Genomic DNA, 55,914 nt, shown 5'->3' on the forward strand with positions numbered 1-55,914 from the left:
TCCGGCTGCTGGGCCGGCCGCTGGGGCGCACGGCCGGCCCGCACTCGGGCGTGCTGACGGTGCTGCCGGACTACGACGCGAACCAGCCCGTGTACACCGGCTGCACCGCCAAGGGCGAGCCGTGTCCGGCGCACGGCTCGGGCGAGGTGCGGCTGTACACGGACCACGACGAGAGCGCGCCGCTGGTCAGGGACATCGGGCTGAAGACGGGCCCGACCGACGGGGTGAACGATCTGTCCTCGCGGGTCTCCACCGGCCAGCAGTACGCGGTGGCCGGCCGCTGGGGCGACTGGACGGCCATCTGGTACCTCGGGCAGAAGGCCTGGTTCCGCAACCCGGCCGGACAGCGGACGGCGGTGCCCGCGAGGGGCCTGGTGGCGACCCCGCGCGCGGGCCTGGCGAGCGTCCCCGTGTACGGCCGTGCCTACCCGGAGAAGGCGGCCTATCCGGCGGGCGTCCCCGCCCAGTCGGTGGTGCCGCTGCCCTACACGATCCCGGCCGGGCAGCGTTATGTGGTCGGTGACGAGATGCCGGGCGAGTACTACTACGCGGTCACCTTCACCCCCGACGCGCACCGGGTGGTGGTGGGCGAGGACCGGTACTACGAGATCCAGTACGGCCACCGGGTCGCCTTCGTCCGGGCCGCGGACGTGACGGTCGAGGACGGTGCCGCGGCCGGCCGGTGAGGTCTCGGCCCTGCTGGAGGTGAGGTCTCAGCCCTGCTGGAACAGTTCCGCCGGGAGCGGCTTCAGCAGGGCGTACAGGTCGTCGGTGATGGGCCGGTCCCAGGCGGCGATGGTCACCAGCACGCCGTCGCTGCGGTCGAACTGGACGCAGGAGATCCGGCTCTCGGAGAGCTTCAGCCGCCGCACGATGAGGAGGTTGTCGCCCTGGAGCACCGGGGTGTCCTCGGTGCCGACGACGGTGACCTCCTCGTCGTTCTCCAGCGCCAGCAGCAGCTGTCCCACCTCGAAGGGGATCTCTCCCTCGGCGACGTCGCGGGCCGGGGAACCCTCCGGGAGGTTGCCGATGATCATGGCGGGGCCGCGTCCGCCGAACAGGTCGTAGCGCAGGAAGACACCCTGGCAGGTGCCGTCGGGGGCGGGCAGCAGGCCCGCGCCGAGATTGCCCGGCCAGTCGCCCGGGTCCATGGCCAGCACGTCGAAGTCGGGTCCGGCGGGGGTCGCGCTGCGGCGGCGGAGGAACGACATGCGGCCATGGTACGTGCCCGTGCCCCGCCGGGTGACCTGTGGGCGCCCGGTGGCGGGCTAGCCCAGCGGGCACCTGGTGAGCAGGGTGGCGGGGGTCGCGCCGGGCGGGCGGGCGACCGTGTGGTCCGCCGGGGGGCGGCCCGCTCCGGCGATCCAGCGTTCCAGGGCGGTGAACGCGGCACGGTGGCAGGGGACCATCGGGCGCAGCCGGTCAGGGAAGGTGTCGGCCAGGGCGTCGGTGTGGGTGCCGTCCTCGATGCGGTAGTAGCGCAGCAGGGAGCCGCGGCCGGCCGCGTGGACCATGCGGGCGTAGACGTCGGAGTCCTGGCTGATGGGGAGCAGCACGTCGAGGGTGCCCTGGAGGGTGATCAGGGGTTTGCCGATGCGGCCGGTCAGGGCGATGCGGGCGACCGCCCGGTGGACGGCGGCGGGGCGGGCCGGATAGGCGTAGTCGGCGTCGCAGCCGGGGGTGCCGGGGGCGCAGTACGGGGTGCCCGCCTCGGTGTCGCCGTCGTAGCCGGGGTCTAGTTCCTCGCGGTAGAGGCGCTGGGTGAGGTCCCAGTAGACCTGGTGGTGGTACGGCCACAGGAACTCGGAGCCGGCCGGGTAGCCGGCCCGGTGCATGGCCGCCGTGGCCTCGGCGGCCCGGGGGCCGCCGGTGGCGTGGTCGGGGTAGTGGCGCAGGGCGGCCGGCAGGAAGGTGAGCGGGTTGGGGCCGTCGGCGCGCCACAGGGTGCCCTCCCAGTCGACCCCGCCGTCGTACAGCTCGGGGTGGTGCTCCAGCTGCCAGCGCACCAGGTAGCCGCCGTTGGACAGGCCGGTGGCGAGGGTGCGGGCCGGGGGCCGGTGGTAGCGCAGGGTGACGACGGTGCGGGCGGCGCGGGTGAGCTGGGTGAGGCGGGTGTTCCATTCGGCGATGGCGTCGCCGGACCGGCGGCCGTCGCGGAAGAAGGCCGTGCCGGTGTTGCCCTTGTCGGTGGCGGCGTAGGCGTAGCCGCGGGCGAGGACCCAGTCGGCGATGGCCCGGTCGCCCGCGTACTGCTCACGGTTGCCGGGGGTGCCCGCGACGACCAGGCCGCCGTTCCAGTGGTCGGGCAGCCGGATCACGAACTGGGAGTCGTGGTGCCATCCGTGGTTGGTGTTGGTGGTGGAGGTGTCCGGGAAGTAGCCGTCGATCTGGATGCCGGGGACGCCCGTGGGGGTGGGCAGGTCCTTGGGGGTGAGGCCCGCGTAGTCGGCCGGGTCGGTGTGGCCGGATGCGACGGTTCCGGCGGTGGTCAGCTCGTCGAGGCAGTCGGCCCGCTGCCGGGCGGCGCCGGGTACGCGTGGCAGGGCGCGTCCGGCGCAGTGGGTGTCCGGGTTTCCGGGGCCGGCTGTCGTGGCGGCGGCCGGGGTGACCGGGAGGGCCAGGAGCGCGCAGACGGTGGCGAGCGACAGGGCGCCGAGCGGGGTGCGTCGGGTGCGGTGTTCTCTTCGGTGCGGAAACATACGCTCCTCCGGCGGGTCGGGGACGCGCTGGAGGCTAGAGGCGGTGTGGGGGTTCGGGACATGTGCGGGGCCGCCATGATGGCGGCCCGTTCGGCGGTGTCGGCCACCATGGCGGCGCTGTGTGGCCGTCGGCGTCAGGGGCATCCGCTGTCGGCGAGGGTGAAGTGGCCCGTAGGTGATTCCTTCAGGGTGTGGGTGACGAACGTGTTGTACAGGCCCATGTTCTGGCCGGAGCCGACGGCGTAGGTGTAGCCGCCGCTGGTGGTGGCCCGTCCCGCCTGGACGTGGGCGTAGTTGCTCGCCGTCCAGCAGGCGGCGGAGCCGGGGTCGCCCGGGTCCGGGTCACCGGGGCCGGGGTCACCGGGGCCGGTGGTGTCCAGGCCGAAGAACCGGGCGATCCAGCGGCTGGAGCAGATCGAGTCGAGGAAGTACGGGGCGCCGGTGCCGCCGCACTGCTCGGCGCCGGTACCGGGGTCGACCGGGGTGCCGTGGCCGATGCCGGGGACCCGGTCGACCTCGACGGCCACGGTGCCGTCGGCGGCCAGGTACTGGTCCTGCCGGGTGGCGTCCGGCCCGATGACCGTGGTCCGGGTGGGCGTCTGGGACAGGCCGTGCAGGGCGGTCCACTGGTCGCGCAGTTCGGTGGCGTTGCGCGGTACGACGGTGGTGTCCTGGTCGCCGTACCAAATGGCCGCGCGCGGCCAGGGCCCGGTGTACGACGGGTAGGCGTCCCGCACCCGCCGGGCCCACTCGGCGGGGCTCCGGTCGACGCCGGGGTTCATGCAGAGGTAGGGGCTGCTGTCCTTGGTGCAGTCGTAGGGCAGGCCGGCGACGACCGCGCCCGCGGAGAAGACGTCGGGGTAGGTGGCGAGCATGACGGCGGTCATGGCGCCGCCGGCGGACAGGCCGGTGACGTGGACGCGGCCCGGGTCGGCGCCGTAGGCGGTGACGGCGTGGCCGGCCATCTGCCGGACGGACAGGGCCTCGCCCTGGCCGCGCCGGTTGTCGCCGGACTGGAACCAGTTGAAGCACTTGCTCACGTTGTTGGCGGTGCCGGTCTCGGCGAACACCAGCAGGAAGCCGTTCTCGTCGGCGAGCCGGGGCAGCCCGGAGTTGTCGGCGTAGAGCTGGGCGTTCTGGGTGCAGCCGTGCAGGGCGACCACCACCGCGGGGTGGGCCGGCAGGGTGGCGGGCCGGTACACGTACATGGTGAGGGCGCCCGGGTTGGACCCGAAGTCGCTCACTCTGCTGAGAGTGACGGCGGCGTGGGCCTGGGGGGCGGGGGCGGCGAGTGCGGTGCCGAGGACGACGGCGAGGACGGCGAGCAGGCGGGGCAGGAAGCGGGGCAGCGACCGGACGCGGGGGCGCGCTGCGGGGGTTGCGCGCAACGGGAGCAGGGGCATGGCGGCTCCTTCGGCGGACACACGGACCCCGGCCGCTCCGGCACGGGTGGCGCCGAATGCGGCGGGGGTGGCGGAACCGTAGGCGCGGGTGTGCCCGGGCACCATGGCGTCGCACCCCACAACCGGCGGAGCACCGGTCGGCTCCGGGGGGATTGCGGAGCGCGGTACGGCCTGCTACGCCGCTTCCCCGGGCCTCATTCCTGGTGCGGGGCCGGAGGTACCACCGCGACGGGGCTTGCCGCGTGCAGCAGCACGGCCTGGGTGACCGAGCCCATCATGCGGGCCGGGGCGAGCAGTCGGCGCCGGTGCCGGCCGACGACCACGAGTTCGGCGTCCTTGGAGGCGGCGACGAGGTGGCCGGCCGCGTCGCCGGGCAGTGCCTCGGCGGTGGCGCGGACTTCGGGGTGGCGCTCGCGGTGCGGGGCGAGGAAGCCGTCGGCGAGGGTACGGGTCTCGGCCGCCACGGCGTCCTGGTCGGCCGGCGGCGGCACCGGCTGGCCGGGTGCGGACCAGGTCTGCGCCGGCCAGGGGTAGGCGGCGATCACCTGGAGCCGGGCACGGCGGTGGGCGGCCTCGGCGAAGGCGAAGGCGAGGACGTCCTCGCCGGGGCTGTCGGCGTGCAGTCCGACGACCACCCGGGGCCCGGGTTCGGCGGGGCCCTCCCCGTGCACCTCGCGGCCGGGCGGGGGCACGACGACCACGGGGCACCGGGCGTCCCGGGCGGCGGCGAGGCCGTTGGAGCCGAGCAGCAGGCTGGCGAAGCCGCCGCGGCCCCGGGAGCCGAGCACCAACAGCTGGGCTTCGTCCCCCAGTTGGGGCAGGACGGCGCCGGGTACGCCCTCCAGGGCGACGTACTCCACGGCCGGTTCCCCGGCGTGGTCCCCGAGCCGGGTGCGCACCTCGTCGAGCACCGGGTCGTCCTCGGTGTCGGGCGGCCCGGCGACCAGTACGCCCGCCTGACCCCAGGCCGCGTACTGCCGTACGTGCACCACACGCAGCGGTGCCGCGCGGCGGCGGGCGGCGTCCAGGGCCCAGTCCAGCGCGCGCAGGCTGTCGGCGGAACCGTCGACCGCGGCGATGACCGGCGTGGCGTTCATCCTTCTCACCTCCGGAACACGACCTTCCCCTTTGCTGGGGCCAGCCTGGCTCAGGTCCGGCCCCGGCGGGGGTGCTACCGGTCGCGTGTCCGGAAATCCGGGGGTGACACCCCCGGTTCAGGTGAGATCGAACTCGCCTTCGCGCGCGCCGGAGACGAAGGCGCCCCATTCCGCGGGGGTGAAGATCAGGGACGGGCTCTCCGGCCGGTCGCTGTTGCGCATCGCGATGAAGCCCTCGACGAAGGCGATCTGGACATCGCCCAGCCCTCGGCTGCTGGACTGCCACTCTGCCTTGCTGAGGTCCAGCTCCGGCTTGTCCCAGCCCGCGAGCGGCTTGTGCTGGGTGGTGCTCTCGGCCACGTCCGTGCTCCTCCCGGTTCGTCGTCCGCGGTCAGCCTAGCGACCGGTCGCTACGGCGCACAGGGCGCGCGAGGGCGATCTTCGCGGCGGTGCGGTCCCGGTCGTCCTGCGGCCCGTCCGCCGGGCGGTCGCCGGGAATGCCCGGCCGGGGCCGTCAGGAGTCGGGGGGGTCGGAGCCGACGAGCCACATGGCGAAGAACTGCGAGCCGCCGCCGTAGGCGTGTCCGAGCGCCCGGCGGGCCCCGTCCACCTGGTGGTCGCCGGCCCGGCCGCGCACCTGGAGGGCGGCCTCGGCGAAGCGGGTCATGCCGGAGGCGCCGATGGGGTTGGCGCTGAGCACGCCCCCGGACATGTTGACGGGCAGGTCGCCGTCGAGCGCCGTCACCCCGCCTCGGTGAGTTTCCAGCCCTCGCCCGCCGCGGCGAAGCCGAGGTTCTCCAGCCACATGGGCTCGTACCAGGAGAACGGCACGTACATCTCGACGGCGTCGATGTCCCGGCGCGGGTCGGTGATCCTGGCCTGCCGGTGGACGTCGGCGGCGCAGTCCCGGCCGGCCCGCGGGGGGACGAAGTCGTAGGCAACGAAAGCGCCGATGGTGTCGGGGGCGCCGCTGCGCCGCATGCAGGCGCGCACATGGGGGCGAAGAAGCCGCCGGCTCCGGCGAGCAGCGGCTGCTGGAAGGGAAGGTGCGGGGACAGGCCCCACATGGCGTTGGACTCGGACTGCTTTTCGAAGGCGAGGGTGAGGACCGTGCGGTGGACGCGGGCGGCGATCAGGTTCACGGCGACGAGTGCGGTGGACCCGCCGACGGAGCCTGCGGTGTGCACGCGCAGCATGGGTTTGCCGACGGCGCCGAGGTACAGCTCGGGCATCATCACGCCCTCGAAGAAGTCGGGTGCCTTGCCGATGACGACGGCGTCGATGTCGGCCCAGGTCAGCTCGGCGTCCTGGAGGGCGCGCGTGGCGGTCTCGCGGACGAGTCCGGCGATCGATACGTCCCGGCGGGCGGCGACGTGTCCGGTCTGGCCGACCCCGGTGACGACCACGGGCTCCTTGCTCATCGTGGATCCCCTTCGAGTACGGCGACCAGGTTCTGCTGGAGGCAGGGGCCGGAGGTGGCGTGGGCGAGGGCCCGGTCGGCGGGAAGGGACCGCCGGGGCCATCCGGTGTCCGTCCGCCACCGGGAAAATTCCGCAGACCCCTTGCCCGGAGGCCCGGTGGCCTGAATTACTTGCCACAGCGGCGGCGACCGAATGATCGGTCGTCCGGAATGTACGGCTGGGCAGGGAGAACGTTTCCGATGACGGATGCGGCGGATCCGCTCGACGCGGGCGAACGGCTCGGGACCGAGGAGCTGCGGGCACTCCAGCTGGAGCGGCTGCGTGCCTCGCTGCGGCACGCGTACGAGCACGTGCCGTTCTACCGGGAGTCCTTCGACAAGGCGGGCGTCCGCCCGGAGGACTGCCGTACGCTCGCCGACCTGGCCCGCTTCCCCTTCACGACGAAGGCCGACCTCCGGGCGAACTACCCGTACGGCATGTTCGCCGTCCCCCGGGAGCGGATCCGCCGGCTGCACGCCTCCAGCGGCACCACGGGACAGCCCACGGTGGTCGGCTACACCGATCGCGACCTCTCCGTGTGGGCCGACCTGGTGGCGCGGTCCCTCCGGGCGGCCGGCGGCCGGCCCGGCGATGTCGTCCATGTGGCCTACGGCTATGGGCTGTTCACCGGTGGTCTGGGCGCCCACTATGGTGCCGAGCGCCTGGGCTGTACGGTCGTCCCCGCGTCCGGCGGCATGACGGCCCGGCAGGTGCGGCTGATCCTGGACCTGGAACCGTCCGTCATCATGGTGACCCCCTCCTACATGCTCACGCTGCTGGACGAGTTCGAGCGGCAGGGCGTGGACCCGCGCGGCACCTCGCTGCGGGTGGGTGTCTTCGGGGCCGAGCCGTGGACCGAGCCGATGCGGCGGGAGATCGAGGAGCGGTTCGCGATCGACGCCGTCGACATCTACGGGCTGTCCGAGGTGATCGGTCCCGGCGTCGCCCAGGAGTGCGTGGAGACCAAGGACGGGCTCCATGTGTGGGAGGACCACTTCTACCCGGAGATCGTGGATCCGGTCACGGGCGAGGTGCTGCCGGAGGGCGAGCGGGGCGAGCTGGTGTTCACCTCGCTGACCAAGGAGGCCATGCCGGTCGTCCGGTACCGGACGCGGGACCTGACCCGGCTGCTGCCCGGCACGGCCCGGGTGTTCCGGCGGATGGAGAAGATCACCGGGCGCAGCGACGACATGGTGATCCTGCGCGGGGTGAATCTCTTCCCGACGCAGATCGAGGAGATCGTGCTGCGCACGCCCGGGCTGGCGCCGCACTTCCAGCTGCGCCTGACCAGGGAGGGCCGCCTCGACGCGCTGACCGTCCGGGCCGAGGCGCGCCCGGACGCGCCGCCGGAGGTGCGGGAGGCGGCGGCCCGGTCCATCGTCGCGGCGGTCAAGGACGGCATCGGGGTGTCGGTCCGGGCCGAGATCGTGGAACCGGAGTCGCTGGAGCGGTCGGTGGGCAAGATCCGCCGGATCGTGGACCTACGGCCCAGGGGTGACGGGTAGGCGGTTTCCACCCGGGGGGGCGAGCAGAGTCGATCGCGCGTCACGGCAACCCGGCTCGGCGTCACCGCACCCTCGGCCGGTGCGGCCGGCGGGCGCCGCCCGGCCGCCGGGCCGCGGACCGGGTGCGCGACCGCGCGGGGCCGGACGCCCACCCGCCGGGGGAACAGGCGGTCAGCCGTCGCCCTGATCTCTCCTGTCCAGCCCGAGCGGGCGGCCGAGGGAAAGCCTGGCAGCCGGAGAGGGGGCCGGGCGCCCCGGAGGGGCGGCCCGTGTCCGGCCGGCGTCCGGACAAGCGGTCGCCAGCCGGCCGTCGAGAGTGGGACGGTCGACGACCACTCCCGTGTACTGCCCGACCGCGTTCAGCGCCGCGAGCAGACGGGAACCGGAGGAGCCCAGTGCCGTGATGGCGGCCTGGACCAGAGGGAAAAGACATATACGAATGGCTCGACCAACCCGATCAAGAACGTAGAGCCCGCTGACCGCCCAATCCCAGCCGCGCTGCCCGCTGTTCATCTCATCCTCACCCAGAGTCCCGCGATTCGCCGAAGCGGTCGCGCAGTTCTCGTTTGAGGATCTTGCCGCTGGCGTTGCGCGGCAGCTCGGGGACGAACAGCACCCGTTTGGGCGCCTTGAAGGGGGCGATCCTCTCCTTCACGTGGGTGATGAGCTGTTCCTCCGTCACCTCGGCACGCGGGACGACGACCGCGGTGACGGCCTCGATCCACCGTTCGTCGGGCAGCCCGATCACGGCGGCCTCGGCGACCGCCTCGTGGGTGTAGAGCACGTCCTCGACCTGGCGTGAAGCCACCAGTACGCCACCGGAGTTGATGACGTCCTTCACCCGGTCCACGATGGTGAGGTAGCCCTCGGTGTCCCGCACGGCGAGGTCCCCGGAGTGGAACCAGCCGCCACGGAAGGCCTCGGCGGTCTCCTCGGGCCGGTCCCAGTAACCGTCGCACAACTGCGGGGAGCGGTAGACGATTTCGCCCGGAACCCCGGCGGGGACGTCCTTGCCGTCCGCGTCGACCACCCGGGCGTCGACGAACAGGACGGGACGTCCGCAGGAGTCCGGCCGCGCGTCGTGCTCTTCGGGGCCGAGGACGGTGGCCAGCGGGCCGATCTCGCTCTGGCCGAAGCAGTTGTAGAAGGCGAGGTGCGGCAGCCGTGCGCGCAGGCGCCGCAACACCGGGACGGGCATCACCGACGCGCCGTAGTAGGCCTTGCGCAGCCCGGACAGGTCCCGGGTCGCGAAGTCCGGGCGGCCCGCGAGGCCGATCCATACGGTCGGCGGGGCGAACAGGCTGTCCACGCGGCCGGTCTCGACCAGGTCGAACAGCCGGTCCCCGTCGGGCGCGTCCAGGATGAGGTTCGTCGCGCCGACCGCCAGGTACGGCAGCAGGAACACATGCGTCTGCGCCGAGTGGTACAGCGGCAGCGCGTGCACGGGCCGGTCGCCGGCCCCGAGGTCGAGGGCCGTGATGGCACTCAGGTAGGCGTGCACCAGGGCCCGGTGGGTCATCATCGCGCCCTTGGGCAGGGCGGTGGTGCCGGAGGTGTACAGCAGCTGCACCAGGTCCTCGGTGCGGGGTTCCGGGCCGTCGTACGGCGGTGCCCCGGGGAGCAGGGCGAGCAGCGAGTCGCCGGTGTCGCGCAGCGGCAGCGTCCGCGTGCCGTCCGGCAGCCGCCCGGTGAGACCGGGGTCGGCGAGGACGAGCGCGCTGCCGGACTGGCCGAGGACGTACGCCAGGTCGTCGCCGGTGAGGTTGTGGTTGACCGGCACATGGACCAGGCCCGCGCGGGCGCAGGCGAGGAAGGCGATCAGATAGGCGTCGGAGTTGTGGCCGTAGGCGGCGACCCGGTCGCCGGGCGTGCGGCCCTGGGCGAGCAGCAGCGAGGCCGCGCGGGAGACGGCGTCGTCCAGTTCCTCGTACGTCCACGCCCGGTCGCCGTACTCGACGGCGACGCGCGCCGGGGTGCGCCGGGCGCTGCGCCGCAGCATCCCGTCGACCGTGCTGCTCTGTCCCTGCGTCATGCCTCAGGATCCTCGGCATGCCGCCCGGGGCGGGTCAAGCACCCGGGAGTACCGAACGTCCCGGCACATGGGTCCGGCGCACATGTGGCGAGCCCACAGCAAGGTCACATCGGGCGTGTGCGTCCCTCCCAGTAGGGCTCCCGAAGCCGCCGTTCGTACAGCTTGCCGTTGGGGTCGCGGGGCATCTCGGCGGTGAAGTCGACGGTCCTGGGCCGCTTGTAGGGGGCGAGCCGTCCGGCACCATGGCGGCGAGGGCGGTGACCAGGAGGTCCCGGTCGTGGGCGCGCGCGATGACATCGGCGGGCGGGGGGGCCGAGGGCGCCGGCCGGCAGCCGGATCGGGTAGTCGAAGGCGACGTCGAGCTGGGTGCGGGCGACCTGCTCCATCCAGCCGGTGATGCGCCACCCGGATGCCTCGCCCTCGGCCGGTTCGCGCACGCCCTGACCCCCTCGACCTTCTTGGCGGGCATGACCACATCCAGCCCGTAGGGGCGGCCGTCGGCGTGCGCGTCGAGCCAGTCGAGATCGCGTTCGAGGTCGTCGGGGGCGGTGTAGCGGACCGCGCCGAGCACGCCGGAGCCGCCGGCCCGGCTGATGGCCGCGGCGACGGCGGGGAACGGCGTGAAGGCGAAGACGGCGTGCTCGATTCCCGGTTTCCTGCTCAGCTCCGTCTGCATGGGCGCAGGATGGCGCAGCCGCGCCGGAGGACGGAAGACCTGTTCTGATACACCGTCAGATTCTTGGGAGGGCCTCGCGCCCCGTTGACACACCCCTCGCCCGACAGGAAAGTTTCACGGTGCGGGACGGGTCCGGAAAGATACTTTCAGGCGGGAGGCCGCGGACGATGACGGACGACCTGGCAGGCGGAAGAGCGGGCGGGCCGACCCGCCGGCGGCTCGTCGTGGGCTCCCTGGCCGCGGGCGGCGCCCTGGCCCTCGGCACGTTCCCGGCGGGCCCGGCCGCCGCCGCGCCCGCCGCGTCCGGCCGCCGCACCACCCTGCGGCACGGCTCCCCCGAGCGCGCCGGACTGATCCCCGCGCAGCTGCGGCAACTCGTCGCGGACGCGGAGGCGTTCCTCGCCCCCTCCCCCCGGCATCCGTGGTACGCGGGCGCCGTCCTGCTCGCCGGGCGCGGTGGCACGGTGGCCCTGCACGAGCCGATCGGCATGGCGGTGCGCTACTCCGCGTACGACGAGAAGACCGACACCGGTGTGGAGTTGCCGCCCGACCGGCAACTGCCGATGACCCGGGACACCGTGTTCGACCTGGCCTCGGTCTCCAAGCTGTTCACCTCGCTCCTCGCCGTGCAGCAGATCGAGCGGGGCCAGCTGGAGCTGGAGGGCACGGTCGCCGCGTATCTGCCGGACTTCGGCCGCACGGGCAAGCAGTGGGTGACGATCCGTCATCTGCTCACGCACACCTCCGGTTTGCGGGCGTGGCTGCCGCTGTACGCGGCGCCGTCCCGCGAGGACATGCTCCGGCTCATCTGGGACGAGGCACTCCTCGCCCCGCCGGGTTCGGCGTACCTGTACTCGGACCTGAACATGATCACGCTGGGGCTGGTCCTGGAGACGGTCACCGGCCGCCCGCTGGACGCGCTGCTGCACGAGGAGATCACCGGTCCGCTCGGCCTGGCCGGCACCCGCTACCGCCCGCCCGCCTCCTGGAAGCCGCGGATCGCGGCCACCGAGGACGCCCGCAAGCCCTGGTCCGGGCTGGACCGCGGGCTGGTGTGGGGGGAGGTGCACGACGAGAACGCCTACAGCCTGGGCGGTGTCGCGGGCCACGCCGGGGTGTTCTCCCGCGCCTGGGACCTGGCGGTCCTCGGCCGGACCCTGCTCAACGGCGGCCGCTACGGCCGGAGCCGGATCCTGCGGCCGGAGTCGGTGGAGCTGATGTTCACCGACTTCAACACGGCCTTCCCCGGCGACGCGCACGGCCTCGGCTTCGAGCTGTACCAGCACTGGTACATGGGGGCGATGGCCACCCCGCGCACGGCCGGCCACACCGGTTTCACCGGAACCTCGCTCGTGCTGGACCCGACGACCGACTCGTTCCTGGTCGTGCTCGGCAACTCCGTGCACCCGGTGCGCACCTGGCGCTCCGGTTCCGCGCCCCGGGTGGCGGCCGGCAACCGGCTCGCCCGAGCGGTGCCGGTCCGCCCGGCCCGGGGCCGTACGGCGTGGTTCTCGGGCATGGCGAACGCCACGGCCGCCACGCTCACGCTGCCCGCGCTGGATACCTCCGCGGGCGCGGCCCGGCTGCGCTGCGCCCTGTGGTGGGACACCGAACCCGGCGCCGACCAACTGGTGCTGGAGTGCACCGCGGACGGCGGCGCCACCTGGCAGCCGGTTCCCTTCACCACCGTCCGGCCCGGCGCCGGCCCCGAGGAGCACCCGGCGGGCGCGGTCTCCGGCTGGTCGGGCCGCGTCTGGCACCGGGTGACGGCTCGGCTGCCGGCCGGCCCCGGCCTGGAGCTGCGCTGGCGGTACGGCACCGACGCGCGGTACGTCGGCCGGGGCGCGTACGTGGACGCGCTGCGCGTCGAGGCGGGCGGGGCGGCGCTGTTCGACGGGGCGCGCCCGGCGGACGCGGCGCGGATCACGGCGGCGGGCTGGCAGCGTTCGGGCGACTGAGCGGGGCGGGCCGGTCCCGTTCCAGTACCGCCATCGCCGCGTTGTGCCCCGGCACCCCGCTCACCCCGCCGCCGCGCACCGCGCCCGCCCCGCACAGCAGGACGTTCGCGTGCCGGGTCTCCACGCCCCAACGGCCCGTCCCCTCCTCGGCGTAGGGCCAGGACAGGGCCCGGTGGAAGATGTGGCCGCCGGGCAGCCGGAGGTCCCGTTCCAGGTCCAGCGGGGTCTTCGCCTCGATGCAGGGGCGGCCGTCGGCGTTGGTGGCCAGGCAGTCGGCGAGCGGCTCGGCGAGATGGGTGTCGAGCTGGGCGAGGGTGGCCGCCAGCAGTTCCTCGCGTGCGGCGTCGTTGTCCCGGTCGAACAGCCGGGCCGGGGCGTGCAGTCCGAACAGGGTGAGCGTGTGGCAGCCGCGCTCGGCGAGACGGGGGCCGAGGACGGTGGGGTCGGTCAGGGAGTGGCAGTAGATCTCCGACGGCGGGGCGGCCGGGAGCCGGCCGGCGGCGGCCTCGCCGTGGGCGGTGGCCAGTTGCCGGTAGCCCTCGGCGATGTGGAAGGTGCCGGCGAACGCCTCGCGGGGGTCGGCGTCGGGGTCGCGCAGCCGGGGCAGCCGGGTCAGCAGCATGTTCACCTTGAGCTGGGCGCCCTCGGCGGGCTCGGGCGCCGGGTCGCCGGTGAGCGCGGCGAGTTGGTGCGGGGAGGCGCCCACCAGGACGTACCGGGCGGCGGCGGTGCCCTCGCCGTCGGCCGTGCGGTAGGTGATCTCGGCGGTGTGTCCGTCGGTGTCGATCCGGACCGCCTCGTGCCCGGTGGCGATGCGCGCCCCCGCCGAACGGGCCGCCGCGGCCAGCGCGTCGGTGAGCGCGCCCATGCCGCCGACGGGCACGTCCCAGGCGCCGGTGCCGCCGCCGATGACGTGGTAGAGGAAGCAGCGGTTCTGGACCAGGGTGGGGTCGTGGGCGTCGGCGAAGGTGCCGATGAGCGCGTCGGTGAGGACGATGCCGCGGACCAGGTCGTCGGTGAACGTCTCCTCGATGGCGACGCCGACCGGCTCCTCGAACAGGGCCCGCCAGGCGGCCTCGTCGCCGACGCGGCGGCGCAACTCCGCGCGGCCGGGCAGCGGTTCGGTGAGCGTGGGGAAGACGCGCCGGGCGACATGGCCCGTCATGCCGTAGAACCGGCGCCAGGCGGTGTACTCACGGTCGCCGCCGGTCAGCCGGGCGAACGCCTCCCGGGTGCGCTGCTCGCCCCCGCCGACGAGCAGCCCCGTGGGCCGGCCCGCCCGCTGTACCGGGGTGTACGAGGAGATGGTGCGCGGGCGGACGCGGAAGTCCAGCCCGAGATCGCGCACGATCTTTTGTGGCAGCAGGCTGACCAGGTAGGAGTACCGGGACAGCCGGGCGTCGACACCGGCGAACGGGCGGGTGGAGACGGCGGCGCCGCCGGTGTGGTCCAGCCGTTCCAGCACCAGCACGGAGCGGCCGGCCCGGGCCAGGTAGGCGGCGGCGACCAGGCCGTTGTGGCCACCGCCGACGATCACGGCGTCATACGCGCGGGTCGGCTCGTTCGCGGACATGGTCCTTCGTAGCACGCGCTGATCCACGAGGGCCAGAGCCGGCCCGGCCCGGATGCCGCCGGTCGGATCCCGGCCGGCCCGCTTACGGTGCCGGACAGGAGCCGGTCCGGTCGGCGGTCGGAGGCGGATCACGGCCGGAGTGTGCCGGAGACCGCACCCGGACCGGACCGGCCCGGAGGTCACCGGCCGACCCGGCCCGGAGGCCACCGGCCGGTCAGGGCCGGAGCTTCTCCGGGGCCGGACGGGCGTCGGGGCCGAGGCGGGCCACGGCGCGCAGGATGTGCTTCGGGGGGAGCTGCCAGCGCACGCGGGCGGGTATCGCGCGCAGTACGGCGCCCGTGGCGCGCAGACTGCGGGTGACGGCGGCGGGCGCGGGGGCGGGCCTGCCGTACAGCTCGTGGGCGTACGCGGGCAGGGACGCGTAGGCCAGGTGTGCCACCCACCGCCACAGCACCTCCCGCGCCGGGATCAGGAGCGGGTGGGCCGGCGGGCGGCGCAGGAAGTCGTCCACCTCGCGGGCTTCGGGGCCGGCGGCGAGTTCCGGCCGTACCTTCTCGAAGTAGGCGGCCAGTTGGGCGCGGCTCGCCGGTACGGTCTCCGGGTCGAGCCCCACCAGGCGGGCGCCGGCCCGGTGTTCGGCCACGTACCGGTCGGCCTGGGCGTCGGTGAGCGGGAAGCCCGAGCGGCGCAGGACGTGCAGATAGGAGTCGATCTCCGCGCAGTGCACCCACAGCAGCAGCGCGGGCTCGTCGAGGCCGTACCGTTCGCCGGTGTCCGGGTCGGTCGCCGTCAGTCTGGCGTGGATCCCGCGCACCCGGGCCCCGGCCCGCTCGGCGGCCTCGGTGGTGCCGTACGTCGTCGTCCCCACGAAGTTCGCGGTCCGCCGCAGCCGTCCCCAGGCGTCGCGCCGGAAGTCGGAGTTCTGCGTCACCCCCCGTACCGCCCGCGGATGCAGCGCCTGGAGGTACAGCGCCCGCACCCCCGCGACCCACATCATGGGGTCGCCGTGCATCTGCCAGGTCACCGAGCCGGGCGTGAACAGCCCGGGATCGCCCGTGCCCGCGGGCGTGGCCACGGCCATCGCACGTCACCTCTCGTCGGTCCGTCGACGCCACCGGTGGAACGTTTCCGGCGGTCCGCGCTGCCCGGAGCCGCGCAGCGCGGACTGTCGCCTCATTCTCCCAGGTCCTCCGCGGGGATGGGCGCGTCGAACACATCGACGACGAATTCCGAGGTTCCGTTGCCCTCGAAGTCGGTGTCGCGATCGCTGTGGAGCAGGGTATGGACCCGGACCCGGCGCCCCTCGCCGCTGGCCGCTTCCGCCACGACGAGCGCCGCGCGAACGGGCCCGAGGTCTCCCAGCGGCTCCTGGCTCGTCCACGTGTTCAGAAGCCGGGTGCCTGCCGGTAGCGCCCAGGTACGCGGCTCGGCACTGGCCGGCACGGAGACCTCGTCGCTGCGCAGTTGGACCACCCAGCCGACGCCGCCGTCCCTGCGACGCTCGTTCCACATACGGATCCCGAGCCCGATCATGTACGCGCCGTCGAGAAATTCCTGAAGCTCGCCGTCAAGCCGCTGGAAGTACACGGCCTCCCGGACGATGTCGACCGGCCCGTACCCGGTGAAGGCTCCGAGTTCCGGGGCACACCTCTCCTCGAGATACCGCTGCGCCGCCATGCGCACCGCCTTCGGAACACGGTCCAGCACGGTCTGGAGGGCGGCGCCGTCCCGGTCGGCCAAGTAGCTGTTCAGGCCGCCGACAAGCTCCTCGGTGAGATGGAGATCCCCCGCACGCAGCGTGGTGACCGCCGCCAACTGTTCGTAGGGTTCCTTGACGAGGGCGAGAGTCAACAGATCACCACGACGAAGAGAAGATCGCACAAGGCACCGCGCGGTTCGCCGGGTCCGGCCGTTTTCGGAGCCGGCGGTCTCGTCGGCTACCGGGTGATGCTCCAGAGCTGTACGGCTTTGCCGTCGGCGCCGGCGAGGTACTTGCCGTCGGGGCTGAAGGCGATGTCCATGGAACTGCCGGGGCCTTGGACCAGTGCGAGGAGTGTGGCCCTCCGCGCGTCCCACAGCCGGATGGCGTCCAGGCCGGCGCTCGCGAGGACCTCCCCGTCGGGGCTGAAGGCCAACGCGGTGATCGATTCGGTGTGTCCCTTGAACACCTTCGTGCCGGACTCGGGGCCGGTCCAGGTCCGGATCACCTTGTCGTATCCTCCGGCGGCCCTGACGTAGTCCTTGGGGCTGTACGCCACCGCCGTGATGGCGTCGGACGACAGCTTCTCGTCGCGCCAGGTCCATCTGCCGCCCACGTCGTACTCCGCGGCCGATCTGTCGTAGCTGCCGCTGAGGACCATCTCCCCGTCAGGGCTGAAGGCCACGGCGAGCACGTCCTCCTTCTGGTCGTGGAACGTCTCGCGCGCGCTGCCGTCGCTGACGCTCCACAGTCGGACGGCGTCGCCCTGGCCACCGCTCACGAGCGTTCCCCCGTCCGGGCTGAAGGCCACGGAGTAGACCTGGCCGGGGTGGCTCAGCGTGTGGCGGGACTCGCCGCTGGACAGGTCCCACAGGCGTACCGTCTTGTCGTCGCTGGCACTGGCCAGAGTGGAACTGCCCGGGTCGAAGGCCAGGCTCGTGATCCTGTCGCTGTGCCCGGAGAGGATCCGCACCCTCTCCGCGGTGGCGGCATTCCACAGGTAGATGCTCCCGTCCTCGCTTCCGCCGGCGACAAGACGACCGTCGGGTGCGTAGGCGACAGCCGAGAGGAACGCGTCCTCCCCGACGTACGAGCGCGCAAGCCAGACGCGAACACCCTTTTCCTCTGGGTTCGTCCGGGCTGTCGGGTCCGGGCCGCGCTGCTTGGGTGTCGTACTGCCGGACGGCGTGAGGGACGCGCCCGGAGCGCGGGGCGTGCCGGGCACGACCGCCGAGGACGGCCGTACCCGGGGCTCCGCCGAGCGGCCCCCGGAGGCCCTGTCGTCCGTGCCCTGGACGGGCGGGTTCTCCGGGATGACCGGAGTGGCGAGTGCCAGCATCACCAGGGGCATGCCGAGCACCCTCAGGGTCCGTTCGGCTTTTCGCCGGCGCGCGACCGCCGCCTTCGGCCTCCGGGCCCGCGGATCCGCTTCCGCCGGCGCCCCGTACGCCCGGTTTCGCACCCAGGGCAGCCGGCCCGCGGCGTTCTGCCCGAACTGCTGGGGCTCCGGGGCTCCGCGCCGCAGGCACATGGCACGGGCGGCTCGCCAGGTCTGGTCCAGGGTGAGTTCGGGGCCCGCCGAGCGTATGCCCCGTTCCAGCACCGCGATCAGCGCGCCGGTGAACTCCGGGTAGGGCCGGTCGTCGTGGGCGAAGGCCAGCTGGGTGCTGGAGGCGGACGTGAGGAGATAGCTCCCCTCGATCGCCGCCTGATGCAGCTCCTCGCGGGGGGCTGCCCGTTGCCCCATACCGCCCGCCAGTCCGCTGTAGCAGCAGTCGAGCAGGACGATCTTGCGTCGCGCTCGGTGCCCGGCGGTGAGGATGTCCCGGATGTCGTCGTAGGCGATGCTGCCGATCTGCGGGTGCTCGTCGTCCGCGTTGGTCAGCGCCAGGTGCAGTTGCCGGGCGCTCCCGCCCCTGCCGCGCAGACCGTGCCCCGCGAAATAGAGCAGGAACGTGTCCGTCGTCTCCCGTGCCGCCCGTTTGACGGCGGTGAGGATGTCGTCGCGAGATGCCTGCGCTCCCAGCACCGCGACATGGCGCTGTTCCAGCCCCCACACGGTCGGGTCCCTCAGCAGTTCGGCCAGTCGGTCGCGGCCCCGGCCGACCGGGCGCAGCGAGGGCAGGTGCCGGTACTTGTCGACGCCGATGAGAACCGCGCGGCTGGCGCCGGGGTCAGGAAGAGCCACCGGACGCTTCCTCGTCGTCGCCGGAGCCGCTCAGGATCCGAGCGATACGCGCGGCCGCTTCGGGCGAGGCGTCCCGCAGGACGATCCGTGTGCCGTCGCGCTCGATGACCACCGAGACGGACTGCTGATGACGAGGCAGTGACGCGCGGAAGGCTTTGTGCGCGTAGACCAGGCCGGCGGTCGAGAAGCCCGACCCCACGATGAGCTGCACCCAGCCGAACCAGTCCGCGCTCATCGCACCGCCCGGAGCCGGACCGGGGTCGGTCAGTCGGCCGATGCGGGCGTGCCGGCCCACGTCACGGTCCTCCCTCAGCCAGTCGTGAAGGGCCGACGTCAGCTCTTCCGCCTCGTCGCGCACAGCCGACTCCACGCGCAGCCGGATTTCCATAGAGCGCTCCCCCGAAATGGTGATGCGTGGGTGAGGGCGCATGGCGATGTGCCCACCCGTCCCCGTTCACATCACTCGCCACGGCGCCCGGCCGTCAACGGCGTTTCCGGACAAGGTGCCTGCCGGGAGATGATCTCGCGTTGGATCTCGTTGGTGCCGCCGTCGAAGGTGAAGATGACCGCGGAGCGGTAGCCGCGTTCCAGTTCGCCGTGGAGGACGGCGCCGGCCGAGCCCTCCTTCAGGGGGCCGGCCGCGGCGAGGATCTCCATGAGCAAGGCATAGGCGTCCCGGCGGGCCTCGGAGCCGTAGACCTTGACCGCGGCAGGTCGGCGACCCGGCGGCCGTCGGCGAGCCTGGTCTTCCGCGTCCAGCGCCGTACGTCGTGCAGCGCGCGGATCGCCATGGTGCCGTGCGCGGCGAGGGTGACGCGTTCGTGGTTGAGCTGGTTGGTGATCAGCCGCCGGCCCTCGTTCTCCGCGCGGGTGCGGATCAGGGTGCAGGAGTAGCCGGGGTCGGACGTCGGCACCAGCAGCATGGTGATGCCCTTGTGCGGCGGCGCCCCGGGGTCGGTGCGCACGGCCGGCCACGCCCAGTCCGCGGTGTCGCCGTTCGCGTCCAGATCTTCTGCCCGTTGACGACGTACTCGTCGCCCTCGCGTACGGCCCTGGTCCTCAGCGACGCCAGGTCCGTACCGGCGCCGGGTTCGCTGTAGCCGATCGCGAAGTCGATCTCGCCGGAGGGGACGCGGGGCGGGAAGTATGCCTTCTGCTCGTCGGTGCCGTACCGCATGATCGTGGGTCCGACCGTGTTCAGCGCCATCAGCGGCAGCGGCACGCCGGCCTGCGCGGCCTCGTCGAAGAAGACGAACTGCTCCATCGCCGTCATCCCGCGCCCGCCGTACTCCTCGGGCCAGCCGACGCCGAGCCAGCCCGTCCGCGCCGCGCCGAGCCGGCGGATGGTGGCGCGGTAGAACCGCTTCTGCTCGGCCGGGTCGGTGTACCGGGCCTAGGCGTTGTCCGGGACCAGCTCGGCGAAGCAGGCCCGCGGTTCGGTGCGCAGCCGCTGCCGCTCGGGCGTGTGGTCGAGGTGCACGGCGCCTCCAGGCTCCCCAAGGGCGGTCCTGACGGAGCACACCGTAGAACGTGTTCCAGAAACTGCGAATGGCGGGGCCCGGGGATTTCGCCCGCGGGCCCGCGGTCGAGGGTTACGGTGCTCAGCCGAGCAGTTCCAGGAAGTCCGCGCAGGCGTCGGCGCAGGCCCGGCAGCTGGCCGCGGCCGACTCGGCGCCGGGATGCCCGTCGAAGGCCCGGGCGCACTCCAGGCAGACCGAGCGGCACCAGTCCACCCGGGCCCGGATGCCCTCCTCGTCCTGCTGGTTCTCCTCGCTCAGCACCCGGCAGGTGGCGTCGCACGCCTCGGCGCACATGATGCCCAGCCGGCGCACGCGTTCCTGGTCCTCGCTCCCGTCCGGGTCGACCAGACTCGCGCGCACGGCACAGGCCCGGGCGCACTCCGTGCACGCCTGGGCACAGGTGAAACGGTCCTCGAGGAACCGGTACAGCTGCTGGGAAGTCGGCGATGTCACGTCGGCCGGGTAGCCGGGGCGGGCGGGCGCAAACCACTGCCCGGGGGTGTGCGACCGGCCATCGTTCGCGCGCACCCCCACCTCGCCCCCATCCCCACCCTCACCACCACTGACCCATAGTGTCCGGATTTGTACCGTTATCGGAGGGGTATTCCTGTTCTATGAACATCGCATCGATGCAGCTGGCCGCGCCGAGTGGCCTGATGAGCCTCGTACTGTTCGTCGTGGCCGTGGCCGTGCTGGCACTGCTCGGCGGCGGCTTCTGGATGACCTCCCGCGTCCGCTACCGCGAATCCCCGCGCCCGCGCCCCGAGGAACAGCCCAAGATGCCGCCGGGCGGACCGGTGCGCGAGGTCCGGCAGAACAGGGAGTCCGCGGAGATACCCCGGATCCCCAAGGGCGAACGCCCGCTCACCCCGTACGACCTCTCCAACATGGACAGCCGGCCGAGCGCGTCGAAGGAACGCCCGCGCTGGAGCAAGGGCTCCAGCGGCTCGTTCGGCGGGGGCGGACTGGGGGCCCACTGAGCCGCGTACCGCCGCACACCGTCGAAGTCGGAACGGCCCGCGCCGGACCGCCGGACGCCCCCGGGACGAGGAAACATCCCGGGGGCGTCCGAGCGGCCGACGCGGGCCATGTCGTGTCGGGTGCGGCGGCCTGCGTGGACCGTGCGATCAGGGGTGATCCGGCTGCTGTGCCGGAGGCACTCCGCCGCCCTCTCCCCCGCCCTTGCCGCCCTTGTCCGAGCCGTGCGGGCGGGCGCCCGGGCCGCGATCGGTCTGCTGGCGGGCCTTCAGCTCGCCGCTGTCCTGCGGGGTGGCGCCTCCCTTGTCGCTGCGCCGCTGTTCGGGCTGCTGCGGATTGGACATGCGCCGGCCTCCCTCCGGGTGGTACGGGTACGTGCCCGGTCCGGGTTCCCAGGCCCGGGCCGGTGACGCACACCGGGGCGGACCGGGTCAGCGCGCGGCGTGTGCCAGGGCCCGGTGGAGGTGTTCCAGGGCGTCCAGGAGCACCGAGCGGTGGTACCAGCTCAGCCAGGCCGAGGTGTCCGCGGCCAGCAGGGCGAGCGCCTCGGCGTGCGCGGCGGTGGGCCGGTGGCCGGCGTCGGTCCAGTGCAGGCTGATCACGCCCGTGCACGAACCCGCCGAGGAGAGCACCGGAACGCTGTGCAGGGCGCGGGCATCGCCGGCCAGCAGGGCGCGCCGGCAGTCGTCGGCGAGCAACGGGTCCGTGGCCACGTCGGGCACGCTCACCTGGCGGCCCCGGGTACGGGCCGCCGCGTCGGCGGTGCCCTCGCCCCGGCCGCGCACCAAGTGGTCGAGGACCGGCTCCGCGCAGCCGTGGTGGGTCTCCAGCGTCAGGGCGTTCACCGCCGGGTCCACGAACTGCACGTATCCGGCGGGCGCCCGGCCGATGGCCAGCGCCTCGTGCAGGACGGCGTCGATCATCTGCCGGCGGTAGCGGGGGTCGCGGCCGCCGTGGGCCAGGATCCGCAGCTGCGGCACGGGCAGGGGGCGGCGGCCGGGGAACCACACCTCACCGGCCGGGGCGCGGGCCACCACCACGGCCGACACCAGGACGCGCAGCGGCACGTTGAACCGCTGGGAGGCGTCGCGCAGCACCCGGAAGGCGGCTCCGGAGTCCGGCAGGCCGTAGCGGGCCATGAGCACGCCCTGCGCCATGCCGATCACCGGGGCGGTGCGCACCCGGGCGCGCAGCGCGCGGACCTCCTGGTACAGGTCCTCGTACGAAGGCCGGACCGGGTCGGCGATCTGGGACCGCCAGGCGGGCAGCTCCTCCACCCGGGAGGTTGCGCGGGCCAGCTCGCGCAGCGCCTCGTCCAGGGTGGCGTAGAGCCGTACTCCGGTCAGGCGGGCCAGGTGCACCGCCTCGCGCACCCCGGGGCGGGCGCGGACGATGATCAGGTCCGGGCGGCCGGCGCGGGTCCGGGTCGTCTCACTGAGGGCGCGCAGCACGGCGGCGCCACCGAGCTGGACGTGGGCCATGTCGAGCACGGGGCGCAGTCCGGCGCGGTCGGCCTGTTGCAGATGACCGCGCAGTTCCTCCGACCAGAGCTCGGCGCCGTGCGCGTCCAGGCTGCCGGACATGCGCAGCAGCAGGGCTCCCTCGGCGGGCAGCCCCTCGACCACGGAGGACTCGATGACGAGGCGAGCGGGTGCGGCCGGCCGGCCGGAGGAAGGTTTCATCGCATCACCCAGACAGGACGTCACAGAGGTCTCGCCCGGCCTCTTCCCGGCCCCGGCTCACCTCGCACGGTAGGCCCGGGCAGCCGGACGCGCCATCCACCGCGCCGGGCGGGGGACGGCGGGCCGGGGACGGCGACCGGCGGGTCGCCCGGCCGCCGGGCCGGGCTGCCTGGTTCCGCGCGATGGCCTCCGGGGTGCGTCCGGCGGTACGGGATCCGCGCGAAGGGGGCGCTGAGCCCCGCCCGACACCACAGGGCCCGCCCCTACGGGGCGCTGAGCCGCGCCGGCGTCACAGGATCCGCCCCTACGGGGCGCTGAGCCGCCCCTGGCACTACGGGCTTCCGCCCGCACGACCCCTGAAGTGCGCCCGGCGACACCGGATCCGCCCATACGGACCACTGAAGTGCCCCGCGTCAGGGCCCGCCCCTACGAACCGCTGAGCCGTCTCCGGCACGACGGGCTTCCGCACGGACCTGAACTGCGCCCGGCGGCACCGATATCCGTCCGGTCGGGCCGCTGAGCCGCCCTGCGGCCCCCAGCGTCCCCGCGCACCAACCCCGGGTCCGCCGGCGGCCCCGGCATCCCCCGCCCCGACCCCGGAGCCGTGCTGGTCGGTTCACGGTCCGTGTGCGTCCGTACGGGTCATCGGTGGGTCGGCCGGGGGGCCGTCGGCACCGTGCCGGGTTCCGTGGGCGGCGTTTCGCCGGAGTCCAGGGCGCGCAGGGCGGTGGTCAGGTCGGCGTGGGCGCGGATGCCCGGCAGGCCGGCCTCGGCCAGGGTCTCCCGGACGTGCGGGCGGGGCTGTACGACGTGCAGCGCGCGGCCGGCGCGGGCGAGGGCACCGGTCGGCGCGGCCAGGGCGCGCAGCGCGGCGGCGCAGGCCAGGTGGGCCTCGGTCAGGTCGAGGAGGGGGTGTTCCCCGGCCCGCTCGGCGTCGGCGAGGTGCGCGGCGAGTGCGGCGGACAGGCGTCCGGCGTTGTCGGCGTCGACCGTGCCGCGGGCCTTCAGGACGCTGACCGCGCCGAGGCCGGTGCGGTGCTCGCGCTCGGTGCGCAGCAGCAGCGGGCCCGGGCCGCCGGGGCGGACCCGGGCCGGGGAGGGCTGACCGATTTCCATGGGCGGACGGCTTCCTGGGCGGGGGGGGGGAGGAGGAAGGATCGGCCGGCCGCTTCTTGACCGGGGGTTCACTGTGCCCGCACCCGGCTGCCGGACGCAACGACACCCCCGGGCGTGTCGTGCCGCCGGCCGGTCAGCCGACGTACCGCCGGGCGGGTGAGTCCCGGCGGGCGCGTTCCAGCGTGGCGATCCGGCGTTCCAGGTCCGGCGGTACGGGGTCGCGCTGGCGCAGCACCCACGGCAGTCCGGCGGTGGCGTGGGCGAAGGCGCGGGCGGAGGCGGCGTCCCGGGGCACGGTCCGGATCAGGTGCCCGGTGCGGCGCAGCGCCGGCAGCAGGGGGCGGCGCAGCCAGGTGAACCACAGGGTGTTGCGCAGGCCGAGGACACGGCGGGCGGTGCTGTCGCGCAGCCGGGAGGCGTGGTGGTGGACGGTGAGTTCCCCGGCGTAGGCGAGCCACCAGCCCTGGCGCTGGAGGTCGCAGGCGAGCAGTTCCTCCTCGCCGCCGAGCCACAGGCCGGGGTGGAAGCCGCCGGCGGCCCGGAATGCCTCGGTGCGCAGCACGGTGGCGGCGGCCAGGAAGGAGCCGAGCGCGGGTCCGGGCAGCCAGTCGGGTCCGGTCAGCGGGGAGTCGCGCAGCTCGGGTACGACGGGGTCCTCGGTGCCGCCCGGTTCGACCAGGATCCGGGCGGTGACGGCGGCCAGCCGGGGCCGGGGATCCAGCAGGTCGGCGGCCCGGCGCAGGCTGCCCGGCGCCCACCAGGTGTCGTCGTCGCAGAAGGCGACGTAGGGCGTGCGCACCCGCTGGACGGCCAGGTTGCGGCCGATGGCGCCGAGGTTGCGGCCGGGGCGCAGCAGGGTCATCTCGGGGAAGTTCCGGGCGACCGCTTCGGCGGTGCCGTCGGTGGAGGCGTTGTCGGTGACGATCACGGGCGGCCGCTCGGGGAGCCGGCGCAGCAGGCCGAGGGTGCGCAGCAGTTCCTCGCGGCGGTTGTGGGTGATCACGACGACGGTCGTACGGTCGTCGGGGCCGGTCCGGGTGGTCATGGTGCGGTGCCTTCCCGGGAGTGTCCGGTCGCCTCCCGGTCGAGCAGGCGGGCGGCGCGCTCGACGTGCGGGGGCAGGGGGCGGCGGCGGGCGAGCGCGGCCGGGAGCCGGACGACGGCCTCCTTCAGGGCGCGGGGGGCGCCGGGCCGGCCGGTCGCGGCGGCCAGCGCCAGGCCGGTGCCGGCGCGCAGCGCGACCGGCCAGGGGCGGCGCAGGCAGGTGGTGAGGACATGGTTGCGCCGGACGAGGGCGGAACGGCCGGCGCGGGTGTGGTCCCCGGGGTGGTGGCGGGCGCACAGGGCGGGTTCGTAGGCGACGCCCCAGCCGGCGGCGGCCAGGTCGTAGGCGAGCAGGGTCTCCTCGCCGCCGAAGAAGAGCAGCGGGTGGTAGCCGCCGACACCAAGGAAGGCTTCCTTGCGGACCACGCAGGCGCAGCCGAGGAAGCCGAGGACCGGGCGGCCCGGCAGGTCCGGCTCGGGCGGCAGGGGGGAGGCGGCGAGTACGGCGTTGAGCGGGTCCTCGGCGGCCTCGTCGCCGACCAGGGTGCGGGCGGCGAGCAGACCGAGGCGCGGGTGCCGGTCGAGGAGGTCGGCGGCGCGGGCCAGGCTGCCGGGCTCCCACCAGGAGTCGTCGTCGCTGAAGGCGACGTAGGGGGTGCGGGCGTGGCGGGCGGCCAGGTTGCGGCCGAGGGCGCCGGTGTTGCCGGCCGGGCGCAGCAGGCGGGTGATCGCGGGGTGGCCGGCGACGGCCCGGCGGGTGGTGTCGTCGCGGGAGTTGTCGACGACCACGACCGGCGGCTGTTCCGGCAGTGCGGCCAGGGCGTCCAGGGTGCGCAGCAGGCTGGCGGCGCGGTCGCGGGTGATGACGGCGACCGTGATCCGCGGGTCGCCCGGGGCGGTGGACCGGCGGGTGCGGGCGGGGGCGTGCTCAGTGGACATGCGCCACCTCCCGCCCGGCGGGTCGGCGGGTGCGAACGGGGGTGTGCTCAGCGGACATGTGCCACCTCCCGCCCGGCAAGCCGACCGGCCGAAGGCCGCGAGCCGGGGTGTGCTCGGCGGACATGTGCCGCCTGGCAGCCGGTGGGGTGGCGCACATGTGCCGCCTGCCGTACGGCAGCCCGGCAGGCTGGGCGGGGATGTGCTCAGCGGGCATGTGCCACCTCCGGGCCGGTGGGCCGGTGCCGGGTGCGGGCGTCCCGGAGGAGGGTCAGGCAGGCCGCGGCGACCTCACCGGTGCCGATGCGCAGCAGGCGGGCGTCGGGGGCGTGGCCGTGCGGGTCGCCGGGCGGGCCGGGTTTCCACAGCGCGAGGTGGTCCGGGCCGGGGGGCGGCCCCCACAGGCGGGGGGAGACGGGGCCGAACAGGGTGACGGAGCGGGTGCCGTGGGCCACCGCGAGATGGGCGAGGCCGGTGTCGCCGCTGAGCAGCAGGGAGGCGCCGGCGACGAGGGCGGACAGCCGGCCGGGCGGCAGGCCGCCGGTGAGCACGTCGGTGCCGGGCCGGCCGCTGCGTTCGGCGACCTCGCGGACCAGCGTCTCCTCGCCGGGGCCGCCGGTGAGGACCACACGGTGCCCGGCGGCGCGCAGGCAGCGTACGACGGCGGCGAACCGCTCCGGCGGCCAGCGGCGGGAGCCGGAGGCGGCGCCGGGGTGCACGACGACCGCGCCGGGGGCCGGGGACGGTGTGGCCGGCCGGGGCAGCCGCAGGTCTCGGGGGTCGGCGGGGATGCCGTAGCCACGCAGGAAGGCGCACCAGCGGTCGCGTTCGTTGACGTGGGCCGGCCAGGGCGGGCCGTCCGGGCAGGCGTGGGCGAGCAGCCGGCGCGGGCGCAGGGCGGCCAGGGCGTCGCGGCTCTCGGGTCCGTTGCCGTGCAGGTCCACGGCGACTTCGGGGGGCGGTCCCGGCCAGTGGCGGAGGTCGGGCACCGCGCGGCCCGGCGCCTCGGCCGGGAACACGGTGTCGACCGCCCCGGTGGCCAGGGCGAGTTCGGTCAGGCCCGGTGGCTGGGCGAGGACGACCTGGTGCCCGGGAAAGGCCCGGCGGATCCCGCGCAGCGCGGGCACACCGGCCAGCAGGTCACCCAGGCCCAGCGCACGCAGGACCAGGACGCGCGGGGTCTGCTCAGTGGTCATCGGGCGGCCTTTCGGGGCGGTGGCGGGAACGCGGGCTGGGCGGCGAGTACCCCGGAACGGTGGGGCGGCACGGGCCCGGTGCACCCGCGTTCCCGGGCAGCCGGGCCAGAGGCGGCACTCGGGGGGTGCCGGGGCCCGGCCGCCGGGTGGGCACGCTGGACGGCCGCGGGCGCGCGGTGGGCCTCCGCCGGGCGCGGAAGGCGGGTGCGGGGGTCACGGCTGGTCTCCCGCCGTGGGGGTCAGGGCCGCCCGGCGGGCGAGGACGGTGGTGGAGCGGCCGTCGAGGTAGGGCAGCAGCAGGACCTGTCCGCCCCAGCTCTCCACCAGGGGCTGTTCGGGCAGCCGGGTCCGCGCGTAGTCGCCGCCCTTGGCCCAGATGTGCGGGCGGAGTTCGCCGAGGATGCGTTCGGGGGTGTCCTCGTCGAAGACGGCGACGGCGTCCACGCACTCCAGGGCGCGCAGCACCCGTACCCGGTCGGCGGCCGGCACCAGGGGGCGGCCGTCGCCCTTGCGGCGGCGGACGGAGTCGTCGGAGTTGAGGCAGACGATCAGGCAGTCGCCGGCCCGGCGGGCGGCCTGGAGCAGGGCGACGTGCCCGGCGTGCAGCAGGTCGAAGCAGCCGCCCGCGGCGACGACGGTGCCGCCCGCGGCCCGGACCCGGCCGGCGGTGCGCACGGCGTCGGCGGTGGTGTCGCCGTCGGCCGGGGACTCGGCGGGTGTGTCCGGCCGGTCCGGCGTGGCGACGGCGCGGGCGCCGCCCTCGGCGACGTAGCGGGTGGCGGCGTGCACGGCGGACTGGACGGCGGCCTCGGTGAGGGCGCCGTCGGCGAGCAGTCCGGCCGCGGCGGCGGCGAACCGGTCGCCGGCGCCGCACGGGTCGCCGGTGGCGGTGCCCGGGGTCGGTACCAGCAGCGGGGTCTCGCCGTGCGACAGCAGGGCGCCGCGGTCGCCGAGGGTGACCGCGACGGCCTGGGCCCGCCAGGCCCGGACCAGGGCGCGGGCGTCCCGGGCGGCGGTGCGCAGTCCGGCCGTGTCGCCGGCCGTCTCCTCGTCGTCCCCGGCCAGCCGCCGGGCGAAGGCGCGGGCCTCCTGGGCGGAGGGGGTGACGAGGCGGACGCCGGGCACGGGGGGCCGGCCGCGCACATGGGGGTCCCAGACGACGGGGGCCGCCGTGTGGGCCAGGGCGTCCCGCAGGACGTCGGCGGTGCCCCGGCCGTAGTCGGCGACGAGGACTCCCCCGGCCTCCGCCACCGCCGTGACCGCCTGCCCGGTGGCCTCGCGGGCGCGGCCCTCGCCGTCGTCCAGGCGCAGCACCGGCCGGTCCCCGGCCAGGACTCGGGTCTTGCTGCTGAGGGTGCCGTCCAGGGGGATCTCGACCAGCCGGACGCGGCCCGCCAGCAGCTCGCGCAGGGTGTCGCTGGCGGGGTCGGTGCCGAGGGCGGTGACCAGGGTGACGGGGCGTCCGTCGGCCGCCGCGAGGCAGGCGGCGAGGGCCGCGCCGCCGGGGCGGGAGCTGCGCCGGGTGCCGTGCACGACGGGCACCGGCGCGTCCGGGGCGAGCCGTTCGGCCCGGCCGCACAGGTCGTGGTCGAGCAGGGCGTCGCCGACGACGACCAGGGGCGTCGGGGGCGTCGGGGTGTCGGTCATGCCTGCCCCTTCCGCGGGGCGACGGGTGCGCCGGGCGTGGTCCGGCCGACGGTGCGGGCCCGGCCGACGAGCCGCCCGACCACCCCCGGTTTGCCGTCGGCACCCGGTGTGCCGTCGGCGGCCGCCCGCCCGGCCTCGCCGTTCTCCACCGCCCGGTCGAAGGTCTCGCAGAGCATGTGTACGGCGACCAGGTGGAGTTCCTGGACGGTGGCGGCCACGGGGGCGTCGACGCACAGGGATTCGTCCGCGCCGAGTTGCAGCGGGTTGGGTGACCGTCCGGTCAGCGCCCAGACGGTCATGCCGAGCCGGTGGGCGCGCTCGGCGGCGGACAGCAGGTTGGCGCTGGCGCCGCTGGTGGACAGCAGCAGGAGCACGTCTCCGGGGCGGCCGTGGGCGGCGGTCTGACGGGCGAACACCTCCTGGACGCCGTAGTCGTTGGCGATCGCGGTGGTGGAGGAGGTGTCGGCGTGCAGGGCGAGCGCGGAGAACGGCGGGCGGTCGTCGCGGTAGCGGCCGACGAGCTCGGCGGTGAGGTGCTGGGCCTGGGCGGCGCTGCCGCCGTTGCCGGCGACGAGGAGCCGGGCTCCCGAGCAGAGCCGCCGGGCGAGTTCGGTGCCCCAGCGCTCGATGAGGGGGGCGTGGTCGCGGAACGCCTCCAGGGCCTTGGCGAGGTCGTCGCAGTGCGTGGTGTCGGTGGCGGTGTTCATCGGACGACTCCCGAGAGCGAGCGGATCGGGGACACGGCGCCGTACACCCCGGCCACGCCGTCGGCGACCCGGTCCCAGGTGTAGTGGGCGAGGACACGGGCGCGGCCGGCGGCTCCGTAGCGGGCGAGCCGGTCGGGGTCGGCGAGCAGGGCGCGCAGGGCCGCGCCGAGGTCGTGGTCCTCGTCGGCCGGGACGAGCAGGCCGGTGGTGCCGTCCACGACCGTGTCGAGCTGGCCGCCGACGGCGGTGGCGACGACGGGCGTGGCGCAGGCCATGGCCTCCAGCGGGACGATGCCGAAGGGCTCGTAGCGGGGCAGGGACAGCACCAGGTCGGCGCTGGACATCAGCCGGGGCATGCGGGCCCGGCCCACCCCGCCGAGCAGGGTGACCCGGTCCAGGACGCCGTACTCGCGGGCGATGCCGTACAGGCGGGCGGCCTCGGGTTCGGTGCGCAGCAGGTCGGCCTCGGGGCCGCCGACGATGAGGAGTTCGGCGTCGGGGACGCCGGCCAGGGCGCGGATGGCGCGGTCGAAGCCCTTGCGGGGCACCAGCCGGCCGACGGCCAGCAGCCGCTTGCGGGCGCCGGGCGGGCGGGTGTGGGCGACCGGGGTGAACTGTTCGGGGTCGACGCCGCAGGGCACGACGCTGATCCGGTCCTCGGGCAGGCCCATGGCCTTCAGTTCGGCCACCTCGTCGCTGCACGTGGCGATGATCCGGGCGCACTCGTGGCCGATGGCCTCCTCGACGGCGAGGCGCTGCGGGGGGCTGGTGTCGGCGGCGCCCTGGTAGCGCCTCTTGACGGTGCCCAGCGCGTGGTAGGTCTGCACGACGGGGATGTTCAGGTCGCGGGCGCCGGCCAGGGCGGCCAGGCCGGACATCCAGAAGTGGGCGTGCACCACGTGGGGCGGGTGCTCGGCCCACTGCCGGGCCAGGAAGTTCCCGAACTCGTGCATGTGGGGCAGGAGTTCGTCCTTGGGGACGGGTGCGGGCGGCCCGGCGGGCACGTGCACCACCTGGACGCCGTCGATGAGCGTCACCCGGTCCGGCAGGCCCACCGAGTCCCGCCGGGTGTACACGGTGACCCGGTACCCCTTCCTGGCGAGCTGCCGGGCGACCTGCGCCACGTACACGTTCTGGCCGCCCGCGTCCGGCCCGCCGAGCGCGGCCAGGGGGCTGGCGTGCTCGGAGACCATGGCGACGCGCCCGGCCGAGTGCGGAATGCGGCTCATCGGGTGACCTCCTTGATCAGGCGCTCCCAGTCGTCCAGGAAGCGCCGCTCTCCGTAGCGGGCGCGTGCGGCGGCCCGGGCCGCCGCGCCGGTCGCGCGGGCGTGCTCGGGGTCGGCGAGGAAGGCCCGTACGGCGTCCTCCAGTACGTCGAGTCGGTTCGAGACCACTCCGGCGCCCTCGGGGACGGCCTCGCGGACCTCGGTGGTGTCGAGGGCGACTACGGGCATGCCGAGGAACATGGCCTCCAGCAGGGACAGGCCGAGCGAGGTCCAGCGCACGGGGTGCAGGTACAGGCGGCACCGGGCCATCTCCCGGTGCAGCTCGTGCTGGGGCAGGTCCCGGGTGCGGCAGCGCCCGGGCGGCAGGCCGAGGTGGTCGGCGAGGCCCTCGGTGCGCATGCCGAAGACGTCCAGGGGGGCGCAGCGGGCGAACCGGGGCAGCAGGTCGGTGCCGGTGGTACGGCCCCTGCGCACCGGTTCGTTGACGACGACGGCGGCGCGCCGCTCGGTGCCGGTCCACAGCGGGCCGGGGTCGATGATGCCGTGCTCGACGACCTCGGTGGGGGCCCGGCCGTTGTCCCACATCAGCCGGTTGAAGTGGGTGACGTGCACGACCGGGACGGCCGACTGCCCAGCCAGCGGGTGGCGTTGGCGTTCGGGGGCGGCGTCGGGGCTGTTGTGCTCGACGTAGACGGCGGGGACGTCCAGGCCGGGCCGGCGGCCGGTCCAGCGCAGGGCCAGGCCGGGTTCGTGCGGCCGCTGAAGGACCATCAGGTCGATGTCGGCGTCCCGGAGTTCGGCCGGGGTGAGTTCCCGGACGGTCCCGGGCCAGTCCCAGGTCTTCGCGCGGCCCAGGCCGTCGGGTCCGCGGTCCTCGGTGACCGGGACGAGGTAGGTGTGCGGGCCCTGCACGAAGGCGGTGAGCCAGGATCCGTGCACGTGCCAGACGAGGATGTTCATGAGGGCCGCTCCTGGATGAGCTTGTGGACCGCGCGCACCACGTCCTGGCCGGTGACCTCGTCCAGGCAGGGGTGGCCGGGCACCGGGCAGGTCAGGGCCCGGGTGTCCGCGCAGGGTGCCGACTGGTCGCCGAGCAGGATGACGGGGACGCCGTAGGGCGCCCAGCGTTCGGCGGGTACGACGGGCGCGAACAGGGAGACGACCGGGGTGCCGACGGCGGCGGCGAGGTGGGCGGGGCCGGTGTTGGCGCTGATCACGACGTCGGCCAGGCGGAGCACCCCGGCGAGGGTGCGCGGGGAGGTCCGGCCGCCGAGGTCCACGGCCACGTCGCCGCTGACCCGCCGGGTGAGGTCCCGTTCGCCGGGGCCGCCGGTGACGACGACGCGGTGTCCGGCGTCGGCGAGCAGGGTGACCGCCTCGGCGCAGCGGTGCGGGCTCCAGGCGCGGGCGGGGGCGCTGGCGCCGGGGTGCAGGACGACGTAGGGGCCGTAGCCGGTCAGGCCGCCGGTGTCCGGGGGCGGCAGGACGCGCAGCCGTCCGTCGTCGTTGGGGGGCGGGGTGAAGCCCATGGCGGCGGCGGTGTCGAGCGCGGCCTCGGCCTCGTGCCGGCCGGGCAGCCGCCGGTGGCGTACGTCGAGGAGCCGGCCGGGGTGGTCGGTGCTGTCGGCGCCGATCCGGCCGATGCCGGCGAGCCGCAGCAGCAGGGCGGTGGGCAGCGGGCTCTGGTGGAAGGAGGTGAGGACGAGCGCGCTGTCGTAGGCGCCGGCGCGCAGCCGTCCGAGGAGGGCGTCGATGTCGGCGGGGCGTACCGGGGGCGGGTCGAAGCCCTCCCAGGGGGCCTCCCACACCAGGACCTCGTCCACGCCGGGCAGCAGCCGGGCGGCGTCCGCGCCGCGCGGGCCGCACAGCAGGGTGACCCGGGTGCTGTGGGCGGCGACGGCGCGGACGGCGGGCCCGGCGAGGAGCACGTCACCGAAGCTGTCGAGGCGGACGACGAGGGTCTTCATGCCGGTGCCCTCCCCGCCGCGACGCCGAGGGCGCCCCGGACGGCGGTGAGCACGTCGGGGGCGCTGTGGGCGGCGAACCGCCGGGTCTCCTCGGGCGCGGTGGCCGCGCCTGGCACAAGCACGCCCCGGGCGCCGGCGGCGCGGGCGGCCAGCACGTCGGCGGCGATGTCGCCGACGACCAGGCAGGCGGCGGGCGGGACGCCCAGCCGGACGGCGGCGGCGCGGACCAGGCCGGGGCGGGGCTTGCGGCAGGGGCAGCCGTCCTCGGGGATGTGCGGGCAGAACAGCCAGAGGTCCAGCCCGCCCAGCAGGGCGTCGGCGCGCTCGTTGACCCGCCGGACCTGCTCGGTGGTGAGCAGTCCGCGGCCGATGCCGGACTGGTTGCTGACCACCGCGGTGGCCAGGCCGTGGGAGCGGGCCAGCGCGACGGCCTCCCGGGCGCCGGGCAGCGGCCGGACCCGTTCCGGGTCGCCGTTGTAGGGCACGTCCGCGACGAGGGTGCCGTCGCGGTCGAACAGGATCGCGGACACGGTGGTCATCCGGCACCCCCCAGCGGCCGGGCGTTGCGGTGCCGGACGACGCCGCGCAGCCAGTGCCGCACGGCGAGCGGCGGTATGAGCACGCTGGTGCCGAGCATCCCGGCGATCTCCCGGGCGGTGCGCGGCCCGGGCAGGATCCGGGCGAGGGCGAACTCGGCGGTGCCGAGGGTCCACAGGGCCGCGCAGGCGGTGGCGGTGCGGCGCCGCCCGGCCAGCGCGCAGGCGGTGGCGGCGAGGGCCGCGCCGGTGACCGCCACGTGGCGGGGCAGCCGGCCGCGGGGCGCCTGGGCGCGGGCCCACCAGTCCCGGCCGTGCAGCCGGTTCATCAGGGCGTCGTCGGCGTTGCCGCGCTGGGCGGGCAGCGAGGCCCACCAGTGGGCGGGGCGGACGGGGTGCCGGGTGATCCGGGTGCCCCGGGTGAGGTTCCAGCCGGCCCGCTGGACGCGCAGGGCGAGGTCGGCGTCCTCGCGGAAGGCGCGCGGGAAGCGTTCGTCGAAGCCGCCGGTCCGCTTGAGCGCCTCGGTGCGGTAGGCCATGTCGGCGGTGGCCCAGGCGGCGTTCTCCAGGCCCTTGGTGGTGCGTTCCCAGTCGGTGGGCCGGCGGTCCGCGGGGAGCGGGACGCGCAGCCGCCCCTGGACGCCGCCGGTGTCGGGGCCGGCCGCGCGCAGGTCGTCGGCGAGGTGCCGGGACCAGTCCGGCAGCACTTGTACGTCGTCGTCCAGGAAGACCGTCCAGGGGGTGCGGACGGTGCGCCAGCCGGCGTTGCGGGCGGCGGCCGGGCCCTTGCCGCCGGTGCGCAGGGTGCGTACCCGGTCCAGGAGCTGTCCGGCGCTCTCCAGGGGCAGGCCGCCCTCGGGCGCGGGCCGGTCGTCCACCACGACCACCTCGTGCGGGGTGTGCTCGGCGGTGCCCTCGGCGAGTGCGCGCAGGCACTCGCCGAGGCAGGGCCGGCCGATGGTGGGGACGACGACGGTGTAGGCGGGCGCGTCGGTCATGCGAACGCCTTTCCCCGGCGGATCGCGAACGGGCCGAGGACCAGCAGGTCCACGGGGGCGGAGCCGAAGCACTCCAGGGCGTCCCGGGGGTCGTCCACCATGGGCCGTCCGGCGGTGTTGAGGCTGGTGTTGACCACGACCGGCAGCCCGGTGCGCCGTTCGAAGCCGTCGATCATCCGGGCCACCAGGGGTTCCCGGGCGCGGTCGACGGTCTGGATGCGGGCGGTGCCGTCGACGTGCACCACGGCCGGGATGCGGGCCTTCCAGTCGGCGGCGACGTCGTGCACGAACAGCATGTGCGGGCTGGGCAGCGGCCCGTCGAAGATCTCGGCGGCGCGTTCGGCGAGCACCATGGGTGCGACGGGCCGGAACTCCTCGCGGCCCTTGACCGCGTTGAGCCGCTCCAGGTTCTCGGCCTTGCCGGGGTGGGCGAGCAGGGAGCGGTGTCCGAGCGCGCGCGGCCCGTACTCGCTGCGGCCCTGGAACCAGGCGACGATCCCGTCGGCGGCCAGTGTCTCGGCGGCCGTCTCGGCGATGTCGGCGGGTTCCTCGTAGGGTACGGCGGCCCGCTCCAGCCAGGCCCGCAGTTCGGCGTCGCTCCAGCCGCGGCCCAGGGCGGCAGTCTCCATCGGCTCCAGGGTGTCCTTCTGCCCGGCGATGTGCGCGGCGGCGCCGAGCGCGGTGCCCGCGTCGCCCGCGGCGGGCTGCACCCAGATGTGGGTGAAGCCGCTCTCGCGCCACAGCCGGGTGTTGGCGACGCAGTTCAGCGCGACCCCGCCGGCCAGGGTGAGGGCGTCCTCGCCGGTGCGTTCGCGCAGGTGACGGGCGAGCGCCAGCATGGCCTCCTCCAGGCAGAGCTGGGCGCTGGCGGCGAGGTCGGCGTGGTCCTGGTGCCAGGTGCCGCCGGCCGGGCGGGGCGGGACGAGGTCGGCCCAGGGCACCGGGCGGGCGCGGAAGCCGCCCCGGTCGTCGGCGTGGACGTAGGCGCGCAGCCGGGCGGCGAAGCGCGGGGTGCCGTAGGAGGCGAGCGCCATGACCTTGAACTCGTCGCTGCTGCGCAGGAATCCGAGGTGCTGGGTGAGGTCCTCGTAGAACAGGCCGAGGGAGTCGGGCAGTTGCTGGGTGGCGAGGACGGTCAGCTCGCGGTTGGTGTACCGGCCGGCCAGGTGGGAGCCGCACTCGCCGCGGCCGTCCAGGACGAGCACGGCGCAGTCGGGGTACGGGGAGACGGCCCCGGCGGACGCGGCGTGCGCCACGTGGTGCGGGACGAACCGCACCTTGGCCGGGTCGAGTCCGGGCAGTGCCTCGGCGAGGAAGCCGGGGGCCTGCCGGGCGTACTCCTGGCGCAGGTGGTCCCAGGGGTCGTGCAGGCCCATCTCCTCGGCGGGGCGGGCGAGGACGGGATCGTAGGAGTAGGCGACGGCGTCCAGGTCGGACGGGGTGAGTCCGGCCTGCTCCAGGCACCAGCGGGCCGACTGCTCGGGCAGCTCCCAGGCGGAGAAGGGTACGGGCCGCTTGCCGTGCTTGCGGCGGGAGAACCGCTCCTCCTCCGCCGCCGCCACGACGTGGCCGTCGGTGATCAGGGCGGCGGCGGGGTCGTGGAAGAGTGCGTTGATTCCTAGGACGTGCATGCGCTGTCTCCAGGGCCGGGGAGGGGCGGGGGTCAGGACTGCGGGGCCGGGTCCTGCGCGGGCGCCACCGGCTGCGGGGGCAGGGCGGCGAAGTAGGCGATGGTCTGCTTCAGCCCCTCCTCCCACGGGACCTGCGGCGACCAGCCGAGCAGCTCGCGCGCGAGGGTGGTGTCGGGCCGGCGCCGGCCGGGGTCGTCCACGGGCCGGTCGATGAAGGCGATCGGGGAGCGGGAGCCGGTGAGGGCGACCACCCGGCGGGCCAGGTCGGCGACGGTGATCTCGTCGCTGCCACCGATGTTCACCGGCCGTACGGACCTGCTCGCGGCGACCCGCAGGATGCCGTCCACGGTGTCGTCGACGTAGCACAGGGAGCGGGTCTGGCTGCCGTCGCCGGTCACGGTGAGGGGTTCGCCGGCCAGGGCCTGGCAGATGAAGGTGGGCACGGCCCGGCCGTCGTGGGCGCGCATCCGCGGCCCGTAGGTGTTGAACAGCCGCACGATGCCGGCGTTCGTGCCCCGGGTGCCGGTGTGCGCGGTGACCAGGGCCTCGGCGAACCGTTTGGACTCGTCGTACACGCTGCGCGGCCCGATGGGGTTGACGTTGCCCCAGTAGCCCTCGTGCTGCGGGTGGACCTGGGGGTCGCCGTACACCTCGGAGGTGGAGGCGAGCAGGAACCGGGCGCCGTCGCGTTCGGCGACGGCCAGCGCGTTGCGGGTGCCGTTGCTGCCGACCTCCAGGGTCTCCAGCGGCAGGCGGAGGTAGTCGGCGGGCGAGGCGGGGCAGGCGAAGTGCAGGACCAGGTCGTACGGGCCCGGGAGGCGTTCGGCGCAGTCGGCAGCGCTGACGTCGCAGTACACGTACCGGAAGCCGGGCCGCGCCTCCAGGTGCGCGATGTTCTCGCGCCGCCCGCAGACCAGGTTGTCGGCGCAGTCGACTTCGACGCCCGAATCCAGCAGCCGCTCGCACAGGTGGGAGCCGAGGAAGCCGGCACCGCCGGTCACGAGGGCGCGCCGCCAGGAGAACGGTGTGGCACCAGTCATGGGGGCTTCTCCTTCGTCGTCCTTCGTCCCCGTCGTGCGCGGCCGGAAGCGCGCTGTGGAGGGCGCCGTCCGTCTACGGCCGGGCTGTGTACGGGTGTTCGGCGCGTGCCGTGTCACCGGGCCCGGCGTGACCGGCCCGTCGGGGAGGAAGAGGACAGGGCCCGGGTCCCGGAGACGTCCGGGACCGCCCTGCGGGGCCGCCACTGGCTGGACGGCACTGGCAGCTGGGTTCCCCTGCCAGTTGGATTCACACGTTGGACTCTTATTCTCCGGAATCAGGGGTACTCGCGCGACTCAGGCGCCTCGTTACCACGGTGGAGGCCCCCATGCACCACGACGTCCCGGCAGCCGTGCTGCACACCCTGCGCGCACCCGGCCGGCCCCCGGAGAAGCTGCTGCTCACCGGCTGGTTCAGCTTCCGGGACGGGGAGGCGACGGCCGGGGACGTGCTCGCCCAGCGGCACATGTCGGCGGCGCTGACCGGGGCCGGCATCCCCCACGACACGGCGTGGAGCCCCGGGTTCCGGCCCGGCGCGCTGTCCCTGGAGACGGCCGACCCGGGCGCCTACGACACGCTGCTGTTCGTGTGCGGTCCGGTGCACGGACCCCAAGTCGCCGCCCTCCATGCAAGGTTCAGGTCCTGCACACGACTGGCGGCCGGGGTCTCGGTGGTCGACCCGGCGGACCCGGCGGCCACCGGTTTCCACACGATCGTCGCCCGGGACGGCACCGCGGCCCCGGCCCGCCGGGACCTCGCGGCGGACGCCCCGGTGGGTCCGCTGCCGCCGGTGGCCGCGGTGGTGCTCTCCTCGGGGCAGGGCGAGTACGGCGCGCGGCGGCGGCACGCGGAGGTCAACGACACGATCACGTCCTGGCTGGCCGGCCAGGACTGTACGCGGGTGCCGGCCGAGACCCGGCTGGCCGTGGACGACTGGCGGCTGTGCGCCACCGCCGAACAGTTCCTCGCCCTGGTCGCCCGCTGCGACGTGGTGGTCACCACCCGGCTGCACGGTCTGGTCCTGGCACTGCGGACCGGCACCCCGGTGATCGCGGTCGACCCGGTGGCGGGCGGGGCCAAGGTCACGGCGCAGGCGCGTGCCGTGGGCTGGCCCGCGCTGGTGGCGGCGGACGCGCTGTCCCCGTCGCTGCTGGACCACTGGTGGGGGTGGGCGCTGTCCGGGGCGGGCCGGACGGCCGCCGCCCGTCACTCGACCCGCTGACCGCGCGTGGCGGTCCGTGTAACGCGCGGTACCCGGGGCACTCGGCGCGGCGACGGCACGGCCCCTCCCGGGCCGCCGCGTCTCACGCAGGAGGTAACGACCATGGGTCACGGCGGAAACGTCATCCAGGAGCTGACCACCGACCACCGTGAGGTGGAGGAGATCTTCGGCCGTTTCGAGGCGCTGCCGCCCGGCTCGCCGGAACGCAAGGACCTCTGCGACCAGGCCACGATCGAGCTGGTCCGGCACTCGGTCGCCGAGGAGGCATATCTCTACCCGGCGGTCCGCGAGCACGTGGCGGGCGGTGACGCGCTGGCGGACAAGGAGCTCGAGGACCACGCCGAGGCCGAGCAGATCATGAAGGACCTGGAGGGCTGCCAGGCGGACGACCCCCGGTTCGACACGCTGATGACACGGCTGATGAGCGAGATCCGCTCCCATGTGACCGACGAGGAACAGAACCTGTTCCCGCGGCTGGAGGCGGCCTGTCCTCCGGACGCGCTGATGGAGCTGGGCGACAAGGTCCGCCGGGCCAAGCAGATGGCGCCGACCCGTCCGCACCCCTCGGCCCCGGACACTCCCCCGGCCAACAAGCTGCTGGCACCGGGAGCGGGCCTGGTCGACCGGCTGCGGGACGCGCTGTCGGGGCGGGGCAAGGAGAGCTGACGGCCCACCCTGACGCGCCGCCCGGGCTGCGTGGCCCGGGCGGCGCGTGGCATGTCGTGCTCGTACACGACCACCACGGCTACGGAGGCATGGGGCTCAGACCCACGGCGTGGGCGGCGTGGGCCTGGGGCGGCGGTGGGGGCGCCGGGGGCGCGGGCGGGTGGCCCGGCACAGCAGCCGGAACGCCTGGAGGAGGGTGACCGGCCACAGCAGCGCGAAGCACCACAGCAGCGCGGGGTCCGAGGTGCGGATGCCCATGACGGCGACGAACACCGACGCGACCGCCAGCAGCAGCACCGCCACCGGCAGCCAGACGCCGTACCGCACGTCGCCCATCCGGCGCGCGAACCGCCGGTCCTGTCTGAGGCCCGCCTCGATCCGCGCCAGCGCCAGCCGCTCGCGCGCGGACAGTCGTACCCCGTCGTGCTCCCACATCTTCCACTCGTCCACGACGACGGCACCTCCTCCGGTCGGCGGCCTGCGGGGCTCCGTGTCACCGGGTTCCCCGGACGCGGCGGCCGATGCGGTGCCGGAGGCCGGGAGGGCCGTACGAGCGGTGACGATCTCCCCGGTGCCACTCCCCTACGGCCAACCGGCGCGGCCCGGCAGGGCAGTTGCCGCCGCAGCGGGGCCGGCGCGGCCCCGGTGTGCCGGTAGAGTGCTGTTCCCCTTGGTCGACAGTCCGCTACGGACCGTAAAGCCGGGCGATCGCACGTGACCTCGGCTGCCGCAGGGCAGATACTGCCCATAGACGGGACGAACGGCTGTCTCCACCGGGTGACCGTCGGCACCTGACGCCCCGTCACGGCAGTCGAGGGCCAGGTTCGCGAGGAGACACCTATGAGGATGCTGATCAACGTACCGGAGACGGTCGTGGCGGACGCGTTGCGCGGTCTGGCGGCCGCGCATCCCGAACTGAACGTGGATGTGGAGAAGCGGGTGATCGTCCGCCGGGACGCCCCCGTGCCCGGGCAGGTCGCGCTCGTCTCGGGCGGCGGCTCCGGGCACGAGCCGCTGCACGGCGGTTTCGTCGGGCCGGGCATGCTCGCCGCCGCGTGCCCCGGCGAGATCTTCACGTCGCCGGTGCCGGACCAGATGGCGCGCGCCGCGGCGGCCGTGGACGGCGGCGCGGGCGTCCTGTTCATCGTGAAGAACTACACCGGTGACGTGCTGAACTTCGACATGGCGGCCGAGCTGGCCGAGGACGAGGGCATCCAGGTCGCCAAGGTGCTCGTCAACGACGACGTCGCGGTCACCGACAGCCTCTACACGGCCGGCCGGCGCGGTACGGGCGCGACGCTGTTCGTGGAGAAGATCGCGGGTGCCGCCGCGGCCGAGGGGCAGCCGCTGGAGCGCGTGGAGGCCGTCGGCCGCCGGGTCAACGACAACTCCCGCAGCTTCGGGGTGGCGCTCAGTGCCTGTACGACCCCGGCGAAGGGCAGCCCCACGTTCGATCTGCCCGACGGCGAGCTGGAGTTGGGCATCGGCATCCACGGCGAGCCGGGCCGGGAGCGGCGGCCGATGATGACCTCCGGGGAGATCGCCGACTTCGCGGTCGACGTCATCCTGGAGGACCTGCCGCCGCGCGCTCCCGTCCTGGTACTGGTCAACGGCATGGGCGCGACCCCGCTGCTGGAGCTGTACGGCTTCAACGCCGAGGTGCAGCGGGTGTTGCGCGAACGCGGTGTCGCCGTGGCCCGCACCCTCGTCGGCAACTACGTCACCTCGCTGGACATGGCGGGCGCCTCGGTGACGCTGTGTCAGGTGGACGAGGAGCTGTTGCGGCTGTGGGACGCACCGGTGAAGACCCCGGCCCTGCGCTGGGGCATGTGAGCGGGCGATGTGCCCGCACCACCACCCCGGCCGCATGGTCAACGGCCCTGTCACGCAAGGAGATCCAGTGCTCGACGCCGATTTCTTCCGCCGTTGGATGACGACGGCTGCCGCGTCCGTCGACCGGGAGGCCGAGCGGCTCACCGCCCTCGACTCGGCCATCGGGGACGCCGACCACGGCAGCAATCTGCGGCGCGGGTTCACGGCCGTGGCGACGGCCCTGGAGAAGGAGACACCGGACACCCCGGGCGGTGTTCTGATACTCGCCGGACGGCAGTTGATCTCGACGGTCGGGGGTGCGTCCGGGCCGTTGTACGGCACCCTGCTGCGCCGGGCGGGCAAGGCGCTCGGCGATGCCGCCGAGGTCGGCGAGGAGGAGCTGGCGGCGGCGCTGCGCGCGGGCGTGGAAGGGGTGATGACGCTCGGCGGGGCGGCACCCGGCGACAAGACCATGATCGACGCCCTGATGCCGGCCGTGGACGCGCTCGGCACGGGCTTCGCCGCCGCGCGGGCCGCCGCGGAGGAGGGCGCGGCAGCCACCATACCGTTGCGGGCCCGCAAGGGCCGGGCGAGTTATCTGGGCGAGCGCAGCGTCGGTCACCAGGACCCGGGGGCGACCTCGTCGGCGCTGCTGATCGCCGCGCTGGCCGAGACCGCGGAGGCGACGGAGGCGGACGGTGAGTGAGGACAGGCCGGTCGGGATCGTGCTGGTGTCGCACAGCGCCCAGGTGGCCGAGGCCGTCGCCGAGCTGGCGAAGGGCCTGGCGGGCGGGGCGGCCGGGGTACCGGTGGCCCCGGCGGGCGGCACCGAGGGCGGGGGGCTCGGCACCAGCGCCGAGCTGATCTCCGCGGCGGCGGCCTCGGTGGACCGGGGGGCCGGGGTGGCGGTGCTCACCGACCTGGGCAGCGCGGTACTCACGGTGAAGGCGCTGCTCGCCGAGGGTGACGAACTGCCGGAGGGCACCCGCCTGGTGGACGCGCCGTTCGTCGAGGGCGCGGTGGCCGCGGTGGTCACCGCCGCCGCGGGCGCCGACCTGGCCGCGGTGGAGGCCGCGGCGGCGGAGGCGTACAGCTACCGGAAGGTGTGAGAGCGACCGGCAGGGGTGAAGGCCCGGAAGGGCCGCCGGGCCCGGCGGGAGCAACCGGGCCCGGCGAGAGTACGGGCTGTCGCTAGGGGCCCGGCGGGAGCGACGCTCACCGGAGCGGGGACCGGCAGGGCCGACGGGGCCCGGAGCCGCTGACGGGTCACCGGAAGCGCGGGCCCGACCCGAGCAGCGACCGCCGGAAGGCGAAGACCCACACCACTGACCGGACCCGGCACCGGTCACGGTCACCGGAAGGCGGAGGCCCGACCCGAGCAACGACCGCCGGAAGGCGAAGACCCGGACGCCTGACCGGCCCCGGCACCGATCACGGCCACCGGAGGCGGCACCGGTCACCGGAAGGCGGAGGCCCGACCCGAGCAACGACCGCCGGAAGGCGGAGACCCGGACGCCTGACCGGCCCCGGCACCGATCACGGCCACCGGAGGCGGCACCGGTCACCGGAAGGCGGAGGCCGGCTCGAGCGACGGCCACCGGAAGGTGGAGACCGGCCCCAGTGGCGGCCGTTGCGAGGCGGGGCCGGCCAGGGCGGCGGGAGCGCGGAGACGTGCGGCGAGGGTTACGTGGGGGCGGGTCAGCGTCGGGAGAGGAAGCGTCGGGCCAGGCGCTCGCCCTCGGCTGCCGCCGCCGCGCGGTTTTCCACGGCGGTGATCCGGGAGTTGCGGAAGACGATGTAGGTGACGCCGGAGGACACCCCGCCGGAGCGGGGGTCGGGCCGGATGCCGAGGGCGCGCGCGGTGGCGTAGGAGGCCTCGCCGATGAGGTCGCGCGGGCCGGTGTCGCCGACGACGGCGTACCGCACCCGGTCCCCGTAGACGACGGCGGCGACCGAGCCTCCGCGCACCCCCGAGGCCCGGTGGTCCCAGCGGCGGCTGGGCGCCGGGACGACGATGTACGGCAGGGTCTCGGCGTTCAGCCGGCGGCCGTCGGACCCCACGACCGCCGTGGCGGGGGCGAACACCGGGTCGGTACGGCGGTTGCAGCGGGCGGTGGGGCGGCCGTCGCAGTCGATGTCCAGGTCGGCCTTCCAGAAGACGGCGTCCCGGGTGCCGCAGACGGGAATGGTCGCGGGGCGGCCCGCGTCGGTGCGGTAGCGGCCCCGGGAGACCCGGGTGCACCTGCCGGCCCGGGCGAGGAGGCGCGCGGCGGTGACCGCGTCCTCGGCACGGTGCGTCCGCTCGTCGCGCGCCGCGTTCCCGGCACGGCCCGGCCCCCCGGCACGGTCCGCTCCCCGACTGGGCGCCGTGTCCCGGTCGCGGGCCACGCCCTCGCCTCGGGCGACACCGGCCACGCCGCCACCGCGCGTCGCGCTCCCCTCGCGGACCGCGTTCTCGTCACGGGCCGCGACCCGTTCGGCGGGCGGGACGGCGGTGGCCGGCGCGGGCAGTGCCGGAGCGATCAGGGCGGCGCCGGCCGCGGCCAGCGTCAAGGACGGGACACGCACGATGGGGGACCCTCTCGTCGGGGACAAGGAGGACGTCCGGCCCGTGGTGCCGCGGCCCCGGACGCCGAGCCCACTGTGCTGTGACCTGGGGTCCGCGGCCACGGGGTGCGCCGCGAAGGGGCCGGATGGAGCACGTCCCTGACACCCTGTCAGGGGAACGGCGCGGCGGTGTCCGCCAGGGCGGCGCAGGGGACAACAGGGGCCGGGGACCCGGAGCGGGTACCGTCCCGGATCCCCCGGCCACCCGCGCCGGCGCGGGATCGGCGACGACAGCGTGTCCGCGCCACAGGCGTGAACTCCCCTGTCCTCGGGGGCCGTTCAGCCGTAGGGAGCCTCAGCATACGTAACCGCGGGGGATGGTCACCAACGCGGCCCCCTTGCTGCGCTCCCGCCGGCCGGGTCACTATTGGTCCGGACCTTTACGTGATGCCGAGGCCGTCCGGGGAGGGCAGTGCCGTGCGACGCGTACCCTTTCCGCCCGTGCTGATCTGCGGGGCCGTGCTGCTGGTCGCCTCCTGCGGCTGGAACCGGGCGGACGACGACGGCCGGGTACCCGGCGCTCCCGTCGGGATCACCGCCGCGGCGGGCAGCGCCACGAGCGTGCACGTGATGTGGAACGCGGCCCCCGCCGACGCCGGGGTCCGCACCTACGAGGTATATCGGGACACCACGAAAGTGGCCGAAGTCCCGGGCGCGCAGCACATGGTGGACGTCACCAGGCTCAGGCCGTCCACCCTGTACGCCTTCACCGTGCGGGCCCGGGACACCGCGGGCCGGCTGGGTCCGCCGAGCCGGGAGGTCCGGGCGCGGACGCCGGCCGTGACGGCGGCGGACCGCTCGGCTCCGGCCCGGCCGGGGACGGCCACCGGGCGGGCCGTGGGCAGCCGTGCCGTCCAGCTGTCCTGGGGAGCGTCCCGGGACGACCGGGGGGTGTCCTCGTACGACGTCTACCAGGGCGGTGTGAAGATCCACAGTGTCGGCGGGAACCAGACCGCCACCGTCGTCACGGGCCTGCGTCCCGGCACCCGTTATGTCTTCACGGTGCGCGCCCGGGACGCGGCCGACAACCTCTCCCCCGCCGGCCCGCCGGTCCGCCTGACCACGCCGGGCGGCGACGACGGCCGGGCGACCGCGCCCGCCGGGTTCACCGCCGCCACCCACCGTGCCGACGGCGCCTACTACATCGACCTCGCCTGGGATCCGCCACGCGTGGACGGCGTGATCACCGAGTACCAGATCGGGCTGGACGGCGCCGCGGCCACCTCGCTGGTCTGGGGCGGCGTTCCCCCGCGCGGCCGGGCACACCACAGCTTCTACGCGGGCGCCGCCGCCGGGGAGGAACACCGGGTGCGGCTGCGGGCCCGGCTGCCCGACGGCACCTGGGGCGGCTGGTCGGCGGAGCGGACGGTGACCACGGGCCGCTGAGGGCACATCAGCCCCCGCACGGGCCGCCGTCACCTGATCGGGCCGCTCCGGGTGCGGCCGTGTCCGGCGGGGCGTTGGCTGCGGTTGAGGCAGCACGGGCGCTTCCCGACCCCCGGCGGCGCATGGGACGTACCGCCGACCGTGCCGCCGGAGGCCCGTCCATGGACAACTCGCGACTCCTGCTCCGCTCCGGCCTGACCCTGGCGGCCGCCGCCGCGCTCCCGGCCGTGCTCGCCGGGCCGACCGCGGCGGTTTCGGGCATCTCGGTCAGCACCATCGGTTCCACGGTGTCGGTGGTCACCAGCGCGTGCACCCAGGTCAACGGCAGCTGGGGCACCGCGGCCCTGCTCACCAGCCGTCAGGCGAACTTCTCCCAGGGCCGGCAGGTGGCCCTGGCCGGCACGTCGGTCAGCCAGTCCGCGGCCTGGACGGGGGTCAGCCCGGGGACCTACACCGTGGTCGTGCTCTGCTCCAGTGGCACCACCGCGGGCAGCCAGTCGGTGATCGTCTCCGGTTCGGCCGTGCCGACCGGGCCCGCACCGGCCGTCCCGACCGGGCCCGCGCCCGCCCGGACCCAGCCGGCTCCCGTCCAGACCCGGCCCGTGCCCGTCCAGACCCGGCCGACGGTCTCGGCGACCACCAGCCCGGCCCCGTCCCGGGGCGTGATGGGCGGCCTCGGCGGCGCCGCCCGCGACTACGGCACCCTCACCCTCGGCGCGGGCGCCGCCCTGGTCGGCGCCGGCGTCGTCGCCACCGGCTGGGTCCTGCGCCGCCGCTCCCGGCCGTACCGGCTCTGAGGCCCCTTCAGTCGGTGTCCGGCAGTTCGGCGAACTCCGCCAGGGCGCGGGTGAGCCACTGGGTCCAGAAGGTCTCCAGATCGATCCCGGCCCGCAGTACCAGATGGCGCAGCCGGTCCTGCGGGGCGTCCCGGCCGGGCGGGAAGTCCCGCTTCTCGATCTCCCGGTACTCGGCGAGCTGCCGCCGGTGCAGCTCCAGGTGGCGGCGCAGGTCGGCCTCCAGGCCCGCGGTGCCCACCACGGCGGCCGCGCGCAGCCGCAGCAGCAGCACGTCCCGCTGCGGCTTCGGGTCCTGCGCGGCGGCGGTCCAGCGGGCCAGTTCGGCCCGGCCCGCGGGCAGCACCTCGTAGCTCTTCTTCTGCCCGCGGGCCGGCTGCTCGGCCGGCAGCGCGCGGATGAGCCCCTCGGCCTCCAGTTTCCCCAGCTCGCGATAGATCTGCTGGTGCGTCGCGGACCAGAAGTAGCCGATCGACTTGTCGAACCGGCGGGTCAGTTCCAGTCCCGACGACGGCTTTTCCAGCAGGGCGGTGAGGATCGCGTGCGGGAGTGACATGGGCTCATCCTAGGGAGGGAGGTCCCCGGCCCCTACAGGGCCGCCGCCAGCTCCGTGCCCTGCTTGATCGCCCGCTTGGCGTCCAGCTCGGCGGCCACGTCGGCGCCGCCGATGAGGTGGGCGCTGCGGCCGGCGGCGATCAGCGCCTCGTACAGGTCGCGGCGCGGTTCCTGACCGGTACACAGCACGACCGTGTCGACCTCCAGGACCGTGCTCTCCTCGCCGACGGTGATGTGCAGGCCGGCGTCGTCGATCCGGTCGTAGCGCACGCCCGGCACCATGGTCACGCCCCGGTGCTTCAGCTCGGTGCGGTGGATCCAGCCGGTGGTCTTGCCGAGGCCGGCGCCGACCTTGCTGGTCTTGCGCTGGAGCAGGTGCACCTGGCGGGGCGGGGCGGGCCGCTCGGGGGCGGTGAGGCCGCCGGGCGCCCGGTAGTCCATGTCGACGCCCCAGTGCCGGAAGTAGGTCCGCGGGTCCTCGCTCGCCTTGTCGCCGCCGTCGGTGAGGTACTCGGCGACGTCGAAGCCGATGCCGCCGGCGCCGAGGACGGCGACGCGGTCGCCGACGGGGGCGCCGTCGCGGAGCACGTCGAGGTAGCCGAGCACGCGGGGGTGGTCGACGCCGGGGATGTCCGGGGTGCGCGGGGTGACGCCGGTGGCGACCACGACCTCGTCGTAGCCGTCCAGGTCGGCGGCCTCCACCCAGGTGTCCAGACGGACGTCGACGCCGTGCGCGTCGAGCTGGTGGCGGAAGTAGCGCAGCGTCTCGTCGAACTCCTGCTTGCCGGGCACCTTGCGGGCGACGTTGAGCTGTCCGCCGATCTCGCCCGCCGCGTCGAACAGGGTGACCGCGTGGCCGCGTTCGGCGGCGGAGACCGCGCAGGCGAGACCGGCCGGGCCGGCGCCGACCACGGCGACGCGCTTCTTCAGCCGGGTCGGCGCGAGGACCAGCTCGGTCTCGTGGCAGGCCCGCGGATTGACCAGGCAGGAGGTGATCTGCCCGCTGAAGGTGTGGTCGAGGCAGGCCTGGTTGCAGCCGATGCAGGTGTTGATGGCCTCCGGGGTGCCGGCGGCGGCCTTGGCGACGAAGTCGGGGTCGGCGAGCATCGGGCGGGCCAGGGACACCATGTCCGCGCAGCCGTCGGCGAGCAGCTCCTCGGCGAGTTCCGGGGTGTTGATGCGGTTGGTGGTGACCAGCGGGACGGACACCTCGCCCATGAGCTTCTTGGTGACCCAGGTGTAGGCGCCGCGCGGCACGGAGGTGGCGATGGTGGGGATGCGCGCCTCGTGCCAGCCGATGCCGGTGTTGATGATCGTCGCACCGGCGGCCTCCACCGCCTTGCCGAGGGTGATCACCTCCGCCAGCGAGGAGCCGCCCGGGACCAGGTCCAGCATGGACAGCCGGTAGATGACGATGAAGTCCTCGCCGACGGCCTCGCGGACCCGCTTGACGATCTCGACGGGGAAGCGCATCCGGTTCTCGTACGAGCCGCCCCAGCGGTCGGTGCGCCGGTTGGTCGGCGCGGCGGTGAACTCGTTGATCAGATAGCCCTCGGAGCCCATGATCTCGACGCCGTCGTAGCCGGCCTGCCGGGCGAGCCGGGCGGTGCGGGCGTAGTCGTCGATGGTGCGCTCGATGTCGGCGTCGGTCAGCTCCCGGGGCACGAAGGGGCTGATGGGCGCCTGGAGGGGGCTGGGCGCGACCAGGTCGCGGTGGTAGGCGTACCGGCCGAAGTGCAGGATCTGCAGGGCGATCCGGCCGCCTTCGCGGTGCACGGCCTCGGTGACCACCCGGTGCCGCTCGGCCTCCGCGTCGGTGGTGAGCTTGGCCCCGCCCTCGTACGGCCGGCCCTCCTCGTTGGGGGCGATGCCGCCGGTGACGATGAGGCCCACGCCGCCGCGCGCGCGGGCCGCGTAGAACGCCGCCATCCGCTCGAAGCCGCGCTCGGCCTCCTCCAGGCCGACGTGCATGGAGCCCATCAGTACGCGGTTGGGCAGGGTGGTGAAGCCCAGGTCGAGCGGGGTCATCAGGTGCGGGTAACGGCTCATCGGGCCCTCCGTGCGCGGTGTCGTCGCCTCTTGTTGTAGAGGAAGCCCGAGGCTTTGTGCAACTAGTTGCACAAAGAGTCGCCGGTGTAACTACTAGTATGTACAGTCGATGGTGACCGATCCGCCGCCCGGAAGGACGCCCCGCCATGCCCTTCGTCCGCATAGACACGCTCGGCACCGACCCCGCCCGCCTCGACGCCCTCGGCCAGGCCGTGCAGGACGCCCTCGTGGAGACGCTGGGAATTCCGCCGGAGGACCGCTTCCAGGTGCTGACCGGCCACGACGGCGCCGGCAGCACCCTGCGCTACGGCGACTACCCGGGCGTGCCGCGCGACGACTCGGTCGTCTTCGTGGCGATCACCCTGCGGGCCGGACGGGACGCCGGCCGCAAGCGGGCGGTGTACCGGCGGATCGCCGAGCTGGTGCACGAGCGGACCGGTACCGAGCCGCGCAATGTGCTGGTCACCCTGACCGAGAACGGCGACGCCGACTGGTCCTTCGGGTACGGGCAGGCGCAGTACGCCCCGGCCGGTCGGGGACCGGCCGGGGCGTCGCCGCGGTGACTCAGCGGCTCTCCAGGCGCAGGTGCAGGTCCCGCTCCTGGTCTCCGGAGGCCGTACAGGTCTCCTTCACGGTGAACATCGAGTCCAGGGTGGTGCGGAACCGGTCGACGGCCCAGTAGCCGCCCTGGACGTCCGCCTGGACCGGCTGCCCGAGGTGCACCGGCCGGCAGCCGCCCCGGGCGTCGGCGACGTCGTACGTGCCGAGCCAGACCATCGGCCGGGTCTCGTGGAGCTGCTGGGGCACCTCGTCCGCGCCCCGGTCGGAGGCGAAGCAGGACCTGAGCGCCTCGAACACCAGGCGGGCGTCCTCCTTCGATCCGCTGATCTCCACCGTGACGGTTTCCGGATGCGACCGCTCCGTGTCTGCCATGATCGCTCCTTTCGTGGCCGCGCTGCGGTGGAACGGGGTACCCCGCCGAACCGCGTCCACCCCCAGGAAAGCACCACGTGCCGCAGCGCACACCTCAGCCGCGGGTGAACTTGTACGTCTTGCTGTCCGTCAGCGCGCAGAAGCCGGGCGAGACGACGATCACGCGCAGGACGCCGCTGCGGCGGTCGTAGTCGATGCCCTCCGCCTCGAAGGACCCCTGGCAGGAGCTGCGCAGCGGCAACTGGCGCACCGCCGTGACATGCCCGGTGACGTCGGCGGTCCCGTCCGGCGGGGCGGAGAGGTCGATCTGGAGCAGCGGCTTGGTGAGGCCGAAGAGACTGCCCTCGGGGTCGTCGGAGGAGCACAACAGGGTGGTGGGGCCGGTGAAGTCGCAGCCCTGGACGTCGCGGACGGCGTGGTCCAGGCGGACGGTGGAGACCCGCGGGAGGTCCGCCGAGGGCGAGGTGGCGGGGTTGACGCCCGGGGTCGGGAAGACCAGCAGGCGGGTCATGGTGCCCCACTCGCCGGACAGCATCCACCGGCCGTCGGGCGAGACGGCGGCCCAGGAGTTGTTCAGCGCCTCGTCCGGGCCGAGCGTGTGGACGTACTCCGACCACGCGCCGCCGGGCGCCTGCACCCGGAACATCTTCGAGTTGCCGGAGTCCCGCTGGTAGGGCTCGATGTAGAAGCCGTCGTAGGAGGCGTCGGGGTCGCCGACGTGGTTCCAGCCGCGGCCGGCCAGGCCGAGCGGGACGGTGCCGATGCCGGTGTAGCGGTTCGGGCTGTTCGCCGGGACCTCCACCGAGGTCAGCCCCTGGCTCTCGGTCAGCGGGTCGGCGCGGTCGGAGCCGGTCTCGGTCCAGGTGTCGGCCGCCGAGGCGGGCGCGGGCGCGGCGAGGGACACGACAGCGGCGGTGACAAGGGTGACCAATCCGGCGAGGAGTGTATGACAGCGTTGCCGGGCGGACGCGGGCATGGCCGGCTCCTGGGCGGGCGACGGGGCACTCGGACGGCGGACAGTCTGGCGTGGCGCCATCGTCATGTACAGACCAATCGCACACCATGTGTGTGAACTCTCACCGCCCCCGGGACCGCGCGGTACGGTCGCGGTGGGGGTACCGGGCCGCGCGCACCACCGGCGCGGCGGCTCCGGCGGACGTCCGCCGCCGTGGTGAGAGATGGTGGAGGGAGAACGGCGACGGTGGCGGAGAGTCGGGTGTGAGCGCGGTAGAACGAGGTCAGTCGGCGCGAGGCACGGCGTGCCGTGCGGACGGACGAAGGCGGTGCGTGGCATGAGTGCGGCCGAGGCTCCGGCGACGGAGAACGGCGGGCCCGCGCGCGGTCCGGTTCCCCCGGGCGGCCTGCTGGACGTCCTGGGCGTGGCGTCGGTGGTGCTGGACACGGACGGCCGGATCGTGCTGTGGAGTCCGCAGGCGGAGGAACTGTTCGGGTACACCGCCGAGGAGGCCCTCGGCCAGTACGCCGCCCGGCTGATGGTGCACGAGGAGCACAGCCGGCTGGTGGGCCGGCTGTTCGCCGACGTGATGCGCACCGGGCAGAGCTGGGCGGGCGGCTTCCCGGTCCGGCACAAGGACGGCAGCACCCGTCTGGTGGAGTTCCGCAACATGCGGCTGCTGGACGACCGCGGGGACGTCTACGCGCTCGGGCTGGCCGCCGACCAGTCGACCGTACGGCGGCTGGAACAGGACGTGGCGCTGTCCGAGCGGATGGTGAAGCAGTCCCCGATCGGCTACGGCGTCCTGGACACCGAGCTGCGCTTCGTCTCCGTCAATCCCGCCCTGGAGCGCATCAACGGGGTGCCGGCCGCCGAGCACGTGGGCCGGACGCTGCGGGAGGTGGTGCCGCTGCTGAACGTCGGCGACCTGGAGGCCGCGGCCCGTCGGGTGCTGGAGACCGGTGTGCCGCTGATCGACGACACGCTGGTCGGCCGCACCCCGGCCGACCCGGACGAGGACCACACCTGGTCGCACTCGCTGTACCGGCTGGAGGACACCCTGGGCCATGTGCTCGGGGTGGCCGTCTCGCTGGTCGACATCACCGAACAGCACCGGGCCTCCGTCGAGGCGGAGACCGCGCGCCGCCGGCTCGCGGTGATCGCGGACGCCTCGGCCCGGATCGGCACCACGCTGGAGCTGGAGCGCACCGCCTGCGAACTGGCCGAGGTCGCGGTGCCGGAGCTGGCGGACGTGGCGGCGGTGGACCTGCTGGACGCGGTGGTGGAGGGCCGGCCCAGCGCGCTCGGACCCTCGGAGTCCGCGGTGATCCGGGCGCTGGCCGTGCGCCCGGCGGAGGGCAGCGACGCGGTCCGGGCCGCCGACCCGCCCGGCCAGATCGCCCGGTACGGGCCGGACCGGCTGGTCACCGAGTGCGTGCGCACCGGTGAGGCGGTGCTGGTGCCGCGGGTGAAGGACGCGGACCTGCCGCTGATCGCCCGCTCCGCGGAGGCGGCCGTGCTGCTCGGCCGGGCGGGCCTGCACTCGTACCTCGCGGTGCCGCTGATCGCGCGCGGCGAGGTGCTGGGCGCGCTGGACCTCAAACGCACCCGCAACCCGGCACCCTTCGACGAGGACGACGTGCTGCTGGCGCGGGAGCTGGCGGCCCGCGCGGCCGTGCAGATCGACAACGCGCGCTGGTACCAGAACGCCCGCAACACCGCGCTCACCCTCCAGCGCAGCCTGCTGCCCAGCCATCCGCCGGTCACCACCGCCCTGGAGGTGGCCTCCCGCTACCAGCCGGCCGGGGCCACCAGCGAGGTGGGCGGCGACTGGTTCGACGTCATCCCGCTGGAGGGCGGCAAGACCGCGCTCGTCGTGGGCGATGTGATGGGCAGCGGGGTCAGCGCGGCCGCCACGATGGGCCGGCTGCGCACCGCGACCACCACCCTGGCCGCGCTCGACCTCGACCCGGCCCGGCTGCTGGAACACCTGGACAAGACGACCTCGGCCCTGGACCACTCCATCGCCACCTGCGTGTACGCCGTGCACGACCCGCACTTGCGCCAGTGCCGGATCGCCAACGCCGGCCATCTGCCGCCGGCCCGGGTACGGCCCGGCAGGCCGCCGGAGCTGCTCGACCTGCCCACCGGGGTGCCGCTCGGGGTGGGCGGGGTCGGCTTCTCCACCGTGACGGTCGGTTTCGAGCCCGGTGACGAGCTGGTGTTCTACACCGACGGGCTGGTGGAGACCCGCTCCCACTCGCTGGACGAGCGGCTGGCCCTGCTGCTGTCGCTGCTGGACGACCCCGCCCGCCCGCTGGAGGAGACCTGCGACCACCTCCTGCGCACGCTGCGCCACCCGGACAACCACGACGACGTGGCGCTGCTCATCGCCCGGGCGCAGGAGCTGGGGTAGCGGGCGGGCGGGGCCGGTTACCGCGCCGCCCCCTCCCGCGCCGGTGCGGGGCGTACGCCGATGACCACATGCGCGTACAGGTCCTCGTCCACGGCCAGACGGGTCGTCAGGCCCGCGTCGGTGAAGGCGCGTACGGCGGCGGGGGCCTGGCGTTCGCTGGTCTCGGTGAGCAGGCTGCCGCCGGGGGCGAGCCACTCGCGGGCCCCGGCGGCGACCCGGCGCAGCACATCGAGTCCGTCGGCGCCGCCGTCCAGCGCGATCAGCGGTTCGTGGTCGCGGGCCTCCGCCGGGAGCAGGGGCACCTCGGCGGTGGGGACGTAGGGCACGTTGGCCGTCAGCAGGGCCACCCGGCCGCGCAGGCCGGGCGGCAGGGCGTCGTAGAGATCCCCCTGGTGGGCCCGGCCGCCGAAGGGGGCGAGGTTGCGGCGGGCGCAGCGTACGGCGGCCGGGTCGATGTCGGCGGCGTGCACCTCGGCCCCGGGCAGGGCGTGGGCGAGGGCCGCGCCGAGCGCGCCGGAACCGCAGCACAGGTCCACGACGACGGTCGCGTCCGGCGCGGCGGCCAGCGCCTGGCCGGCCAGGAACTCGGTACGGCGGCGGGGGACGAACACCCCGGGTTCCACGGCGATGCGCAGTCCGCGGAACCGGGCCCAGCCGAGGACCTGTTCGAGGGGAAGCCCGGCGGCGCGCCGGTCCACCATGCCGGCCGCCTCCTCGGGGGTGCGGGCGGTGGCGAGGATCAACTCGGCCTCGTCCTCGGCGAAGACGCACCCGGCGGCGCGCAGCGCCGAGACGACGGCGGAAGGGGTCATGGGGGTGGGTACGGGCATGGAAGCGGAAAGCCTTTCGGGAGCGCGAGACTTCAGGGCGCTCCCGCGGTCACCGCTGCCGGCGTACCGCGCCGTCACAAGGAGAGAGCACCCCAGCCGACACAGCGGTAATGGGTCTCACCTCCTCGCCCTCGGGGCCGCGGGTCTTCGCGGCCGGACGGCCACCATACCCCACGGCCCGACGGGCCTTCCGTCCCGGCGAGTTCAGACGCCGACCGACTCCTCGGCCTCTTCGTCGGCCTCCCGTGCGGCCTCGTCCTTGGCGTGCCGCGGGCCCGTCCGCCCGGTCTCGGTCCCGGCGGCCGCGGCACCGGCCTCGGCAGCGGCCCCGGCGTGGGCGGCTTCCCGGCGGGCGCGGCCGGCGCCCTCGTACCGGGCGGCCGCCGCGGTCACCAGGACGCCGGCCAGCAGCCAGGCCACCAGGGTCCACACCGTGCGGCCGAGGCCGTCGTTGCCGAAGTACAGCAGGCTGCGGACGCCCTCGACGAAGCCGGCGCCGTTCCAGAAGGCGTGCAGGGTGCCGAAGAACCCGTTCTGCAGCTCGGGCCGGAACAGCCCGCCGGAGCTGGTGAAGTTCAGCATCACGAACAGCACCATCATGGTCAGCGTGGTCCACCGCTTCAGGAAGGTGTGCAGGCCGACGCCGATCAGCAGGATGCCCGCCGAGTACAGCCAGGCCATGCCCCACACGCCCGCGAGGTCGTGGTGGGCGAGGTGGAACACCGGCCCGGCGAGCAGCGCTCCGACACAGCTGACCACCGCGGAGACACCGACGGCGAGCAGCGCGCGGACGCGCATGGCGAGGGCGGCTCCGGCGGCGCCGAGGGCGGCGACCGAGGCGTAGGAGCCGATGCTGACGGCGATCATCAGGAAGAACAGGCCCTGCCCGGTGGGGTCGTCGGCGACCGGCCGGGCCACATCGGTGATCTTCAGCGGCACGCCCTGTCCGGCGGCGACCGGGGTGAAGACCTTCTCGACGGCCATGGCACCCATGTCGGAGGCGGCGCTCGCCACCAGCAGCTCGGGCGCCTTGGCGCTCGGCACGTAGGCGCCGGTGACATCGCGGGACTCGAGCAGTTCGACGGCGTCGGCGCGGCTGGCCACCGTGCGCACGTCGAGCTTCTCGCCGGCCGTGTCCTTGACCGTCTGCGCGAAGACCTTGGCCTGCGGGGTGGCGCCGACGACGGCGACCGGCAGATGGTGCGGCTCGGGGGTGACGAACGCCCCCATGTAGGCGAGCCCCATGCCTACGCACATCAGCAGCGGGGTGATCAGGTGCGTGAGCACATGGCGCAGTGCCGGTGACCTCATCGCGCGCGACCTCCAAAGGTTGGCTTATACAACTTTCACTTCAAGTTGTACTATACAACTAGAAACCCCGGAGGAGGTACTTCCCGTGAGCGCAGCGGAGTCGGCCGTCGAGACGATCCAGCGCGAGATGACCATCTTCGCCCGCCGGGCCCGCGCCTCGGCGGGCCGTATGCACCCCGAGCTGTCCCTGGTGTCGTACACCCTGCTCGGACACCTGGAGGAACGCGACGGCTGCCGGGCGACCGACCTGGCGGCCCACTACGCGCTGGACAAGTCCACGGTGAGCCGGCAGGTGGCCGCGCTGGAGCGGGCCGAGCTGATCGAACGCCGGCTGGACCCGGAGGACCACCGGGTCCAGGTGCTGCACCTGACGGAGGCCGGCCGGGAGATCCTGGCCCAGGTCACCCGCAGCCGCCGGGCCGCCTTCCGGGAACGGCTCGCCGAGTGGCCGGAGGAGGACCTGGTGCGGTTCGCGGCCTACCTGGAGCGGTACAACGCGGGGCCGGCGGGCACGGACGGGGAGTGAGGCAAGGGGCGCATGACCTCCACCACCTCGCCCCCGGAGCCCGCCGTCTCCCCCGGCAGTCCGCGCAGGCCCCGGCGGCGGCCGCCGTCACGAAAGCCGATCCGGCACTCCGGGCACAGCCGGGCGAGCGGTGCGCGGAGACACGTGTCTTTCGTGGACCAGGTCGAGCTGGACATCGACGCGGAAGCCCCCTGGTCCATGGCCCCTGTCACCGCCACGCGCGGCCTCGTCGCCTACCGCGCCCCCCACGCCGCGGGACGCGCTGCCGGCCTGGCGGCCGGCCCGGAGGACGCACCGCACCGACTCCCCCGGCCCGCACTACTACGCGCGCTGGTTCCGGGACTTCGCCGACACCTCACTCGTCGCGGCCGCGGGCCGGGACGTGCTCGGGTTCCTCATCGGATGCAGGCGTCCGGACGCCCTGGACACCTACTTCGTCCTGCACACCGAAGCCGGCCCGCACCACGGCACCCCGGTCCTCTGTGCCCCGTCTCCTCCGGGCCGCCGCGGAGCGGGAGGTCGCCGAAGGGGCGCGCTTCGCCGGGGCCGCCGTCCCACCCGGGAACACGGCCGGCACCGAGGTCCTGCGAGCAGCTCGCGCGGTGGTACGACGCGCATGCCCACAGGGAGCCGCCGGGTCCCTCGTCGTGGTTGCCGGGCGGCGATCACGACGGGAACCTGCACCGGATCGGCCCGCCGCACGGCGGCTCCTGAGCGCGCCGCACAGCCGGCGCGCCCTGTCGTGAGCCGCGGGGAACCGAGCCGGTGACCGTGCGGATCCGTGGATGGGCGGCGGATCGGACGGCTGATCGCACTACTGGGGAACCGGTACCGCCGCGCGGTCCTCCGGCTGGTCCTGCGGTGCCCGTGCCTCGAGGAACGTCGTGCGGCGGCGCAGCCGGAAGCCGAGGGACTCGTACAGCCGGATGGCGTTCGTGTTCCGGGCACTGGTGTGCAGGAACGGCGTCTCCCCGCGCTCCCGGATGCCGTGCGCCACCGCGAGGATCAGCCGGGTGGCCAGGCCCTGACCGCGGAAGGCGGGGTCGGTGCACACCGCGCTGATCTCGGTCCAGCCCGGCGGATGCAGCCGCTCCCCCGCCATGGCGACCAGCGCTCCGTCGCGGCGGATGCCGAGGTAGGTGCCGAGTTCCACGGTGCGCGGCAGGAACGGGCCGGGCTGGGTGCGCGCCACCAGGTCCAGCATCTCGGGCACGTCCGCCGGCCCCAGCCGCACCGCCTCGGCATCCGGCACGGCGGCCAGTCCGTCGTCCACCAGCTGTACGCCCTCCAGCCGGAAGGTGACCTCCCACCCCGCCGGGAGCCGGCCGCGGAAGCCGG

General features: G+C 74.8%; 50 protein-coding genes and 3 pseudogenes (2 of these 53 running past the window's edge). 14 read left to right on the top strand and 39 right to left on the bottom strand.

Annotated features, from left to right (window positions below; genetic code table 11):
• Window positions 1-686, top strand: partial view of a peptidoglycan recognition family protein gene (locus HB370_RS05510; protein WP_037701840.1) — the end only. The gene continues 1,303 nt to the left of window position 1, outside the view; only the last 686 of its 1,989 coding nucleotides appear in the window; its start codon lies beyond the left edge, outside the window; its stop codon occupies window positions 684-686.
• A gap of 27 nt (window positions 687-713) precedes the next feature.
• Here HB370_RS05510 and HB370_RS05515 read toward each other — a convergent pair whose 3' ends face one another.
• The 6 genes and pseudogenes from HB370_RS05515 to HB370_RS05540 form a co-directional block, all read right to left on the bottom strand.
• Window positions 714-1,211 carry a hypothetical protein gene (locus tag HB370_RS05515; RefSeq protein ID WP_030783931.1) on the bottom strand — a complete coding sequence of 166 codons (498 nt, stop codon included), beginning with the start codon at window positions 1,209-1,211 and terminating at the stop codon, window positions 714-716.
• A gap of 57 nt (window positions 1,212-1,268) precedes the next feature.
• A complete protein-coding gene (locus HB370_RS05520) occupies window positions 1,269-2,699 on the bottom strand; it encodes a 3-hydroxybutyrate oligomer hydrolase family protein (protein ID WP_030783933.1) in 1,431 nt (476 codons plus the stop codon).
• Window positions 2,700-2,833: 134 nt separating this feature from the next.
• A complete protein-coding gene (locus HB370_RS05525; protein ID WP_030783936.1) occupies window positions 2,834-4,102 on the bottom strand; it encodes a PHB depolymerase family esterase in 1,269 nt (422 codons plus the stop codon).
• Window positions 4,103-4,296: 194 nt separating this feature from the next.
• A complete protein-coding gene (locus tag HB370_RS05530; RefSeq protein WP_030783939.1) occupies window positions 4,297-5,199 on the bottom strand; it encodes a universal stress protein in 903 nt (300 codons plus the stop codon).
• A gap of 117 nt (window positions 5,200-5,316) precedes the next feature.
• Complete coding sequence (locus tag HB370_RS05535) at window positions 5,317-5,559, bottom strand: DUF397 domain-containing protein (protein ID WP_030783943.1); 243 nt, start codon at window positions 5,557-5,559, stop codon at window positions 5,317-5,319.
• A gap of 154 nt (window positions 5,560-5,713) precedes the next feature.
• A pseudogene (locus tag HB370_RS05540) lies at window positions 5,714-6,620 on the bottom strand (hypothetical protein).
• A gap of 239 nt (window positions 6,621-6,859) precedes the next feature.
• Between HB370_RS05540 and paaK the strand changes: the two are divergent.
• A complete protein-coding gene (gene paaK, locus HB370_RS05545; protein ID WP_030783946.1) occupies window positions 6,860-8,164 on the top strand; it encodes a phenylacetate--CoA ligase PaaK in 1,305 nt (434 codons plus the stop codon).
• Between the two features lie 520 nt (window positions 8,165-8,684).
• Here paaK and HB370_RS05550 read toward each other — a convergent pair.
• Window positions 8,685-10,196: an acyl-CoA synthetase gene (locus HB370_RS05550; RefSeq protein ID WP_030783949.1), complete on the bottom strand. Its 1,512-nt coding sequence runs from the start codon at window positions 10,194-10,196 to the stop codon at window positions 8,685-8,687.
• A 224-nt stretch (window positions 10,197-10,420) separates the two neighbouring features.
• Window positions 10,421-10,872, bottom strand: a pseudogene (locus HB370_RS05555) (nitronate monooxygenase); the annotation flags it as partial.
• A gap of 167 nt (window positions 10,873-11,039) precedes the next feature.
• Here HB370_RS05555 and HB370_RS05560 point away from each other — a divergent pair.
• Entirely contained in the window at window positions 11,040-12,830 is a 1,791-nt protein-coding gene (locus HB370_RS05560; protein ID WP_030783962.1) for a serine hydrolase, read from the top strand.
• On the opposite strand, the gene HB370_RS05565 is transcribed toward HB370_RS05560, so the two are convergent.
• From HB370_RS05565 to HB370_RS05595, 7 genes and pseudogenes are all read right to left on the bottom strand, one after another.
• Window positions 12,796-14,403, bottom strand: coding sequence for an NAD(P)/FAD-dependent oxidoreductase (locus tag HB370_RS05565; protein WP_051815715.1), 1,608 nt, complete (start codon window positions 14,401-14,403; stop codon window positions 12,796-12,798). The genes HB370_RS05560 and HB370_RS05565 overlap by 35 nt on opposite strands.
• A 214-nt stretch (window positions 14,404-14,617) precedes the next feature.
• On the bottom strand, window positions 14,618-15,484 hold the full coding sequence (locus HB370_RS05570; protein ID WP_030783968.1) for an oxygenase MpaB family protein: 867 nt from the start codon (window positions 15,482-15,484) through the stop codon (window positions 14,618-14,620).
• A 92-nt stretch (window positions 15,485-15,576) separates the two neighbouring features.
• Window positions 15,577-16,254: a hypothetical protein gene (locus HB370_RS05575; protein WP_030783972.1), complete on the bottom strand. Its 678-nt coding sequence runs from the start codon at window positions 16,252-16,254 to the stop codon at window positions 15,577-15,579.
• A gap of 86 nt (window positions 16,255-16,340) precedes the next feature.
• A complete protein-coding gene (locus HB370_RS05580) occupies window positions 16,341-18,290 on the bottom strand; it encodes a caspase family protein (RefSeq protein ID WP_030783975.1) in 1,950 nt (649 codons plus the stop codon).
• Complete coding sequence (locus HB370_RS05585) at window positions 18,277-18,678, bottom strand: hypothetical protein (RefSeq protein ID WP_030783977.1); 402 nt, start codon at window positions 18,676-18,678, stop codon at window positions 18,277-18,279. Before HB370_RS05585 ends, HB370_RS05580 begins: the two co-directional genes overlap by 14 nt.
• A 71-nt stretch (window positions 18,679-18,749) precedes the next feature.
• Window positions 18,750-19,770 (bottom strand): annotated as a pseudogene (locus HB370_RS42640) (acyl-CoA dehydrogenase family protein).
• Window positions 19,771-19,891: 121 nt separating this feature from the next.
• Window positions 19,892-20,263 carry a ferredoxin gene (locus HB370_RS05595; protein ID WP_030783980.1) on the bottom strand — a complete coding sequence of 124 codons (372 nt, stop codon included), beginning with the start codon at window positions 20,261-20,263 and terminating at the stop codon, window positions 19,892-19,894.
• A gap of 161 nt (window positions 20,264-20,424) precedes the next feature.
• Between HB370_RS05595 and HB370_RS05600 the strand changes: the two genes are divergently transcribed.
• Window positions 20,425-20,790 carry a DUF6479 family protein gene (locus HB370_RS05600; protein ID WP_030783983.1) on the top strand — a complete coding sequence of 122 codons (366 nt, stop codon included), beginning with the start codon at window positions 20,425-20,427 and terminating at the stop codon, window positions 20,788-20,790.
• 147 nt (window positions 20,791-20,937) lie between these two features.
• Here HB370_RS05600 and HB370_RS05605 read toward each other — a convergent pair whose 3' ends face one another.
• The 15 genes from HB370_RS05605 to HB370_RS05675 all read right to left on the bottom strand — a co-directional run bounded on the left by HB370_RS05605 (window position 20,938) and on the right by HB370_RS05675 (window position 36,516).
• Complete coding sequence (locus tag HB370_RS05605) at window positions 20,938-21,132, bottom strand: hypothetical protein (protein WP_030783989.1); 195 nt, start codon at window positions 21,130-21,132, stop codon at window positions 20,938-20,940.
• A gap of 87 nt (window positions 21,133-21,219) precedes the next feature.
• Window positions 21,220-22,470 carry an ANTAR domain-containing protein gene (locus HB370_RS05610; RefSeq protein WP_051815717.1) on the bottom strand — a complete coding sequence of 417 codons (1,251 nt, stop codon included), beginning with the start codon at window positions 22,468-22,470 and terminating at the stop codon, window positions 21,220-21,222.
• Window positions 22,471-23,112: 642 nt separating this feature from the next.
• Entirely contained in the window at window positions 23,113-23,586 is a 474-nt protein-coding gene (locus HB370_RS05615; RefSeq protein ID WP_051815719.1) for an STAS domain-containing protein, read from the bottom strand.
• Between the two features lie 133 nt (window positions 23,587-23,719).
• Window positions 23,720-24,631, bottom strand: coding sequence for a glycosyltransferase (locus HB370_RS05620; RefSeq protein WP_030783997.1), 912 nt, complete (start codon window positions 24,629-24,631; stop codon window positions 23,720-23,722).
• The gene (locus tag HB370_RS05625) at window positions 24,628-25,569 is read right to left on the bottom strand and encodes a glycosyltransferase (protein ID WP_051815721.1); all 942 of its coding nucleotides are present in this window, start codon (window positions 25,567-25,569) and stop codon (window positions 24,628-24,630) included. Before HB370_RS05625 ends, HB370_RS05620 begins: the two co-directional genes overlap by 4 nt.
• Window positions 25,570-25,772: 203 nt before the next feature.
• Window positions 25,773-26,762: a glycosyltransferase family 9 protein gene (locus HB370_RS05630; RefSeq protein WP_030784007.1), complete on the bottom strand. Its 990-nt coding sequence runs from the start codon at window positions 26,760-26,762 to the stop codon at window positions 25,773-25,775.
• A 213-nt stretch (window positions 26,763-26,975) separates the two neighbouring features.
• Window positions 26,976-28,409 carry a PfkB family carbohydrate kinase gene (locus HB370_RS05635; protein ID WP_030784010.1) on the bottom strand — a complete coding sequence of 478 codons (1,434 nt, stop codon included), beginning with the start codon at window positions 28,407-28,409 and terminating at the stop codon, window positions 26,976-26,978.
• A complete protein-coding gene (locus HB370_RS05640; protein ID WP_051815723.1) occupies window positions 28,406-29,116 on the bottom strand; it encodes an SIS domain-containing protein in 711 nt (236 codons plus the stop codon). The genes HB370_RS05635 and HB370_RS05640 overlap by 4 nt, the downstream gene beginning before the upstream one ends.
• Window positions 29,113-30,345, bottom strand: a complete 1,233-nt coding sequence (locus tag HB370_RS05645; protein ID WP_030784016.1) for a glycosyltransferase — start codon at window positions 30,343-30,345, stop codon at window positions 29,113-29,115. The genes HB370_RS05640 and HB370_RS05645 overlap by 4 nt, the downstream gene beginning before the upstream one ends.
• The gene (locus HB370_RS05650) at window positions 30,342-31,304 is read right to left on the bottom strand and encodes a glycosyltransferase (RefSeq protein ID WP_030784018.1); all 963 of its coding nucleotides are present in this window, start codon (window positions 31,302-31,304) and stop codon (window positions 30,342-30,344) included. Before HB370_RS05650 ends, HB370_RS05645 begins: the two co-directional genes overlap by 4 nt.
• Window positions 31,301-32,311, bottom strand: coding sequence for a glycosyltransferase family 9 protein (locus tag HB370_RS05655; RefSeq protein WP_030784019.1), 1,011 nt, complete (start codon window positions 32,309-32,311; stop codon window positions 31,301-31,303). Before HB370_RS05655 ends, HB370_RS05650 begins: the two co-directional genes overlap by 4 nt.
• Window positions 32,308-32,850 carry an HAD-IIIA family hydrolase gene (locus HB370_RS05660; protein WP_030784021.1) on the bottom strand — a complete coding sequence of 181 codons (543 nt, stop codon included), beginning with the start codon at window positions 32,848-32,850 and terminating at the stop codon, window positions 32,308-32,310. Before HB370_RS05660 ends, HB370_RS05655 begins: the two co-directional genes overlap by 4 nt.
• Entirely contained in the window at window positions 32,847-33,845 is a 999-nt protein-coding gene (locus tag HB370_RS05665) for a glycosyltransferase (protein ID WP_030784024.1), read from the bottom strand. The genes HB370_RS05660 and HB370_RS05665 overlap by 4 nt, the downstream gene beginning before the upstream one ends.
• Complete coding sequence (locus tag HB370_RS05670) at window positions 33,842-35,476, bottom strand: carbamoyltransferase C-terminal domain-containing protein (RefSeq protein ID WP_030784026.1); 1,635 nt, start codon at window positions 35,474-35,476, stop codon at window positions 33,842-33,844. The genes HB370_RS05665 and HB370_RS05670 overlap by 4 nt, the downstream gene beginning before the upstream one ends.
• Before the next feature lie 32 nt (window positions 35,477-35,508).
• On the bottom strand, window positions 35,509-36,516 hold the full coding sequence (locus HB370_RS05675; RefSeq protein WP_030784029.1) for an NAD-dependent epimerase/dehydratase family protein: 1,008 nt from the start codon (window positions 36,514-36,516) through the stop codon (window positions 35,509-35,511).
• Between the two features lie 326 nt (window positions 36,517-36,842).
• On the opposite strand from HB370_RS05675, the gene HB370_RS05680 reads away from it, so the two are divergent.
• A complete protein-coding gene (locus HB370_RS05680; protein ID WP_030784032.1) occupies window positions 36,843-37,736 on the top strand; it encodes a polysaccharide pyruvyl transferase family protein in 894 nt (297 codons plus the stop codon).
• Between the two features lie 102 nt (window positions 37,737-37,838).
• Complete coding sequence (locus HB370_RS05685) at window positions 37,839-38,402, top strand: hemerythrin domain-containing protein (RefSeq protein WP_030784036.1); 564 nt, start codon at window positions 37,839-37,841, stop codon at window positions 38,400-38,402.
• Between the two features lie 96 nt (window positions 38,403-38,498).
• Here HB370_RS05685 and HB370_RS05690 read toward each other — a convergent pair whose 3' ends face one another.
• Window positions 38,499-38,852, bottom strand: coding sequence for a DUF3040 domain-containing protein (locus tag HB370_RS05690; RefSeq protein ID WP_030784039.1), 354 nt, complete (start codon window positions 38,850-38,852; stop codon window positions 38,499-38,501).
• Between the two features lie 390 nt (window positions 38,853-39,242).
• Here HB370_RS05690 and dhaK point away from each other — a divergent pair, with 390 nt between their 5' ends.
• From dhaK to HB370_RS05705, 3 genes are all read left to right on the top strand, one after another.
• Complete coding sequence (gene dhaK, locus HB370_RS05695) at window positions 39,243-40,235, top strand: dihydroxyacetone kinase subunit DhaK (protein WP_030784043.1); 993 nt, start codon at window positions 39,243-39,245, stop codon at window positions 40,233-40,235.
• 67 nt (window positions 40,236-40,302) lie between these two features.
• Entirely contained in the window at window positions 40,303-40,920 is a 618-nt protein-coding gene (gene dhaL / locus HB370_RS05700; protein ID WP_030784047.1) for a dihydroxyacetone kinase subunit DhaL, read from the top strand.
• Window positions 40,913-41,323 (top strand): PTS fructose transporter subunit IIA, encoded by a 411-nt coding sequence (locus HB370_RS05705; RefSeq protein ID WP_030784051.1) that lies wholly within the window; start codon window positions 40,913-40,915, stop codon window positions 41,321-41,323. Before dhaL ends, HB370_RS05705 begins: the two co-directional genes overlap by 8 nt.
• Before the next feature lie 589 nt (window positions 41,324-41,912).
• On the opposite strand, the gene HB370_RS05710 is transcribed toward HB370_RS05705, so the two are convergent.
• Complete coding sequence (locus HB370_RS05710; protein WP_030784055.1) at window positions 41,913-42,782, bottom strand: glycoside hydrolase family 75 protein; 870 nt, start codon at window positions 42,780-42,782, stop codon at window positions 41,913-41,915.
• A gap of 456 nt (window positions 42,783-43,238) precedes the next feature.
• Between HB370_RS05710 and HB370_RS05715 the strand changes: the two genes are divergently transcribed.
• A complete protein-coding gene (locus HB370_RS05715; RefSeq protein ID WP_030784060.1) occupies window positions 43,239-44,207 on the top strand; it encodes a fibronectin type III domain-containing protein in 969 nt (322 codons plus the stop codon).
• A gap of 161 nt (window positions 44,208-44,368) precedes the next feature.
• The gene (locus tag HB370_RS05720; RefSeq protein WP_030784063.1) at window positions 44,369-45,004 is read left to right on the top strand and encodes a hypothetical protein; all 636 of its coding nucleotides are present in this window, start codon (window positions 44,369-44,371) and stop codon (window positions 45,002-45,004) included.
• A 7-nt stretch (window positions 45,005-45,011) separates the two neighbouring features.
• Here HB370_RS05720 and HB370_RS05725 read toward each other — a convergent pair whose 3' ends face one another.
• Window positions 45,012-45,557 (bottom strand): PadR family transcriptional regulator, encoded by a 546-nt coding sequence (locus tag HB370_RS05725; protein ID WP_030784067.1) that lies wholly within the window; start codon window positions 45,555-45,557, stop codon window positions 45,012-45,014.
• 32 nt (window positions 45,558-45,589) lie between these two features.
• Window positions 45,590-47,605, bottom strand: a complete 2,016-nt coding sequence (locus HB370_RS05730; RefSeq protein WP_030784070.1) for an NADPH-dependent 2,4-dienoyl-CoA reductase — start codon at window positions 47,603-47,605, stop codon at window positions 45,590-45,592.
• A gap of 146 nt (window positions 47,606-47,751) precedes the next feature.
• Here HB370_RS05730 and HB370_RS05735 point away from each other — a divergent pair, with 146 nt between their 5' ends.
• The gene (locus tag HB370_RS05735) at window positions 47,752-48,168 is read left to right on the top strand and encodes a tautomerase family protein (protein ID WP_030784082.1); all 417 of its coding nucleotides are present in this window, start codon (window positions 47,752-47,754) and stop codon (window positions 48,166-48,168) included.
• A gap of 1 nt (window position 48,169) precedes the next feature.
• Here the strand turns inward: HB370_RS05735 and HB370_RS05740 are convergent, their stop codons facing one another.
• Complete coding sequence (locus HB370_RS05740; protein WP_030784085.1) at window positions 48,170-48,538, bottom strand: hypothetical protein; 369 nt, start codon at window positions 48,536-48,538, stop codon at window positions 48,170-48,172.
• A 94-nt stretch (window positions 48,539-48,632) separates the two neighbouring features.
• The gene (locus HB370_RS05745; protein WP_030784088.1) at window positions 48,633-49,514 is read right to left on the bottom strand and encodes a hypothetical protein; all 882 of its coding nucleotides are present in this window, start codon (window positions 49,512-49,514) and stop codon (window positions 48,633-48,635) included.
• Window positions 49,515-49,830: 316 nt separating this feature from the next.
• Between HB370_RS05745 and HB370_RS05750 the strand changes: the two genes are divergently transcribed.
• Window positions 49,831-51,909: a SpoIIE family protein phosphatase gene (locus tag HB370_RS05750; protein ID WP_030784091.1), complete on the top strand. Its 2,079-nt coding sequence runs from the start codon at window positions 49,831-49,833 to the stop codon at window positions 51,907-51,909.
• Window positions 51,910-51,926: 17 nt separating this feature from the next.
• Here HB370_RS05750 and HB370_RS05755 read toward each other — a convergent pair whose 3' ends face one another.
• The gene (locus HB370_RS05755) at window positions 51,927-52,739 is read right to left on the bottom strand and encodes a putative protein N(5)-glutamine methyltransferase (RefSeq protein ID WP_030784095.1); all 813 of its coding nucleotides are present in this window, start codon (window positions 52,737-52,739) and stop codon (window positions 51,927-51,929) included.
• Between the two features lie 204 nt (window positions 52,740-52,943).
• A complete protein-coding gene (locus HB370_RS05760) occupies window positions 52,944-54,050 on the bottom strand; it encodes a membrane protein (protein WP_030784098.1) in 1,107 nt (368 codons plus the stop codon).
• 127 nt (window positions 54,051-54,177) lie between these two features.
• On the opposite strand from HB370_RS05760, the gene HB370_RS05765 reads away from it, so the two are divergent.
• Window positions 54,178-54,576 (top strand): MarR family winged helix-turn-helix transcriptional regulator, encoded by a 399-nt coding sequence (locus HB370_RS05765; RefSeq protein ID WP_280117790.1) that lies wholly within the window; start codon window positions 54,178-54,180, stop codon window positions 54,574-54,576.
• Window positions 54,577-55,390: 814 nt separating this feature from the next.
• Here HB370_RS05765 and HB370_RS05770 read toward each other — a convergent pair.
• On the bottom strand, window positions 55,391-55,914 hold the 3' portion of the coding sequence (locus tag HB370_RS05770; RefSeq protein WP_030784104.1) for a GNAT family N-acetyltransferase. Its footprint extends 244 nt past the window's final position; 524 of the gene's 768 nt are visible here — the last part of the coding sequence; the start codon falls outside the window, past its right edge; its stop codon occupies window positions 55,391-55,393.

Source organism: Streptomyces sp. DSM 40868 (genome assembly GCF_011820545.1).
Taxonomy (GTDB): domain Bacteria; phylum Actinomycetota; class Actinomycetes; order Streptomycetales; family Streptomycetaceae; genus Streptomyces; species Streptomyces eurythermus.

Coding starts and splice junctions, on each gene's coding strand:
- HB370_RS05530 (WP_030783939.1), bottom strand. CDS start 5,199: ATGAACGCCACGCCGGTCATCGCCGCGGTCGACGGTTCCGCCGACAGC.
- HB370_RS05610 (WP_051815717.1), bottom strand. CDS start 22,470: ATGAAACCTTCCTCCGGCCGGCCGGCCGCACCCGCTCGCCTCGTCATC.
- HB370_RS05675 (WP_030784029.1), bottom strand. CDS start 36,516: ATGACTGGTGCCACACCGTTCTCCTGGCGGCGCGCCCTCGTGACCGGC.
- HB370_RS05630 (WP_030784007.1), bottom strand. CDS start 26,762: ATGACCACTGAGCAGACCCCGCGCGTCCTGGTCCTGCGTGCGCTGGGC.
- HB370_RS05615 (WP_051815719.1), bottom strand. CDS start 23,586: ATGGAAATCGGTCAGCCCTCCCCGGCCCGGGTCCGCCCCGGCGGCCCG.
- HB370_RS05515 (WP_030783931.1), bottom strand. CDS start 1,211: ATGTCGTTCCTCCGCCGCCGCAGCGCGACCCCCGCCGGACCCGACTTC.
- dhaK (WP_030784043.1), top strand. CDS start 39,243: ATGAGGATGCTGATCAACGTACCGGAGACGGTCGTGGCGGACGCGTTG.
- HB370_RS05680 (WP_030784032.1), top strand. CDS start 36,843: ATGCACCACGACGTCCCGGCAGCCGTGCTGCACACCCTGCGCGCACCC.
- HB370_RS05755 (WP_030784095.1), bottom strand. CDS start 52,739: ATGCCCGTACCCACCCCCATGACCCCTTCCGCCGTCGTCTCGGCGCTG.
- HB370_RS05745 (WP_030784088.1), bottom strand. CDS start 49,514: ATGCCCGCGTCCGCCCGGCAACGCTGTCATACACTCCTCGCCGGATTG.
- paaK (WP_030783946.1), top strand. CDS start 6,860: ATGACGGATGCGGCGGATCCGCTCGACGCGGGCGAACGGCTCGGGACC.
- HB370_RS05525 (WP_030783936.1), bottom strand. CDS start 4,102: ATGCCCCTGCTCCCGTTGCGCGCAACCCCCGCAGCGCGCCCCCGCGTC.
- HB370_RS05735 (WP_030784082.1), top strand. CDS start 47,752: ATGCCCTTCGTCCGCATAGACACGCTCGGCACCGACCCCGCCCGCCTC.
- HB370_RS05665 (WP_030784024.1), bottom strand. CDS start 33,845: ATGACCGACGCGCCCGCCTACACCGTCGTCGTCCCCACCATCGGCCGG.
- HB370_RS05730 (WP_030784070.1), bottom strand. CDS start 47,605: ATGAGCCGTTACCCGCACCTGATGACCCCGCTCGACCTGGGCTTCACC.
- HB370_RS05565 (WP_051815715.1), bottom strand. CDS start 14,403: ATGTCCGCGAACGAGCCGACCCGCGCGTATGACGCCGTGATCGTCGGC.
- HB370_RS05550 (WP_030783949.1), bottom strand. CDS start 10,196: ATGACGCAGGGACAGAGCAGCACGGTCGACGGGATGCTGCGGCGCAGC.
- HB370_RS05720 (WP_030784063.1), top strand. CDS start 44,369: ATGGACAACTCGCGACTCCTGCTCCGCTCCGGCCTGACCCTGGCGGCC.
- HB370_RS05660 (WP_030784021.1), bottom strand. CDS start 32,850: ATGACCACCGTGTCCGCGATCCTGTTCGACCGCGACGGCACCCTCGTC.
- HB370_RS05725 (WP_030784067.1), bottom strand. CDS start 45,557: ATGTCACTCCCGCACGCGATCCTCACCGCCCTGCTGGAAAAGCCGTCG.
- HB370_RS05585 (WP_030783977.1), bottom strand. CDS start 18,678: ATGGAAATCCGGCTGCGCGTGGAGTCGGCTGTGCGCGACGAGGCGGAA.
- HB370_RS05655 (WP_030784019.1), bottom strand. CDS start 32,311: ATGAAGACCCTCGTCGTCCGCCTCGACAGCTTCGGTGACGTGCTCCTC.
- HB370_RS05605 (WP_030783989.1), bottom strand. CDS start 21,132: ATGTCCAATCCGCAGCAGCCCGAACAGCGGCGCAGCGACAAGGGAGGC.
- HB370_RS05750 (WP_030784091.1), top strand. CDS start 49,831: ATGAGTGCGGCCGAGGCTCCGGCGACGGAGAACGGCGGGCCCGCGCGC.
- HB370_RS05520 (WP_030783933.1), bottom strand. CDS start 2,699: ATGTTTCCGCACCGAAGAGAACACCGCACCCGACGCACCCCGCTCGGC.
- HB370_RS05670 (WP_030784026.1), bottom strand. CDS start 35,476: ATGCACGTCCTAGGAATCAACGCACTCTTCCACGACCCCGCCGCCGCC.
- HB370_RS05765 (WP_280117790.1), top strand. CDS start 54,178: ATGACCATCTTCGCCCGCCGGGCCCGCGCCTCGGCGGGCCGTATGCAC.
- HB370_RS05640 (WP_051815723.1), bottom strand. CDS start 29,116: ATGAACACCGCCACCGACACCACGCACTGCGACGACCTCGCCAAGGCC.
- HB370_RS05625 (WP_051815721.1), bottom strand. CDS start 25,569: ATGTCCACTGAGCACGCCCCCGCCCGCACCCGCCGGTCCACCGCCCCG.
- HB370_RS05760 (WP_030784098.1), bottom strand. CDS start 54,050: ATGAGGTCACCGGCACTGCGCCATGTGCTCACGCACCTGATCACCCCG.
- HB370_RS05740 (WP_030784085.1), bottom strand. CDS start 48,538: ATGGCAGACACGGAGCGGTCGCATCCGGAAACCGTCACGGTGGAGATC.
- HB370_RS05570 (WP_030783968.1), bottom strand. CDS start 15,484: ATGGCCGTGGCCACGCCCGCGGGCACGGGCGATCCCGGGCTGTTCACG.
- HB370_RS05650 (WP_030784018.1), bottom strand. CDS start 31,304: ATGAACATCCTCGTCTGGCACGTGCACGGATCCTGGCTCACCGCCTTC.
- HB370_RS05600 (WP_030783983.1), top strand. CDS start 20,425: ATGAACATCGCATCGATGCAGCTGGCCGCGCCGAGTGGCCTGATGAGC.
- HB370_RS05685 (WP_030784036.1), top strand. CDS start 37,839: ATGGGTCACGGCGGAAACGTCATCCAGGAGCTGACCACCGACCACCGT.
- HB370_RS05645 (WP_030784016.1), bottom strand. CDS start 30,345: ATGAGCCGCATTCCGCACTCGGCCGGGCGCGTCGCCATGGTCTCCGAG.
- HB370_RS05620 (WP_030783997.1), bottom strand. CDS start 24,631: ATGACCACCCGGACCGGCCCCGACGACCGTACGACCGTCGTCGTGATC.
- HB370_RS05560 (WP_030783962.1), top strand. CDS start 11,040: ATGACGGACGACCTGGCAGGCGGAAGAGCGGGCGGGCCGACCCGCCGG.
- HB370_RS05635 (WP_030784010.1), bottom strand. CDS start 28,409: ATGACCGACACCCCGACGCCCCCGACGCCCCTGGTCGTCGTCGGCGAC.